General features: G+C 43.5%; 40 protein-coding genes and 1 pseudogene (2 of these 41 running past the window's edge). 33 read left to right on the top strand and 8 right to left on the bottom strand.

Annotated features, from left to right (window positions below):
- From BDD43_RS05625 to BDD43_RS05555, 16 genes and pseudogenes are all read left to right on the top strand, one after another.
- Positions 1–166, top strand: the final stretch of a protein-coding gene (locus BDD43_RS05625; protein WP_121196777.1) for a RagB/SusD family nutrient uptake outer membrane protein. Its footprint begins 1,499 nt before the window's first position; only the last 166 of its 1,665 coding nucleotides appear in the window; its start codon lies beyond the left edge, outside the window; the stop codon is at positions 164–166.
- A gap of 84 nt (positions 167–250) precedes the next feature.
- Positions 251–1,015, top strand: coding sequence for a DeoR/GlpR family DNA-binding transcription regulator (locus BDD43_RS05620; protein WP_008507897.1), 765 nt, complete (start codon positions 251–253; stop codon positions 1,013–1,015).
- Positions 1,016–1,605: 590 nt separating this feature from the next.
- Entirely contained in the window at positions 1,606–2,610 is a 1,005-nt protein-coding gene (locus BDD43_RS05615; protein ID WP_008507896.1) for a GntR family transcriptional regulator, read from the top strand.
- A gap of 196 nt (positions 2,611–2,806) precedes the next feature.
- The gene (locus BDD43_RS05610) at positions 2,807–7,225 is read left to right on the top strand and encodes a hybrid sensor histidine kinase/response regulator transcription factor (RefSeq protein WP_008507895.1); all 4,419 of its coding nucleotides are present in this window, start codon (positions 2,807–2,809) and stop codon (positions 7,223–7,225) included.
- 743 nt (positions 7,226–7,968) lie between these two features.
- Positions 7,969–10,140, top strand: coding sequence for a fasciclin domain-containing protein (locus BDD43_RS05605; RefSeq protein WP_121196776.1), 2,172 nt, complete (start codon positions 7,969–7,971; stop codon positions 10,138–10,140).
- A complete protein-coding gene (locus BDD43_RS05600; protein WP_121196775.1) occupies positions 10,079–10,918 on the top strand; it encodes a RagB/SusD family nutrient uptake outer membrane protein in 840 nt (279 codons plus the stop codon). The genes BDD43_RS05605 and BDD43_RS05600 overlap by 62 nt, the downstream gene beginning before the upstream one ends.
- 5 nt (positions 10,919–10,923) lie before the next feature.
- Positions 10,924–12,747 (top strand): fasciclin domain-containing protein, encoded by a 1,824-nt coding sequence (locus BDD43_RS05595; RefSeq protein ID WP_008507891.1) that lies wholly within the window; start codon positions 10,924–10,926, stop codon positions 12,745–12,747.
- A gap of 56 nt (positions 12,748–12,803) precedes the next feature.
- Positions 12,804–14,330: a fasciclin domain-containing protein gene (locus BDD43_RS05590; RefSeq protein WP_008507890.1), complete on the top strand. Its 1,527-nt coding sequence runs from the start codon at positions 12,804–12,806 to the stop codon at positions 14,328–14,330.
- A 20-nt stretch (positions 14,331–14,350) separates the two neighbouring features.
- Positions 14,351–17,542, top strand: a complete 3,192-nt coding sequence (locus BDD43_RS05585) for a SusC/RagA family TonB-linked outer membrane protein (protein WP_008507889.1) — start codon at positions 14,351–14,353, stop codon at positions 17,540–17,542.
- A 19-nt stretch (positions 17,543–17,561) separates the two neighbouring features.
- Complete coding sequence (locus tag BDD43_RS05580; protein WP_121196774.1) at positions 17,562–19,352, top strand: RagB/SusD family nutrient uptake outer membrane protein; 1,791 nt, start codon at positions 17,562–17,564, stop codon at positions 19,350–19,352.
- 117 nt (positions 19,353–19,469) lie between these two features.
- Positions 19,470–20,498 (top strand): pectate lyase, encoded by a 1,029-nt coding sequence (gene pelA / locus BDD43_RS05575; protein WP_040627566.1) that lies wholly within the window; start codon positions 19,470–19,472, stop codon positions 20,496–20,498.
- A 33-nt stretch (positions 20,499–20,531) separates the two neighbouring features.
- Complete coding sequence (locus tag BDD43_RS05570) at positions 20,532–22,703, top strand: glycoside hydrolase family 3 C-terminal domain-containing protein (RefSeq protein WP_008507884.1); 2,172 nt, start codon at positions 20,532–20,534, stop codon at positions 22,701–22,703.
- A gap of 1,299 nt (positions 22,704–24,002) precedes the next feature.
- Positions 24,003–27,688, top strand: a pseudogene (locus BDD43_RS05565) (CusA/CzcA family heavy metal efflux RND transporter); the annotation flags it as partial.
- Positions 27,689–27,790: 102 nt separating this feature from the next.
- Positions 27,791–28,378: a TolC family protein gene (locus BDD43_RS30960; protein WP_316928941.1), complete on the top strand. Its 588-nt coding sequence runs from the start codon at positions 27,791–27,793 to the stop codon at positions 28,376–28,378.
- A 3-nt stretch (positions 28,379–28,381) separates the two neighbouring features.
- Positions 28,382–29,563, top strand: a complete 1,182-nt coding sequence (locus BDD43_RS05560) for an efflux RND transporter periplasmic adaptor subunit (RefSeq protein ID WP_121196773.1) — start codon at positions 28,382–28,384, stop codon at positions 29,561–29,563.
- An 11-nt stretch (positions 29,564–29,574) separates the two neighbouring features.
- Positions 29,575–31,629: a heavy metal translocating P-type ATPase gene (locus BDD43_RS05555; protein ID WP_008507881.1), complete on the top strand. Its 2,055-nt coding sequence runs from the start codon at positions 29,575–29,577 to the stop codon at positions 31,627–31,629.
- Between the two features lie 68 nt (positions 31,630–31,697).
- Here the strand turns inward: BDD43_RS05555 and BDD43_RS05550 are convergent, their stop codons facing one another.
- Positions 31,698–32,948, bottom strand: a complete 1,251-nt coding sequence (locus BDD43_RS05550; RefSeq protein ID WP_121196772.1) for a glycosyl hydrolase family 8 — start codon at positions 32,946–32,948, stop codon at positions 31,698–31,700.
- A gap of 58 nt (positions 32,949–33,006) precedes the next feature.
- Positions 33,007–33,726: a DUF1349 domain-containing protein gene (locus BDD43_RS05545; RefSeq protein WP_008507879.1), complete on the bottom strand. Its 720-nt coding sequence runs from the start codon at positions 33,724–33,726 to the stop codon at positions 33,007–33,009.
- A gap of 148 nt (positions 33,727–33,874) precedes the next feature.
- On the opposite strand from BDD43_RS05545, the gene BDD43_RS05540 reads away from it, so the two are divergent.
- On the top strand, positions 33,875–34,651 hold the full coding sequence (locus BDD43_RS05540; RefSeq protein WP_008507877.1) for a response regulator transcription factor: 777 nt from the start codon (positions 33,875–33,877) through the stop codon (positions 34,649–34,651).
- A 99-nt stretch (positions 34,652–34,750) separates the two neighbouring features.
- On the opposite strand, the gene BDD43_RS05535 is transcribed toward BDD43_RS05540, so the two are convergent.
- On the bottom strand, positions 34,751–35,332 hold the full coding sequence (locus tag BDD43_RS05535) for a sensor histidine kinase (protein WP_121196771.1): 582 nt from the start codon (positions 35,330–35,332) through the stop codon (positions 34,751–34,753).
- 78 nt (positions 35,333–35,410) lie between these two features.
- A complete protein-coding gene (locus tag BDD43_RS05530; RefSeq protein WP_050982122.1) occupies positions 35,411–36,454 on the bottom strand; it encodes a tetratricopeptide repeat protein in 1,044 nt (347 codons plus the stop codon).
- Between the two features lie 340 nt (positions 36,455–36,794).
- Between BDD43_RS05530 and BDD43_RS30530 the strand changes: the two genes are divergently transcribed.
- The 10 genes from BDD43_RS30530 to BDD43_RS05485 all read left to right on the top strand — a co-directional run bounded on the left by BDD43_RS30530 (position 36,795) and on the right by BDD43_RS05485 (position 47,699).
- Positions 36,795–37,016: a hypothetical protein gene (locus BDD43_RS30530; protein WP_246001466.1), complete on the top strand. Its 222-nt coding sequence runs from the start codon at positions 36,795–36,797 to the stop codon at positions 37,014–37,016.
- 127 nt (positions 37,017–37,143) lie between these two features.
- Positions 37,144–39,528, top strand: a complete 2,385-nt coding sequence (locus BDD43_RS05520) for a TonB-dependent receptor (protein ID WP_040626049.1) — start codon at positions 37,144–37,146, stop codon at positions 39,526–39,528.
- A gap of 7 nt (positions 39,529–39,535) precedes the next feature.
- On the top strand, positions 39,536–40,294 hold the full coding sequence (locus BDD43_RS05515; protein ID WP_008507872.1) for a DJ-1/PfpI family protein: 759 nt from the start codon (positions 39,536–39,538) through the stop codon (positions 40,292–40,294).
- A 14-nt stretch (positions 40,295–40,308) separates the two neighbouring features.
- Entirely contained in the window at positions 40,309–41,004 is a 696-nt protein-coding gene (locus BDD43_RS30525; RefSeq protein WP_040626047.1) for a carboxypeptidase-like regulatory domain-containing protein, read from the top strand.
- Positions 40,961–42,667, top strand: coding sequence for a TonB-dependent receptor (locus BDD43_RS05510; RefSeq protein ID WP_233276876.1), 1,707 nt, complete (start codon positions 40,961–40,963; stop codon positions 42,665–42,667). Before BDD43_RS30525 ends, BDD43_RS05510 begins: the two co-directional genes overlap by 44 nt.
- Before the next feature lie 12 nt (positions 42,668–42,679).
- Positions 42,680–43,651 carry a DJ-1/PfpI family protein gene (locus BDD43_RS05505; protein WP_008507868.1) on the top strand — a complete coding sequence of 324 codons (972 nt, stop codon included), beginning with the start codon at positions 42,680–42,682 and terminating at the stop codon, positions 43,649–43,651.
- 27 nt (positions 43,652–43,678) lie between these two features.
- The gene (locus BDD43_RS05500) at positions 43,679–44,449 is read left to right on the top strand and encodes an MbnP family protein (RefSeq protein ID WP_008507866.1); all 771 of its coding nucleotides are present in this window, start codon (positions 43,679–43,681) and stop codon (positions 44,447–44,449) included.
- Position 44,450: 1 nt separating this feature from the next.
- A complete protein-coding gene (locus BDD43_RS05495; protein WP_008507864.1) occupies positions 44,451–45,509 on the top strand; it encodes a cytochrome-c peroxidase in 1,059 nt (352 codons plus the stop codon).
- A 35-nt stretch (positions 45,510–45,544) separates the two neighbouring features.
- Positions 45,545–46,042 carry a DUF3347 domain-containing protein gene (locus tag BDD43_RS05490; RefSeq protein ID WP_008507862.1) on the top strand — a complete coding sequence of 166 codons (498 nt, stop codon included), beginning with the start codon at positions 45,545–45,547 and terminating at the stop codon, positions 46,040–46,042.
- A gap of 418 nt (positions 46,043–46,460) precedes the next feature.
- A complete protein-coding gene (locus tag BDD43_RS05485; RefSeq protein WP_008507860.1) occupies positions 46,461–47,699 on the top strand; it encodes an IS110 family RNA-guided transposase in 1,239 nt (412 codons plus the stop codon).
- Positions 47,700–47,847: 148 nt separating this feature from the next.
- On the opposite strand, the gene BDD43_RS05480 is transcribed toward BDD43_RS05485, so the two are convergent.
- On the bottom strand, positions 47,848–48,975 hold the full coding sequence (locus BDD43_RS05480) for a TlpA family protein disulfide reductase (RefSeq protein WP_008507858.1): 1,128 nt from the start codon (positions 48,973–48,975) through the stop codon (positions 47,848–47,850).
- A gap of 158 nt (positions 48,976–49,133) precedes the next feature.
- Between BDD43_RS05480 and BDD43_RS05475 the strand changes: the two genes are divergently transcribed.
- The gene (locus BDD43_RS05475; protein WP_008507856.1) at positions 49,134–49,496 is read left to right on the top strand and encodes a response regulator; all 363 of its coding nucleotides are present in this window, start codon (positions 49,134–49,136) and stop codon (positions 49,494–49,496) included.
- Between the two features lie 16 nt (positions 49,497–49,512).
- Positions 49,513–50,040 carry a DUF892 family protein gene (locus BDD43_RS05470; protein ID WP_008507855.1) on the top strand — a complete coding sequence of 176 codons (528 nt, stop codon included), beginning with the start codon at positions 49,513–49,515 and terminating at the stop codon, positions 50,038–50,040.
- A gap of 346 nt (positions 50,041–50,386) precedes the next feature.
- Here the strand turns inward: BDD43_RS05470 and BDD43_RS05465 are convergent, their stop codons facing one another.
- The 3 genes from BDD43_RS05465 to BDD43_RS05455 form a co-directional block, all read right to left on the bottom strand.
- Positions 50,387–50,656: a phytoene desaturase family protein gene (locus tag BDD43_RS05465; RefSeq protein ID WP_083839420.1), complete on the bottom strand. Its 270-nt coding sequence runs from the start codon at positions 50,654–50,656 to the stop codon at positions 50,387–50,389.
- 247 nt (positions 50,657–50,903) lie between these two features.
- Complete coding sequence (locus tag BDD43_RS05460) at positions 50,904–51,143, bottom strand: hypothetical protein (protein ID WP_040626040.1); 240 nt, start codon at positions 51,141–51,143, stop codon at positions 50,904–50,906.
- A gap of 747 nt (positions 51,144–51,890) precedes the next feature.
- Complete coding sequence (locus tag BDD43_RS05455; RefSeq protein ID WP_121196770.1) at positions 51,891–53,018, bottom strand: ISAs1 family transposase; 1,128 nt, start codon at positions 53,016–53,018, stop codon at positions 51,891–51,893.
- Between the two features lie 184 nt (positions 53,019–53,202).
- Between BDD43_RS05455 and BDD43_RS05450 the strand changes: the two genes are divergently transcribed.
- The 4 genes from BDD43_RS05450 to BDD43_RS05435 all read left to right on the top strand — a co-directional run.
- Complete coding sequence (locus BDD43_RS05450) at positions 53,203–53,778, top strand: RNA polymerase sigma-70 factor (protein ID WP_008507850.1); 576 nt, start codon at positions 53,203–53,205, stop codon at positions 53,776–53,778.
- Between the two features lie 119 nt (positions 53,779–53,897).
- Positions 53,898–55,370: a transposase gene (locus tag BDD43_RS05445; RefSeq protein WP_121195838.1), complete on the top strand. Its 1,473-nt coding sequence runs from the start codon at positions 53,898–53,900 to the stop codon at positions 55,368–55,370.
- A gap of 88 nt (positions 55,371–55,458) precedes the next feature.
- Positions 55,459–56,580, top strand: a complete 1,122-nt coding sequence (locus BDD43_RS05440) for a FecR family protein (protein ID WP_008507848.1) — start codon at positions 55,459–55,461, stop codon at positions 56,578–56,580.
- A gap of 292 nt (positions 56,581–56,872) precedes the next feature.
- Positions 56,873–57,671: the start of a SusC/RagA family TonB-linked outer membrane protein gene (locus BDD43_RS05435; RefSeq protein ID WP_162846988.1), read on the top strand. It continues 2,468 nt past the right edge of the window; 799 of the gene's 3,267 nt are visible here — the first part of the coding sequence; the start codon lies at positions 56,873–56,875; the stop codon falls past the right edge of the window.

The raw sequence follows: 57,671 nt of genomic DNA, 5'->3' as shown, positions 1-57,671 counted from the left end.
CGATCTGAAAAGGACGGGTAAGTTAGCCAGCAGAATCCAGACAATGAATCCCGATGCTGCGGCAAATTTTAAATCTTATCATCTGGTCAGGCCTATACCACAGGCCAGCCAGCTTGACCCGACTACGAATAAAGACGTCTTTACGCAAAACCCAGGATACAATTAAGGTAAAAGAAAGGGCTGGAGAAATCTAGCCCTTTCTTTTACTTCGTTTTTATGTTATTTTTGTCAGTATTTATAATTATTTAAAATGCTCGCATATCAACGTCGTGAAAAAATTCTGGAATTACTTCAGGAAGATGGCACCGCAAAAGTAATCAATCTGGCAAAAATCTTTAAAGTTACGGAAGTTACCATTCGGCAGGATTTAGAAAAGCTGGAGAAAGAAGGCTTGCTAGTTAAAGAGCATGGCGGAGCTTATTTGAAGAATATTCAGGACCAGGTTAGTTCATTTTCATTAGCTAACCATGAGAATCTGGATAAGAAAGAAATTATTGCGATCAAATGTCTTGAATTTATTCAAAATGGGGATACTATAATTCTGGATTCCGGTTCAACTACCACAGAAATTGCCCGGAAACTTAAAGGAAATCGGAAGGTAACTGTCATTACTAATGCTTTGAATATAGCGTTGATGTTAGGCGCAGAACCTGGCATTGAGGTGATCATGACCGGAGGTGAATTTAAACCCCCAACTTTATCGCTTACAGGCCAAAAAGCGGCAGATTTTTTTAAAGGCATTAATATCCAAAAGTTGTTTCTGGCTACAGCAGGACTTTCCTTAAAATCTGGTTTAACATATCCAAGTATCAGCGATATCGTCGTAAAAAAAGCAATGATAGATGCGGCTGAGACCACTTATCTTGTGGCAGATTCAACTAAGTTCGGGAAAAGCGCTTTTGCAAGCCTCGGTGCCCTATCACTCATCAGCTACATTATTACAGACAGCGGTATCGAGGAAAAGCATAAGGACATGTTCCGCAATCAAGAAATTGAAATCATAATTGCCGGTTAAGATATTTCGATTCATTGTCCTATATTACAACGGAAGGATTTACTCTTTAATTCGATCTCTTCATTATCTGCCGGGAATAACCATTTCATTAACCTATAGTTAGGCAGTGGATTAAGGTCGATGATTTGCTACTTTTATATGTTTAGGAACGGGGTTTAATAAAAAAAAGAAAATTATAGTAATTAAAAATCCCGGTAATGGACTAAAAATAGGTAACAAACGAAAATTTTACCCTAATTCTTTTATCAAGAATCTTATCGGACTGCCCCAAATCGTCCTTTATGTTTGATCAAATATTCAATATTGTTCCACTTAAATTATTAATTTTATATATTTATCAATTATTTTTTATAATACACGCAATTTGCAACCGATTTTTTAAAATTATTTGTATATATAGCGAATCTCTCGCTATATTAGTAAAGGGAATTTTTCAATATTATCCCATCCAAATAAAACCAAAAATACCGATCTGGTTATAATTCAGATTCGAAACAAGCAGTTATCTATACTTTTCGCCGGACTTAAAAAATCAAGGCGTGAATGCTTTCAATTGGAATTAAAACTGTCGGTATGTTTTATCATATGAAATGGCTAAAGCAAAGATCAATTATAATAATACTGTGCCACTGGTAGAGCAAATTGTGATGACTATAAGCCGGGATATTGAAAAGGGTGTGTATAAAAGGAATCAGCAACTGCTTTCCATCAATACTTACAGTAGACAATACGGCGTAGCGAGAGATACCATTGAAAAGGCCTATACCCGTTTGCGAACAGCTGGTTATATCAGCTCCGTTAAAGGCAAAGGTTACTTCGTTAATGTCAAGTCCAATAAAACGATCAATGTTCTTCTGATCTTTAATGAACTCAGTTCCCATAAAAAGATCGTTTTTGATTCAATCGTCTCATCGCTCGGGGCAAAGGTAAAAGTTGACCTTAGGATCCATCATGGTGATTTGGCTTTACTGGATGAAATCATTGACCAATCGCTCAGCTTATACCACTATTATGTTATCCTTCCCTTGTTCAGAGAGGGAATCAATGAAAGTGTTTGCATCAGCACATTACGTAAAGTGCCTGATAGCCAACTTATTTTATTGGACAAAACCATAACCGGTTTCAAGCCAGCTTATTCTGTTTGCCAAGATTATACCAACGACATTTTAAATGTGCTCAGAAAAAATTCGGCGCGTTTGGCCAAGTATGAAAAGCTGATTTTACTCATCCCCTCAACAGGCCACCAGCAGGGAATCATCGAGGGCTTAATGCGATTTGCGACTGAATCATCACTTGGCTTGGAAATCAGGAATATGGTGGAGAAAAATGGGCCGTATAAAGGCGAAGTTTACCTGACGCTGGACGAATCGGAACTCATCATTTTATTAAAGAAAATAAAAGAAAATGGTCTGCTGGCCGGCAACGAGATTGGACTGATATCTTACCATGATACACCCTTCAAAGAATTGCTCGGTATTACGGTACTTACTACTGATTTAGAAGCGATGGGGAAAATGACCGCGAAAATGATACTGGAAAACAAGCCCGCCCAAATCATAAACCCATTTAAGATCATTATCAGGCAATCCCTTTAAACGAAATGGGCTACAATTGTGCGAGTCATACCAGCTAATTCAGATCAGATAAAATAAATCTCAACATTGTCAATCTTATCACAAATAGGAGCCGAATTTTATGAAGACAGAGATGAAAGCAAATGTTTGCAGTATATTACATAGGGTCTCAACTGCTAAAAATAAACCTATCTTACCAAGGACTTAACTTTCCGGGATGCTTATAAAATTTAATTTATCCAGGATAAAATGTACTGCAATATTACATCTATTCTGCATTTTTGCCCCTTGCTTTTCGTTTGCCCAGTTGAAATGCCGGATCACCCATTATTCTACCCAGGATGGCCTGTCACATGACAAGGTGACCTCTATAATCAAAGACAGGGAAGGATTTATGTGGTTCGGTACCTGGGATGGCATCAACCGTTTCGATGGGCAGACTTTTACCACGTTTAAATCTTATGCTGGTGACAGTTCCAGCCTGAACAGCAACCGGATCAATGATATCGTCGAAGATGACAACGGGTATTTATGGGTTAAAACCGATGGCAATCAGGTTTATAGATTTGATAAAAGAACTGGAAAATTCCTTTATGTATTGAAAAGACTGAAAAAGGTCGCGGGAAAAAGATTTTCCTGTACGGGTATTCTGCCGTCAGGAAAAAACCTGGTCTGGCTTTTGAGTTCGGATCAAGGCCTTATCGCATTGTCTAAACCCGGATCGCCGGAACCTGTTATCACCAGATATGCACAGGATCAGGTTGGGCGCTTTAATCTTCCTTCTGATAAGATTAATTTCTTCCGGATAGACAACCAGGGAAAAATCTGGATAGGAACCGTAGGCGGTATATCAATACTCAGGCCCGACGCCTCTGGATATTATTCAAGCAAGCCCCTGGATCTTGATGTTTTAAACAAGTGCAATTTCAAATCCGTGGCAGAAGATAAAGTCAATATCGCTTTCACGACACAGGATGGTTATTTAATCATTCATAATAAGCAGAACGGGAGGTTCCTTAAAAAGAAAATCTTACCTGATATGCAATTAAATTCGGTATGTCTTGCCTCAAAACGCGATTTAGTATATTGCTCAACGGCTAAAGGCGAGCTAATAATACTAAACAAGGCCGATCTGAGCCTTCGCGCAACTGTCAGAATCGACCAGCACCCGATCTTATCTATCTTGGAAGACAAGTCGGGCTGCTTGTGGCTCGAACCTAGTGAGAACGGTGTATTCCGGTATGACCCCTGGCGGGGCAACCTCCGGCGTTTCACGCAGCCGGATTATTCTTTGATCAATACGGGTACACCATACGAGGTATTCGAAGATATAAATGGCAGAGTTTGGGTCAATATGAAAGGGCATGGTTTCGGTTATTATAACGAGGCCACAGGCACAATTGATCGCTTCTACAACGATCCACGATTTGACGACTATAGATTTAACAATAGGGTTGTTCATCACTTTTACGACAGTGAGGGAATCCTATGGTTGAATACGGACCAAAAGGGATTGGAAAAAGTAGTGATCCTAAATGATGACTTCCATCAGCATCTTTTAGTGGACCACACCTATGTACAATCGGAAAATGAGGTCCGAGCCTTATATTCTGATCATCAGCAGCGACTATGGATCGCAACTAAAAGAAAACTTTCGGTCTTCAAAGGGGGAAAAAAAATCCAAGGGATGTTCACCAATGAGCCCCCCGGCGGACTTGGCTGGGTTTATACGATATGCGAAGACCGGAAAGGAAATATCTGGCTCGGGACTAAGGGCAAAGGACTTTTTAAGGCAGAACCACTTGATCAGAATCATACCAGGTATCGCCTGGCCCAATATACAAACGACCCAAAGGACACGACCAGTATTAGTGGTAACGCTGTGTATTCCGTTGTGGAGGATGAGAAGGGACGGATCTGGACGGGTACAATAGGCGGCGGTTTAAATCAAGTGGTGAGCATCAAAGGAAAAACGAAGTTTTACAACATCAGAAATGGGTTTTCCAATCACCCAAGGGGCGCTTATAACGGAGTCCGGCACCTGGCGATCGGTCCAAAAGGAAACATATGGGTGGGGACCACGGACGGCTTACTCATCGTCGATGCTACCGATGAACAACCCCAAGACTACCGGTTTTTCGAATACAACAAAATACCAGGTGATCCGCAAAGTTTAGGAAATAATGATATTCAGTTCATATTAAAGGACAGGCAGCAACGTATGTGGCTATGCACAGCCGGGGGCGGATTTGACAGGGCGGTCGGGAAGGATTCTCAGAAAGGGTTAAAGTTCCGTAACTATACAATCGGGGACGGGTTGGCCAATGATTTTACACTAAGTTGCGTAGAAGATAATTTCGGTAAAATTTGGCTGGCCACCCAAAAGGGCCTTTCACAATTTGATCCCGAAATACAACATTTCAAAAATTATTACGCGATCGAGGGATTGCCAAAATTCGGTTTTTCGGAAAGTGCCTGCCTAAAACAGCCTTGTGGAAACATAGTCTTCGGAGAATTCCAGGGATACCTTTCCTTCAATCCCGCAATGATCAGTCACCACAAGACCAATGCGCATATAGCTATAACCGGCCTGCAGGTGAATGGCAGAGATATTGACATTTCGGACCATAAGCAATCTGTTTTGAAATCAGATATTAACTACTTGACCGAACTAGTATTAAAATATGACGAAGATGACCTGAGTTTTACCTTCAATGTCCTGGACTATCGCAATGGGGACAGGCAAAATTACGCGTATCGGTTATTGGGCATGGATTCAGTCTGGATACAAAGCGATCCTAATCAGCGGAAGGCAACCTACTCAAACCTACCTCCCGGCAGCTATATTTTCCAGGTTAAAACGGTGGGACAGGATCAATATCTTGAAGTACCGTTCAAACAACTTTCGGTTAAGATCCTACCACCGCCCTGGCGAACAGGATGGGCAAAAATAGCTTACATCTTATTCATCGCGGTCTTGCTGCGGATGACCTGGCGTATCATTTCGACCATGTTTAAACTTCGCCAGCGCATACAAGTTGAACAGGAGCTTACGGAACTAAAGCTGAATTTCTTTACCAATATTTCGCATGAATTACGCACCCCTTTAACTTTGATTATGAGCCCTGTTGAAGCACTCTTGTCCAAGGAAGACCTATCTGAAAGAGGAAGAAGGTATATTGAGATCATCAAGAGGAATACCGAGCGTATGGAAAGGTTCGTCAGCCAGTTACTGGATTTACGGAAAGTGCAAACAGGGAACGCGCAGTTAAATATTTCCCGCGTCAGCCTGGTTTCTCTGATCGATAAAGTCGCCGGCTATTTTACTGAGGCCTTTCGTGAGAAAAATATCCGGTTCAGCATAGTCCCGGATAACCTGGTCTTGGAGATTTGCGCTGATCCAGAAAAGATGGAAACAGTTTTTTATAATATTCTTGCCAACGCCCTGAAATACAGTCCTCAAGATGGAGTGATAGAGATCTCGGTCAATTTCAAAGAGAATGGATCTGTATGCGCAATCGCCATCCGTGACGAGGGACCCGGTGTCGATGAAACGCAACTTACTGATATATTCCGGCTTTATTACGAAGGTCAAATAGGCGGAGCAGGACAATTAAAAGGTACTGGGATCGGCCTTTCGGTTTCCAGTGAATTCGTACGACTTCACGGAGGTAAGATTTATGCCGAAAATAGTGCAGATACAAATGGGCTGATCGTTACGATTGAACTCGGAACAAGTTTAGAACTCTGCCAGTTCCAAAAAAAACCGGGCACGATGCGAACGCAAACAGCTATATCAGAGGTTAAATCGCCGGAGCAAGATACTACGGAAAAAGGAAGGGCACAGGAAACGGGCTATAAAGTTCTGAAAGCGCCATTACTGTTGTTAGTTGACGACAACTCCGACCTGCGTGTTTTTCTGTCAGGGGAACTTGGGGGGCATTATCGCATTGAGTTAGCGGAAAACGGGGAGGAAGGATTTTCCAAAGCCATGCATTTATATCCGGATCTGATCATATCTGATGTCATGATGCCAGTAATGGATGGTATTACCATGCTGGATAAATTAAAAAGTCATAACGAAACGAGCCATATCCCGGTTATTTTGCTAACGGCAAAAGCTTCTGTAGAAAACAAGATCGATGCTTTGAACTTTGGTGCCGATCAATATCTGACCAAGCCTTTCCGCACCGAGATGCTGCTTGCTGCTGTCAGCAATCTTCTGGAACAAAGAAACAGGATGTTCTGGCAACTTTTCAACCGCCCTAATTCAGCGCAAAAAGAAAGAGGCGATCTTCTCATAACCTCACATGATGAATTATTCCTTAACAAAATAATTCAATTTATCAGTGCAGAAATGTCAGACCCCTCCCTGAGCATTGAATCTATGGCAGCTAACGCGAATATGAGCCGCTCACCATTTTACCGGAAATTTAAGGGCCTGACCAATATGGCCCCAGTTGAATTCTTACGTGAAATGCGGCTTAGAAAAGCAAAAATACTTTTTGATTCAGGAGAGCAAAGTATTACCGAGGTCGCTTACCGGGTGGGATTCGAAAGTCAAGCGTACTTCAGCACCTGTTTCAAGCATTACTCCGGCCAAAACCCGTCTGAATATATAAAAAACCTGCAATAAAGGGTCTTAGACAGCGTGATAATACGAAAATGAATTCCGAACATCGAACTACCCTTTTTCTATGAGGCAAAAATAATCATCGCAGAGGCTTTAGCTCTTTATCAATAAACGTTTTCTTAAAAGTAAATAAAGTTGGCGATGTAGAATCACCGGGGAGTACTACGGTCGATGCCCCCAAATCTTTATTTCTCCTAATCTTTCCATCAAGAATACAAAAATATCGACTTGAACGGCTTCAGGGAATATGATCTTTTTTTTTCTAAATGAAACCCATTAAATAGCCTTTAAAACGCTCTAAAACTCATAAAGGTCAATTTTTGAATGCAATAGACTAATTTTTATTCACCCCATGCAGATCACTTCAAATAGATTTGTGTGACAATAACCAATTGTAAAGTGGCTTCCGGTCATGCTAATTTCCTGGAGCGAAATCTTTTTACTTAATAAAATTATGAAGAAATTATCCGCTCTTTCAAAACCCCTGTTATTAACGCTCCCGGAGGTCAGCAAAGGTTTATACCTATTCTGCAGGCATTGATCATTTATTTTTTGATCTCGGCTTTGTAGCCCGATCAAGGTATACAGCGAATCAAAAAGTGAGGCCGTCGTCAAAACAAATATTATTCACAATCCATAAGCTTAAAAATATGTAAAAACTTTACACTCCTATCTCCTGGTTGCCCCAGGTAAATCACGGTTAGAATTAACCGTCCCAATAATTTATTGAAAATTTATAAAATATTATGAATAAATACATTACCTCCATCGTATGTATACTGGCCATGACAAGCATTTTCAGCTCATGTCAGAAAAAAATGTTTGACGACTATTATGCCCGCCCTGATGGCTTGGCTCAACCTATCTACCAGGAACTGCAGAAAAAAGGGAACTTTACCACGGCCTTGGCCCTCATAGACAAAGCGGGTTACAAAACTATTTTGGGTACAGCGGGTTATTGGACCTTTTTTGTGCCAAATGACAACGCTTTCCAAGGTTACTTCCAGGAAAATGGTATCAGCGGCGTGGCGGCTCTGGATTCAGCAAAAGCAGCCGGAATTATAACCTATAGTCTTGTCGCCAATGCTTATCGAAAAGACCAATTGGGGATTTTACAGACCGCGAAAGGTGCTGTTGCCGACAATGCTTACAGAAGGAAAACTGCCTATTATGACTTCACTTTTGTTGACCCGAATCATTCCGGGGTTTCTGTGGCCAACAACCGTAATGCGACCTACGTGGCCAACGATAATAACAACAAATACATCCCTTATTTTTTGAGCGGCTATTTCGGGATAAATGCCCTTACTGCTTCTGACTATAATGCTTTTTATCCCACCTCCACCTTCACCGGCTTTAACGTCGCCGGCGCCAAGGTTATCACCGCTGATATTCCGGCTGAGAACGGCATTATGCATGAAATTGATAAAGTTATCCCGCCGATACCTAGCATAGATCAATACATCTCTCAGAATCCGGATTATAGTGAATTCATGCGGCTTCTGGATAAACTCGCTATCTACACAGCTAACATTGCACTGACGAGCCGGTATAAAGTGCTAACGGGGAAATCGGATATTGTTTATGTTAAAAGTTATCCGGCTACGCTCGCCTTCGCACCGAACAATGAGGGTTATCTCGCCCTTACGCAAACTGATGCCCAGGCAAACGGGTGGACAATGGTCGTGCCCAAGAACTCAGCGCTTCTGGCTTACGAAAAAGATATCCTGGCCAATTTCGGCACATTCGACGCAGCTCCGCCAAGCGTTTTAACCGACCTGATTAATGCACATATGTGGCTTTCTACCATCTGGCCGAGAGATATTCTGACCAGCAATAATAATCTTCAGGTGCAATCTGCAACCTTCGTGGCTTCGGACATCATCGATACTAAAATGTTGAGTAACGGAAACTTTTACGGTACAAAAGCGGTCCAGCAGGCCAATGTCTTTCGCACTGTGTATGGTAAAGCCTACCTCGACCCCAAATACAGCCTGATGACCAGGATATTTGGTCAGACAGATCTCAAAGTTGGCTCGACGAACACGAACTTCAAATATACCTTGTTTATGATGTCCGATCTCGAGGTCAAAAAAGCAGGGTATGATTATATTCCCGATCAATCTGTTTGGACGTATACTGACCCGAACGCGTCTGGGTCATCCCCCTCGACCAGCGCATTACAGGAAAGGCTGGCCAGAATAGCTGCAAATTCCCTACTTTATACCGCCTACGGGCAGTTCGATAATTTGTCCGGGGAAGGTATAGCTGAATCTTTTGGAGGGGAATACGTCAAATTTAAGAATAACAAAGTTTTTGCAGCAGGAAACGTTGTGAAGGGAACTGCTGTGACGATAGACAGCGTGAAAACCGCCTTCAATGGAAGGGTCTATTATACCAAGGGCTTGCTGCAATTTGCAGAAAATACGGAAACACTGGGTCAGAGCATCGAACGACTCGGCCTTTCCACAGACCCTGTAGTGGCTGCTAACTTCAACTACTTTTACCAATACCTGATTAATTGCGGAACACTTTGGATACCACTTACCAAAGACATCATCGGAGCTGCGGTAGGTGGGCAATATACAGCTTTTATCCCTACAAATGCCGCGATCATGCAGGCGGTCCGTAACAACCTTCTTCCCGGCAACTCTGTCACGGGGCAGCCAACCTTCAGCCCCACAACAACCCTCGACCAGGCAAAAGTAATAAATTTCCTGCTATACCACATTGTCGAAAGAAATACCATAGCCGCCGACGGTATAAAAAACGGGATTTTTCCTACGCTATTAAAAGACATCAATGGCAATGCTAAAACGTTGACAGTTTTCTATCCCGGTACAGATCCGACCCGGTATGTTCCCGCTCAAATGGATGGCCGGAAGCGATCATCCGGAATACTATACACAATGCATTAAAGCCTGTGATAAGATAATCAACTCCGGTAATTTTGGGCTGATCGATGGTAGTAAACAAGCAGATTGGTTCAATACGGTTTTTTTTACAGGAAACTCGAATGAGAGCATTTTTGAGATCCAGTTTGATGCCCAATTGCTGAACCCTTTTTATACGATGTTTATCAACCTGAGTGGAAAGCATTTTTTAGCTGCCCCGAGGGTGACCGACGTAGTCTACGGCAACGATCCCAATCCCCTGAATAAAGACATCAGGGGAGATGGGGGGGCTGTTCGAGCGACAGATTATGTCATCTGGAAGTTTGCTGGAACGCCAGGGAACAGTTCATTAAGAGCCCCCGGAGAATCCTACGCACATTGGTTTTTTTACCGGTACGCGGATATCCTGCTTCTGAAAGCAGAAGCCCTGACCTTTTCAAATAATACCACTGGTGCTTTGGCACTCGTTAAGACCGTCCGCGCCCGCGCCCGGGCCATAGCCGCCACAGAAGAAAACCCGGACCCTAACAATGTTCAGGATGTAGCCGATTATATACTGAGAGAACGGAGGCGCGAGTTTGCTTTCGAAGGAAAAAGATGGTTCGACGTACTCCGGAATGCTAAACGTGATAAATATACCCGTATAGACCTTATCCTTAATATGATAGGTGAAATTGCCCCCGGAGATAAGGTGCAATTGATCGTTGGAAAGTATTCAGACAGGCGGAGCCATTACCTACCTATAAATCTCGATGAGCTGCTGGCTGACAAAAATTTAGTTCAAAACCCTTTTTACCAATAACTATTATGAAAAAAACTCAAGGCCTTCAACTGGCGACAGTGATTACCGGTTTTTTTATTGCACTTTTTTTCGCGAAATGCAAACAAGAGCCTTTGGTGATCAACACCAGCAGTAATGTCAACATTACCTCTTATCTTGATAAATATCCGGAGCAGTTTTCACTATTCAGAAAAATGATTGAGCGGGCGGGAACCGACGGCTTTTTGCAGGCCTATGGAAAGTACACGCTTTTTCTTCCTACTAATGATGGGGTTAAGGCCTACTTGGCCAAAGCAGGCAAGAATTCCGTGGACGACATTGATTTAGGAGAACTAAAGGACGTTGTCAATTTTCATATCCTGAATGATACCATTTCTACCTCTAAATTCAGTGATGGTAAGATAAGTGCTCTAACTCTTCAGGGTCAATACCTTACCACAGGAGTAACTCTGGCTGCTGGGATCACCAAGCTAACAGTCAATAAGCAGGGAGATATACTTACCTCCAATGTACGTGTCGGCAACGGGATTATCCACGTGATCAGCCAGGTACTCTTACCCGCGAAAAATACTTTGGCAAAAATGATAGAGAGTGATCCCAATTATTCAGTTTTTACTCAGGCTCTTAAAGCAACTGGTTGGTATGATTCGCTTAACGTCATCCCGTCGAATAATCCTATTGCCACACGAAAATTCCTGACTGTTCTGGCGGAAAGCAATAGCGTACTGAATGCTGCAGGATTTCCGGATTTCATCAGCCTTAAAGCCCGCCTTTCCCCGGGTAGCGGAGATCCTAAGAATGTAATGGATAGCCTGCATACCTTTATTGGTTACCACATCATACCTGGTGCAAACTATCTGGCAGATTTTGCTACCCTGACCTCGCTAAACACACTGGCCCCGCCAGATATCCTGAATATTTCCAGGAGTGCAGGTAATATCCTCATTAATGATATTGTTTTTAACGGTATATATGAACCCGGGAGTTTAATCTCAAGGTCATCAAGCGATCTTTCTGCCTCTAACGGGGTACTGCACGCTATGGCACCTTATTCTTCTACAGCCGGAATAACTACGGGGCATTTCGCTATCAAGATCCGTAAACCGGTCCCTGTATACTGGGATGTTTGTGACTTCCCGGAAATCAGGGCTATCCCTAGCATTTTCAGACAGGCTGGGTCGGCTTCGACCTACTTTTCGAAATATTCCGCAACAGATCAGCCGATCAGTGGCTGGGACTGGGAAAGGAAGTCTTCAGGCACGCCAACTGCGCCTAATAACAAATATGATCAGCGATACCTGAACTATACGGGCGCTTGCTACAACGACGTGCTGAATCCATCCATTAGTATTCCAACAGCGGCCAACAGCGGAGCCGGGCTCAACTCTTGGATCTATATGAAGACCCCGGTCATTGTAAAAGGCAGGTATAAAGTTTGGATCTGTTACTCAAGGGATTCACAGGGCGGCGGCGATTACCCGTTGGGCAGACGTGTTCAATGCAGGGTGCTGGTCGACGGCGTTACAATGGCTAAACCTTTCGATTTTTCTGAGCCCCCGCCGATTGTTCCAACCATGTCGGAATTGGAATCCCAAGGCTGGAAATATTACATGTCCAATCCAGTCGTTGCCACGGCCCCCTCATCGAAGCCTTTTATTGGCAAACTGGTCGGCATTGTCGATATCGCCGTGACCAATGTGCATCAGGTACGCCTTGAAGTGATACAGGGCAACCAGTCGCTGGACAGAAACAAGTTGGATATGATACATTTTATCCCAACCGACTGGCCCTCGCAGGTATTGCCAAGATTCAGACCTGACGGCACTCAAGATTTTACACCAATACCATAACCCATTGATCTATAAATACCAGGCGGTGTTTATAGATCAAGTTTAAATTTTACGGCATGATATTAAAAATACGGCATTTTACATATTTACTAGTACTGATCACGCTTTCTTGTTCCTGTAACAAGAAATGGGATAATTATAACAACTTAAGAGACTCAGCACTGTCCCAAAGTCTTTTAGAGCGGATCAATAGAAACCCGGACCTCAGCCAGTTTTACAGTCTTCTTGTAAAAACGGGGTACGATAAAGTTATCGCTTCTTCCAAATCATTTACGGTATGGGCGCCGAATAACGTGGCCATCCAGAAAGTTGATTTGGCGATTATGCAGGATAGTGTACGGCTAAAACAATTTGTAGGGAACCATATCGCAAATCAGTCCTACCTGGCCTCAACGATCAGTGGGCAGCTTTATATCAAAACCTTGAACGGGAAAAATGTAACTTTTAAAAGGGCGTCGGTTGATGATTCGCCGATCATCGTGGCTGATCAATATACCGGCAACGGCGTGTTACATGTGATCGGGGATGCGATCATTCCTAAGCCGAGTATCTGGGAATACCTGATGTCGACCACGACATTGCAGAAACAGGAGCTCATTTCGCTGAATTATCTGGCCTTTGACCGGTCTTCAGCTATACAGACGGGTGTGAATCCCAATACAGGCGCACCGATCTATAAACCCGGGACAGGCTATACGACGCTCAATAGGTTCAATAATCTGGCCGATATTAGTAATGAAGATTCTCTCTATACCTATATTGTGCTCATCGATCCCCTGTTCGTTGCCCAACAAAGTTCACTATTTAAATACTTTGTTACGACAAATCTTTCCAAATCGGATAGCCTGACCAAATTCAATGTGATCAGCATGCTTGCTTTCAAAGGTGTCCTGAATTCAGAAGCATTTCCAGATACAGTGTATTCCGCTGTTGACAGTGTCAAATTCCATTTAAGAAAGAGTGACATCGTGGAGAGCCGCAAAGTTAGCAATGGTATAGTTTACGTGATGAACAACATTAGTTACAAGTTGTTGGGGGAAAGGAACGATAGCTATGCAAGGATCAAACCGATCACGCTCCAAGGAGAAAATATAGACAGTATGCTGGTCACGAAAACCTATAGTGTACGAACCCGGAGGAACCCGAATAACACCATATACCAGGACATGCTCTTGGAAAATCATGGTACAGCTTCAATGTGGGTTAATTATCGGACAAACGCCAACTCCGTTAAATACAGGGTTTATTGGCGGGTCGTGCGTGATAATGCATTAGCCCTGACGGGTTCAGCTACTGACCTGACCTATTTTCCTATGAGACTGGCTTTCAATACGCCGACCAATGTCTCCTTTACGCAGGCCAAGCCAGGCGTGGTCGACAATGGTGTCGACCCGGTGACCGGAAAACACACTTTTTCACCCAATTATAATGATGTATTATTGGGTGACTTTGTCAGTCCCTTCTATTTCTCGAAAGCTGCCGGTTTCGGCTCATTAAATTTATTTCTTCTTGGAAATACGGTAACAACCAATGGGGCAAATACATTGCTTTTAGATTATATCAAACTGGTCCCCATCCCCTAATTAAAATTCGAAATAATTTTATGAATTACGTATTGAATACATCACTAAAAAACATCATACTGATCCTACTGGTTATTGGATTTACACCCATGTGTATAAAGGCGCAGATCGGTTCCCTTAAGCCGGATTCCGCCAGTAAAAAAAGAAACGTGGCGGACAATTTTCTAACCGGTAGTGTAAGGGATGCCGGAACAGGGAAAACACTGCCGGGTATCAGCATTGCTTCCGGCACCGAACTTGCGACAATCACTGATGAGAAAGGTGAGTTCCGGATTGAGGTAAGCGATCATTATGCAGTGATTAATGTATCCGGTCAGGGCTACCAGCAAAAGGAAATCGTTTTAAAAGGCAGAAAAACGATCGTTATTGATCTTTACCCCGACACCTACAAATCATTTTACAGCGAGGTAAAACTTCCTTATTCTGTAAACTCAAAATTACATACTGCATATGCTGTAGAAACAGTGAGTAGTTATGATAATTGGCAGCGCACCGCGGAAAGTTCGGATACCTATTTACAGGGACGGGTCGCCGGCCTAAACGTTACCCGCCGGTCGGGTACACCCGGTGTAGGCGGAAACTTATTGCTTAATGGTTTCAGCTCATTGTACTCAACTAATCAACCCCTTATCGTTGTCGATGGAATGATCTATGATAATTTCAGCTATGGTACCTCAACCATCGCGGGACATATTTCTAATCCCTTATCCAATATCGATATCAAAGACGTGGATTCATACACCATTATTAAAGACGGAACGGCTTTTTATGGGACAAGAGGTGCTAACGGTGTTATTTTGATTACGACGAACCGGGCCAAAAGCCAGGTGACCAATATTGACTTTGCAGCCTATGGTGGTTATAATTATAAACCTGGAAATTTGCCGGTCATGAACGACCGGAATTACCGTATTTTCCTTTCTGACCTTTTGGTCACGGTTCCGGGTGAAACGCCTGCTAACATTCAACTTAAGCCATATATCAACGATTCTGCGAATCCATTATATTACCAGTACCACAATACGACGAACTGGCAGGACCAGGTAATGAAAAACAGCTATAACCAGAATTATTACATGAAGATCACTGGCGGTGACAATATCGCCACTTATGGCTTGTCAGTGGGGTACCTCGGGGAAAAAGGCATCACCAGGAACACGGATCATCAACGTAATCAAACCCGCTTTAACGCCGATCTGAACCTCACAAAAAAACTTTCTGCGCAAGCGAATCTTTCTTTTGTGAATAACCAGCAAAACTTGAAAAGCCAGGGAATAGCTCCCAAAACCAATGTATTATACCTCGGCCTGGTAAAAGCGCCAATCTTAGCGCCGCTCCAGAAAAGTTCAACCAACGAAACCGCTCCCATAGCGGCGGATGTCGATGCCTTCAATATTTCCAATCCTTACGCGCTAACGGAAGACATGGTGGGGATCAACAAAAATTACAGGTTTGTTGGGTCTGTTAGTTTTTTCATGAAACTTAATGAAAAATTGAAGCTCCAAACCCTGATCGGAGTGAACTATGATAAGGTCCGGGAGAATTTCTTTATACCGGGATTAGGTGTCGTTCCTGACACACTTGCAACAGGGATATCTACAAATAGTTCGGGCACCAGCACTAAAAGCCTGTATTCGGTCTACAATGATTCGAGGATTTCTTACGCCTCCAGGTTTAGAAACGATCAAAAACTTGCTGTTAACTTTGGTGCTAGGTACAGCTACAGCGAACGCGAAGCTGATGCTGGGTTAGGCTATAGTTCAGCGACCGATGATTATGTTAGTGTCGGCGCAGGTCTTCCTGCACTCAGGTCAAATACCGGCTATAACAGTAAATGGAACTGGATGGATGTTTATGGGAATGTGGACTATGAATTAAAGAACAAATATTTTGCTTCGTTGAATATCGCTGCTGACGCGTCTTCACGCTTTGGGAAAAACGCCAGCACATCTTTTGCTCTCAATGGCAATAAATTAGCCCTGATGCCCTCAATCGGGCTTGGTTGGCTTGTTTCGAGTGAGGGTTTTATGAAAAGTGTCAGGTTTATCGATATACTGAAGTTTCGTGCGGGTTACGGTATGACCGGAAATGATGATATTGGTGATTATACCACTGCCCAGTTTTATAGTTCTCAAAACCTGCTTGGTAGCCAGGGCTTGGTACGTGGCAATATCGCCAATCCTTCTTTGAAATGGGAAACCGTTAAAAAAGCTAATTTGGGTATGGATATTTCATTATTTAAGGAAAGGCTGAACCTGAGCGTGGATTACTTTAACCATCATACTACGGATATGATTACCTATGAACCGACAGGGACCATCTCGGGCTTTAGTTATGCCATCACTAATAATGGTGCGATGGAAACAAAGGGCCTTACTTTTGCAGCAAGCGGACGTTTGCTGAATACCAGGGTAAAATTCGACATCGGTGGAAACATTTCCTTTTACAAAAATAAGCTCACCATGATCCCTGACGATAAGCTACTGACGACATTCGCTGGCGGCACGATCATCAGCCAGGTCGGCCAGACAGCTAACTTGTTCTATGGCTTTAAAACCAATGGTGTTTTCGCTTCCGAAGCTGAGGCTGCTGCATCGGGATTAAAGAACCTGAGGGCGGACGGCACCATAACCAATTTCAGGGGCGGAGATATGCGCTACATCGACAACAATCATGACGGGATTATCGATGATAACGACAGGCAAGTTATTGGTGACCCTAATCCGGCCTTCACCGGCTCTTTTATAACATCGGGATCTTATAAGCGATGGTCAATGGATGCGGTCGTCACTTTTACCAGTGGAAATGATATTTATAATTATACCCGCAGGCAGCTTTCCTCCATGAGCGGGTACGAAAATCAGTTGGATTATGCCATCAATAGGTGGAAAATTCCTGGCCAGGTCACCAATGTGCCTCGGGCGGAATATGGAGATCCGGCGGGAAATTCCCGTTTTTCCGACAGGTGGATCGAGAGCGGGGCATACCTCCGGTTAAGAACTATTTCCGTTACCTATGCTATTCTGAAAACTGGTAGCACCATCAAATCAGCTAAATTATTTTTAACCGCGGATAACCTCTTCACTATTACAAATTACCTGGGTTATGACCCTGAATTTAGCGCCTCAGGGAACCTGTTCAGCCAGGGAACCGATATTGGCCTTGAGCCGCAATTCCGCACTATGCAGATCGGTATAAGACTCGGTTTATAAGAATCAGAATAAAAGAAAAATGAAAATGAATATAACAAAGTTAATTAAGCGGAATATTTTGCTTTTATTTTTTATGATAAGTGTTTTTTCCTGTAAAAAAATCTTTGATTACCAGCCCGAGAACGTACTTGATATCACGAAAAATTACCAGGACGTAAATGACGCCGATGCTGTTATCCTGGGTTTATATGGGAAATTCGCAAAGGTCATGGATAAATATATCGTATTGAATGAATTGCAGGGCGACCTGATGGATGTAACACCGAATGCGGATAAATATCTTAAGGAAATCAATGAGCATAGTGCGACAACCGATAACCCCTGGGCGGATCCGAAGCCCTTTTATGCTCTGGTCATTGACTGCAATGATATCATGTACAATTTCAAAGAGATGTTGAGAACCAGAAGAATGACTCAGGCAGAATTTGATATCAGGTATTCTGAGGTCACTACAGTTTGGGTATGGGTATACCTTCAACTTGGTATTCAATATGGATCAGTGCCGTTTGTGACCGACCCATTGGCAACGATCGATGCCGTAAAGGACCCATCAAAATCGCCCACCGTAAGTTTTGACGTGCTAATCGATAATCTGATTGCAATGATCAGAACGGTTCCGGTGCTGAACCCCATAGCCCTGACGGACGAAACACATACACCAATCATCGTGACGGCGGGTTCATCATTGATCCGTGTAATCGATGGCTACAGTACATCGAGAATGTTCCTAAACAGGTACTTTCTTTTTGGCGATGTCTTTTTATGGAAAGGAAGTTACGCAGAGGCGGCGCATTACTACCGGGCTGCGATGGATCTATCTGAATACGTAAAAATTTCTTCTGGGTCGGGGTCATATCCCGATTTTTTCAGGGTGACCGGCAGTAAAGGAGAGGCGACAGGTCCTACCTGGGACAGCGATTTTATATCCCCTTTCGATGGCGATATCAAAAGTGATATCATCAGCCAGGTGCCCTTTGATAAAAAATTCCAACCTGGCAATCCTTTCATCAGTCTTTTTTCGCACGCGGGAAAATACCTGCTGAAGCCATCTGCCAAATCCATTAACAACTGGGATATACAGTACCGATCTGATAATTCACCCATCGACATTTATAGGGGGCCTGACAAATCGTACTCTATGGGTCCGGAGCCGGAAGTAAAGAAGCTAATCGCGGGCTTTAATAAACTCAACCCTTTGGAAACAACAGGAAAATTTATTATTCAGCGATCAAGAGGACTTCACCTTCGTTTTTTGGAAGCGGCCAACAGGGACGGCCGTGACCAATTAGCCTACGCCTTGTTAAACAATGGCTTAAAAGCGGCCTATACCGGTCCTCCTCCTGTTCCCGCTAATGTGGTGAACATTATGCAAAGCTTTGATGCGAACCCGGATTATTATTTCGATGCCAGAGCTGGGCAGTTTCCTCCTTACGTAGGGATATGGAGCGGTAATATTGGTATTAGGGGAAATGCCAGCCTCGTACCCGTTAAAGTTGATTCTGTAAAGTACTTTGATATGTCGGTACCGGCACTATGGGATAAACCTGTCAAGGATGCCAAAGGTCTGGCGATCGCCCAGGAGGATCTCATTCTGAAGGAAAACGCACTTGAAATGGCTTTTGAAGGGGTACGATGGACTGACCTTGTCCGGGTCGGGCTAAGACGGGAAAAGGAAATACCGGGGTCTGGGCTGGCGTTCATGCAGGCAACTGTTGCTGCGAAGTTCATAGCCGCTGGGAAATCAGTGCCTCCGGGTGTGGCCCAACTCGGGTCTAGTGTAGCGAACTGGTACCTGCCCTTTAAAAGATAGTTTCTTTGGAGATCAAATTAGTGAAAGTCACCAAAATAAACTGTCGAGAAATTAAACCTGGTCCGGTAGCATATGTTACCGGTCGTTTTAAGAAATAAACATGAAAAAATGTCTAACATGCAAACACGTTTTTTTAAAAGCCTGCTGAGTTTGGCCGCGATATTTTTTGTCGCCCGTCTCTGCGCGCAAGATCTTCGGGCAGACAATATGCTTCGTTTTCAAAGGCCCTCAGGCGGATGGTTTAAACAGTTTCGGGGAAAGGCTTTTAGCTACAACCAGGAGTTCTCAGCAACAGATAAAACGGATATAGCCTTTGAGGTTCTAGAAGGTGCGGCGACCATCGACAATAACGCCACAAACATGGAGATTAGGTATCTTGTAAAAATATACAAATCCATACCAAACCCCCTTTACCTTGCCTCTGCTGAAAGGGGCATACGTTATCTGTTAAAAGCCCAATACCCGAACGGGGGGTTTCCTCAGTATTATCCGGATCATGGCCTTTACCGTAACGAGATAACTTACAATGACAATGCGATGATCAACGCACTTAATCTTCTCATGGACGTCGCACTTGGCCGGAATGGCCTGGATGTGATCGACCGGAAATTAATAGATTCCTGCAGGAATGGTGTGGACAGAGGGATTAGATGCATCTTAAACACCCAGATCATTCAAAGCGGAAGATTAACGGGGTGGTGCCAGCAATATGACGAACGTACTTTGCAGCCAGCAAAAGCCCGTGCCTACGAACTGCCTTCGGTAAGCGGATCGGAAAGCGTTGGCATAATCCGATTTTTAATGGATCAACCTTATCCTACACAGGAAATGAAAGCCTCTGTTAAGGCAGCCGTCCAATGGTTGAACGATGTAAAAATCGTCGGCTATAAGGTGGTGAGTGTTCCGGCTCCCGGGACGGAGAAAGGAACAGATAAAAAAATGGCAGTTGATCCTACCTCGATTATGTGGGCAAGATATTATGAAATAGGAACGGACAGGCCTTTTTTTTGTAACCGGGATGGTATAAAAGTTTATACCTTACAGGAACTTTCTTACGAACGGCGCAACGGCTATGCCTGGTATGGGAATTGGCCTGAGCAATTGTTGGCAAAAGATTATCCCGATTGGCTCAGGAAATGGAATTGATTAGTATTAAATGCTATTAATGCACCTAGGAATATGAATAAACATAAAATCTTATTATTAACCTTACTATTGTCGGTTACATCTGTAAGAGCTCAAAACGCATATCTTGACCCCTTTAACCCCACAGACGTACGCGTTCGAGACCTGATTTCCAAACTTACACTTGAAGAGAAAGTTCACCAAATGATGGATGTAAGCCCATCGGTGCCACGCTTAAATTTGCCGAAATATAATTGGTGGAACGAGGCCCTACACGGTGTAGCACGCTCCGGTGTCGCTACAATTTTTCCTCAGGCTATCGCCCTTGGGGCAACTTTTGATCAGGATCTGGCGAAACGTGAATCGACGGCGATATCCGACGAAGCTCGTGCTATGTACAACGCAGCTATGGTTAACGGGTATAATGAGAAGTATGGAGGTTTAACTTTCTGGACACCCAATATAAACATTTTTCGTGATCCGCGTTGGGGACGTGGACAGGAAACTTACGGCGAAGATCCATTTTTAACTTCACAAATAGGTGTAGCCTTTATCCAGGGCTTACAAGGTGACGACCCGGAGCATTTAAAAGTAGCGGCCTGCGCCAAGCATTTTGCCGTACATAGTGGGCCGGAACGGTTACGCCACTCTTTCAATGCCATAGCATCACCAAAAGACTTACGAGAAACCTATCTACCGGCTTTTAAAGCATTAGTTAATGCCAGGGTTGAAGCAGTGATGTGCGCTTATAACCGTACCAATAGCGAGGTTTGCTGTGGCAGTAATTTATTGCTGGATCAGATTTTACGGGATGAATGGCATTTTACAGGGCATGTAGTATCGGATTGTGGTGCTATAGTGGATTTTTATATGGGGCATAAGGTGGTCCCTGGACAGCCGGAAGCTGTAGCGCTTGCTGTTAAACATGGTGTAGACCTCAACTGTGGCGATGAATACCCCGCATTGATTGAGGCCGTAAAACGCGGTTTGATTACTGAAAAGGAAATTGATAAGGCTTTGGCGACATTGCTTAAAACCCGCTTTAAATTAGGTCTATTTGACCCTAAACAAAACAGCCCTTACAACAATATCCCCGTAAGTGTGATCAATAGTACAGATCACCGTGCATTGGCGAAAGAAGTAGCTTTAAAATCTATTGTACTATTAAAAAACGAAAAGTGCCTGCCGTTGAAAAACAACTTATCTAAATACTACATTACCGGTCCGAATGCTGCTAGTGTAGATGCCTTAATGGGTAATTATTACGGTGTTAACCCACATATGAGTACTATTTTAGAAGGTATAGCAGGTGCTATTCAACCAGGTAGTCAGATGCAATACAAACCTGGCATTTTACTGGACAGAGATAATAATAATCCAATAGACTGGACTACCGGCGATGCTAAAGCATCCGATGTGACTTTTGTAGTGATGGGTATTACTGGTTTGCTGGAAGGCGAAGAAGGCGAAGCCATAGCATCGCCAAATTACGGAGACAGACTGGATTACAATTTGCCAAAAAACCAGATTGATTTTCTGCGTAAGATTAGAAAAGGGAACAAAAACAAAGTAGTAGCCATTATTACAGGCGGTAGTCCGATGAATCTCTCGGAAGTACACGAACTGGCTGACGCCGTTTTATTAGCCTGGTATCCAGGTGAAGAAGGAGGCAACGCTGTAGCGGATATCTTATTCGGTAAAGTATCCCCATCGGGCAGATTACCGGTAACTTTTCCAAAATCATTTGCGCAATTACCGCCTTACGAAGATTATTCGATGAAAGGGCGCACTTACCGTTACATGACAGCCGAACCGATGTACACCTTTGGTTATGGCTTAAGTTATTCAACTTATACTTATTCGTCGTTAACTTTATCTGAAAAACAGATTAAAAAGAATATGACAATTATCGCTGAAACCATGGTAACCAATACAGGAAAAATGGAAGGTGAAGAAGTTGTTCAGTTATACATCACGGTTCCCCAAACCGAGAAGAACCCTCAATACTCGTTAAAAGGTTTCAAAAGGGTTAATCTCAAAGCAGGCGAATCGAGAAAGGTACAATTTCAAATTACACCCGATTTAATGAAAAGCGTTGATGCTAACGGAAGTGAGGTATTGTTATCCGGCAGCTATGTGGTCAGAATAGGGGGGGCGTCGCCTTCAAAACGAAGTTTGTCTTTAGGTGCTGCAATCCCAACTCAAGGAAAGTTTATTGTCAGATAGATTCTTAATAAGAGATTATATTAGTCTTATATTTTGTACGGGGAATGATTTTAACACTTCAGACATTACTGTATACACCCCCACGCATAACGCTTAGCAGATGAATGAGCATTGAGGTAAACAGCTGTTAGCGTTATCCGTTTGGTTTTAACATAGTTCTGTGATGCTAAAAAATCTCACGCACATTAAGGCAAAGACTTTTGTGATACACTTATACGTAAAAACCTTATTTCAAAAGCGCCCTGACATAAATTTTATAATTATATTAGGTCTTTATTGCAACAGATTCGGTAAGGCTGTCAAAAGAACCGTCATGTAAATGGAAGAATTGGTCATGATATTATGATTATTACCATAGTAAGGCCGCGATACTACGAGCAGGAACAATCCGGAGATTGCATTATTAATTTATACCAAGGATAGTCTCCCGGTAATTTTCCTCAAAACAGAAAAAAAACCGGAATTTCATAATCTTTTTTGGAAAATTTCGGAGTCACTTACGAGTAAAAGCAAAATCCTTCGTAGCCTTCCTATAGTAGCATTAATAACGGTGCGATTTCAACGGTTTGATCTTTAATAAGACCCAACGGATACTTGAATTGAAAGTCATTTTTTGAACTGTGGTATTTTGCTTAAAAAGGCTTATATAAGTTCGGAGATGGCAACATCTGTCGTCTACCTGTATTGACTCACCATTGTCGGTTAGGTACGTATATCCTGCTGATTAAAGTCCTGATAACGTGATCAGTTATTAGTATAACATTAAAAAGTTAGCGGGCCAGGAGCCACAGATGAGTCTGAAAAAAACTTCTCTATCTGAAATAAATTTTAGCAACAGGGAAAGAAGGTACTTCAAGAAAAAAACTCAAGACTTCCGCACCAATATCAGCGGATTATAGCTAACTTCGTAAAGTGAAGTATTTTGTCCTCTTATTATGCGTCTATATGACCATCCTTGCTCTGATGCCTTGCCGGGACAAAGAGGACAAAGAACCCCATTCTTCCATTACAAACTTGACTAAAGCCAAAACCTGCGGTAGCCATGCCAACCAGGAGTCTTGCCCGCCTTTTTGCACATGCAATTGCTGTTCTAGTGCAAGGTATCTCCGTTCAAATCCTTTGATAGTAGTTTTCGCCGAAGTATCGATCACTGATTATCCTGATTATGTCATACCCGCCATTCAGAATCAGCCGATCAAGATCTGGCAGCCTCCGCAGATCAGTTAATACGACATTCTTAGTTTTCGCCTGCATTTTTACCTTGCATGGCTTTTCCGTATCGTATTAATTTTTACATTTATGTTTGATCAAATTATCGCGTTCTCGATCAGGAACAAGGTAACTATCGGGATCATGACACTGGTGTTAGTGCTGGTGGGCATTTATTCTGCGTATAACCTACCGGTTGACGCGCAGCCCGATATTACCAATAACCAGGTACAGATCATTACACAGGCACCAAGCCTTGGTGCACAGGAAGTAGAGCAGTTTATTACTGCACCTATAGAACTATCCATGGCCAATATCGCCGGGATCATTGAAAAACGTTCCATATCCCGTTCGGGTATCTCTGTTATTACCATTGTTTTTAAAGACAACGTGGATATTTACTGGGCCAGGCAACAGGTCAATGCCCAGATAAAAGAAGCTGAAAATAGTATTCCAAAAGGATTAGGTGAACCCTCCCTGGCACCTATCACCACCGGACTTGGTGAAATATACCAGTATGTGATTCACGCTAAAAAGGGGTACGAAAATAAATATTCGGCTACCGACCTTCGGACGATCCAGGACTGGATCGTCCGAACCCAATTATCGGGAACAGTCGGGTTAGCCGAAGTCAGTGGCTGGGGCGGCTATGTCAAACAGTACGAGGTCGCTTTAGACAACGATAAGTTGAATTCCTTAGGCATTACCATACCACAGGTCTATGAAGCCCTCCAAAAAAACAATGAGAACACCGGCGGATCCTACATTGAGCAGCAACGCAATGCTTACTTTATTCGTGGTTTGGGGCAGGTGAAAAATCTGGACGACATCCGCCGGATCGTGGTGGCTAACACCAAAGGTTCACACATACTTGTCCGGGATATCGCAACCGTACAATTTGGCAGCGCGACCCGCTACGGTGCGGTTACCCGTAATGGCGAAGGCGAAGTAGTTGCCGGTGTAGCCCTGATGCTGAAGGGTGAGAACTTTGGCGATGTCATAAAGAACGTTAAGGCGCGTATGGTGCAGGTGCAAAAGTCATTGCCGGAGGGTGTGGTGATCGAGCCATTTATTGACCGTACAGAGTTGGTTGGCCGAGCAATAGGTACGGTTAAGCGAAATCTATTAGAAGGTGCTTTAATTGTGATATTTGTTTTGGTATTGCTATTAGGGAATTTAAGGGCCGGATTAGTAGTGGCCTCGGTTATTCCGCTGGCGATGCTATTCGCATTTTCCATGATGAAATTGTTCGGCGTCTCAGGTAACCTGATGAGTTTAGGTGCCATTGATTTCGGACTGATCGTGGATGGTGCCGTGATCATTGTCGAAAGTGTGGTCCATCATATCACTACAGGCAGGTATCGGCAAAAAGGTGTAGAGAAACTGACCTCCGAACAAATGGATGTCGAAGTGCGGGATAGCGCCAGCAAACTGATGAAGTCTGCCGCATTCGGACAGATCATTATTCTGATCGTTTATTTGCCTTTATTATCCTTAGTTGGCATTGAAGGCAAAATGTTCAGGCCAATGGCCGAAACCGTTGCCTTTGCGATTTTAGGTGCATTTATTCTTTCGTTGACCTATGTTCCCATGGCAAGTGCCTTATTTCTAAGTAAGCAAACTTCCCATAAACGCAATATATCAGACCGCATTATTGAATTTCTACAAAGGATATATCAGCGCGCATTGATAGCCGTGTTAAAAGTAAAGATCATTACAGTAACCATTGTCTTTATAGTATTTGGCCTGGCCATATGGGCATTCGGCCGCATGGGCGGTGAGTTCATTCCAACTTTGGAGGAAGGCGATCTGACGGTGGAAATATCTATGATACAGGGAACATCGCTTAGTGAAGTGGTCAAAACTTTTGGCAAAGCAGAAAAATTACTGAAAGACAAATTTCCGGAGATTAAACAGGCCGTTACCCGCATCGGTAGTTCCGAGATCCCGACCGACCCCATGCCCATGGAAAAGGGAGATATGATGCTGGCGATGAAGCCAAAAGATGACTGGAGATCAGCTGAAACCAAAGAGGAAATGATTGAAAAGATGGAAGAAACGCTGTCAGTTATCCCGGGTATTAACGTCGAGATATCCCAGCCAATGCAAATGCGTTTCAATGAGCTTATGACCGGTATCCGGCAAGACGTAGCTATCAAGATCTACGGTGATGACCTGGATGCTTTAGCCATTCAGGCTGAAAAGCTGGCCAAACTGATCGCACCGGTTAAAGGGGTAAGCGAACCCTACATCGAAAAAGTAAGCGGATTGCCGCAGATACGGGTAGCCTATAACCGGGATAAGATGGCACAGTATGGCCTGACTGTAAGCGATGTGAATATGATCCTAAAAACCGCGTTTGCCGGGAGTGTGACCGGAGTAGTGTTCGAGGGCGAGAAACGTTTTGATATGGTTGTTCGCCTGAACCGTGATCTGCGGGAGAATATATCAGGCGTAGAAAACCTGCTGGTGCCATTGACATCGGGTAATAAAGTACCATTAAGCCAGGTAGCAGATATTTCTTTTCAGGACGCGCCCGCGCAGGTATCCCGTGAAGATGGAAAAAGACGCATTTATGTCGGCTTCAACGTGCAGGGCCGTGACGTAGAGACCACGGTAAAAGAGATCCAGGCTAAACTGGCTACCACTCTGAAATTGCCTGCAGGTTATTACCTGACCTACGGCGGGCAGTTTCAAAACCTGCAAGCAGCAAAGGCGAGGTTAATGATCGCTGTACCGGCAGCGCTATTATTTATCCTGGTGCTGCTTTATGTGACCTTCCGTTCGGTGAAAGAAAGCCTGCTGATATTCACAGCTGTACCGCTGGCTTCCATGGGCGGGGTTGCCGCCTTATTACTACGCAGCATGCCGTTCAGCATTTCCGCGGGCGTTGGCTTTATTGCCTTGTTTGGCGTGGCCGTTTTAAATGGGATTGTTTGATCGGCTATTTCAACCAGTTGAAAGAAGAAGGAATGACTAATATCTACGACCGCGTTTTGGAAGGCACCAAGACAAGGTTGAGACCTGTCTTAATGACTGCTTCGGTCGCTTCTTTAGGTTTTCTGCCAATGGCTTTATCAGCCAGTGCAGGGGCAGAAGTTCAAAGGCCTTTAGCCACAGTTGTAATAGGCGGATTAATTAGCGCCACTTTTTTAACCCTATTTGTTTTACCATGCCTTTACCTGCTGTTCAATCGTCAAGAAGCTAAAAAGATCAAGGTGCCCAAAGCATTGGTCGCCCTTTTGGTTATTGCAGGGCTTAACGTTTTTCAGCCAAATACCGCGCGAGCACAGAACAACGAGCCATTAACTTTAGACAGCGCCATTAGTAAGGCTATAACAAACAACCTGAATATCCGCTCTGCGGGTTTGTCTGTAGCGCAGGCAAGGGCCTTACAAAGGTCGGGTACGGATATTCCCAAGACTGAAATCATGGTTACCCAAGACCCTACCAGTGGGGGGAACATGGATAATGCCATAGGCATTACGCAAACTATCGCCTGGCCCGGCTTATACAAGAATCAGCGCCGGCTGCTTAACCAGCAAACCTTGTTAGCTGAACGCTCAGATCATTTGATCCGTGCAGAGATCACTAGGCAGGTAAGAAGCGCCTGGTACGCCTATTTGCTGAACAGGGAAATGCTGCATGTTCTGAATTACCAGGACAGTGTTTATAAGGGTTTTGTAAAAAAGGCGGAGATCAGGTTTAAGACAGGTGAAACATCTAACCTCGAACTAATCAGCGCGAGGAATAAATACCAGGAAACGATCAACCTGAAAATAGGTGTTCAGGCGGATCTGGCGAGTAATGAATTGAGTTTACAGCAATTGCTCAATACATCAGGGCCAATTGTGATCGCAGAAAATAAGTTATCACTGATGCTTACTATACAAACCGATAGCATCAACGTTGCCAATAATCCGCAGGTGAATGTTGACCTGCAAAATATCGAGGTAGCGAACGCACGGATCGCGGTAGAAAGATCGAAAGGTTTACCGGACCTGACTTTAGGCTATAACCAACAATTTGTGATCGCCGCCTTTGATCCGGCGAATATCAACCGCGGGTATAGCCCCGGAACGCGTATTGCCGGGATTCAGGTGGGTGTCGCCCTGCCATTGTTCAATGGCGCTAACCGTGCAAGGGTAAAGGCTGAACGCTTGTCAGCTCAGGTCGCTCAAACCAATTATCAGCTAACGCAATCACAGATACTTTTGCAATACCAGCAGGAATGGCAGCAATATCTCAAGTTTAAACAGTCGGCCGACTATTATTTAGCGGGCGGACTTAAACAGGCGGATGAGCAACTTCGCATTGCGCAGGTGTCATTTAACCTGGGTGAGATCGGCTATGTTGAATACATCCAGAATATGTCAGCCGCCGTACAGGTCAAGGTGGCCTATATCGAAGCGTTAAGCCGCTTGAACCAGTCAGCTATCCAATTACAATTTATCAAAGGAGAATAACAGATGAACCATCATAAATACATCGCAATCGCCCTTTTTATAGGGGTCGCTTTTGCCTCTTGCTCGGGGGATGCAGGTACCGAAGCAAGTTCAGATACGGCAAAAGCCAAAACGGAAAAACCGGATGGCCTGGAACTTACACCGGAGCAGATGCAAACTGTTGGCATCGTGGTCGGCCCGGTCACGCAAAAGAATCTGGACTCGGTGATCAAAGCCAACGGGCAATTAGCTGTTCCGCCACAGAATAAAGCAGACGTCAGTATTCTTTCAGGCGGGATCATTGATCACATCAGCGTAATTGAAGGGCAGCAGGTCAAACGCGGACAGTTGCTGGCCACCATCAAGAACCAGGACCTGATCAGGATCCAACAGGATTATTTAGCGGCCAAAAATAATTTCACTTACGTCCAGGCTGAATATAGCCGGCAAAAGCAATTGCAGGAAGCAGGTGCCGGAACAGGAAAATCCTTTCAGTTATCAGAAGCTACTTACAATGCGGAACACTCCCGTCTTACCGCTTACGAAAGCCAGTTGAGTCAATTGGGCATATCACCTGGTAAAATTGCCAGCGGTCGTATCGTTTCTCAATTTCCGGTGCTGTCACCCATTGGTGGAACAGTGGGACAGATCACGGCCAATACCGGCGCGTTCGTCCAGCCTGGGACTTCCATTATGGAAGTGGTAGATAATTCTAAAATTCACTGCGATCTCACCGTATTTGAAAAAGACCTGATGCATGTTAAAGTAGGCCAGAAAGTAAGTTTCCAGCTGACCAACCAGGAAAATGAGCTCATTACCGGGACGATCAATGGGGTAAATAAATCTTTTGAGAATGAAAGCAAGGGGGTTACAGTACATGCGGTGATCAATAATAAGCAACAAAAGAACCTGATTCCCGGTATGTATGTTACCGCGCTGATCAGTACCGGCAGCAGGCTTATGCCAGCAGTGCCGGTGGACGCGGTAGTCAGGTCGGAAGGCAAACAGTTCATTTTTGCGGTCGTGCCGTCAGATGAGAAAAGCGGTACCGTGAAATTCAAAAAAGCTGAAGTCGCAACGGGTGTAACGGAACTGGGATTTGTGCAGATCAAACCGCTTCAAGATTTGCCTGCATCGGTAAAAGTGGCATTAAAAGGCGCATTTTATTTACAGTCTAAAGCTGCCGGTGGCGCAGAGGACAAATAATCATAATCACTATGAAAAAACAAACACCGGCTAAAGCGGCTGATAAAAAACAACCACGGGTTGATATCTCAACCGCCAGAGATAAAGAGGAAAAACATGATCTTCATGAGAATGAACCAGGTCATGACCATGAACACGGTGACCTATTCGGTAAAAATACGGAATTGATATTTGCCATTCTATCGGGAGTCTTTTTGGCTCTAGGTTTTGGACTTTCTTTTATCCATTCCCTGCCACCGCTAACCAGCACGATAGTATTCGGGATCGGCTACTTCTTTGGTGGATTCTTTACCACGAAGGAAGCTTATGAAGCCGTCAGTAAAGGACAGTTCGAGATCGACTTCCTAATGCTGGTTGCTGCTGTTGGCGCTGCATTCCTTGGCGAATGGGCAGAAGGCACATTACTGCTGTTCCTGTTCAGTTTCGGTCATTCCCTGGAGCATTATGCGATGGGAAAAGCGACCAGGTCCATCGCTGCCTTAGCAGACTTCGCACCTAAAACAGCGATCGTTCGCCGTGACGGAAAAGAAACAGAAGTGCCAATCGAAGAACTGGTGATCGGCGATATCATCATTATCAAACCGAACAGCAAGATCTCTGCGGATGGCGCAATAATTAAAGGGGAAAGCAGTGTGAACCAGGCACCGATAACCGGGGAAAGCGTACCGGTTGATAAGTCACCGGTAGCGGATCCAGACAAAGAACACGATGACAAAACCCTCAAAGCAGAAAATAAGGTATTCGCCGGAACGATCAACGGCAGCCAGGTATTGGAAGTGAAAGTAACCAAACTGGCGGCTGATTCTACCCTGTCGAGATTGGTTAAGCTGGTCAACGATACCGAGGCACAGAAATCGCCTACCCAATTATTTACGGATAAGCTTCAAATGATATATGTGCCGGTTGTACTGATCTTAGTGGTGCTTCTGCTATTTGCGTACCTGGTCATTGATGAACCTTTCAGCAAAAGTTTTTACAGGGCGATGGCGGTATTGGTGGCGGCAAGTCCCTGTGCCCTGGCTATTTCTACGCCTAGTGCGGTACTCAGTGCCATTGCGCGCGCCGCAAGAGGCGGCGTACTGATCAAAGGCGGCGGACCTTTGGAAGAACTCGGCGGATTAACAGCGATTGCTTTTGATAAGACAGGGACGCTAACCGAGGGCAAACCAGCTTTAACCGGTGTAGTCGCTTTAGCCAAATTTTCGGAAGATGAGGTTTTAGAGATCGCAATCGCCGTTGAAAAATTAAGCGATCACCCTTTGGCTGCCGCGATAGTTAAAGGCGGCCTGGAACGGTTGAAACAAAAAGATATTCCATCAGCAAAAAACCTTCAAGCAGTTACCGGGCATGGCGTTAAAGCCACGGTAGGCAGCAAAAAGGTTGTTATCGGTAATCGCAGCCTGTTTGACAAACTTTCTGAAGATATACACGCCCGGGTTGAAAAACTGGAGAAGGGAGGAAATACTACTATGCTGGTAGAACAGGAAGGCGAAATGATTGGCCTGATCTCTCTGATGGATGTTCCCCGCAAGGAAGCCAAAAGAACATTAAAGGAATTGAAAGACCTGGGTATCAAGCGCATGATCATGCTTACGGGTGATAACCAGCAGGTAGCGGAAGCTGTAGCCAAACAGATCGGGATAACTGATGCCATGGGTGGCTTATTACCCGAGCACAAAGTAAAAGCTGTGCAGGACCTGATCAAAAAAGAAAAGAAAGTAGCGATGATCGGTGACGGTGTAAATGACGCCCCCGCAATGGCTAAAAGTACCGTAGGCATAGCCATGGGTGCGGCAGGATCTGATGTGGCCCTGGAAACCGCGGATATAGCCTTAATGGCCGACAGGCTTGATCACCTGCCGTTTGCCATCGGGCTAAGCCGCCAGTCCCGCCGGATCATCAGGCAAAATCTGGTGATCAGTTTAGGGATGGTCGCTGTTCTTATACCTTTGACCATTTTGGGTATTTCCGGCATCGGCCCGGCGGTTATCGGCCATGAGGGGTCAACCCTGGTGGTTGTTTTTAATGGGTTACGTTTATTGATTTACCAGAATAATCGAAAATAGACATGAATCATAGATACGCGGATGGAATGCAAACGTTTTTAAGCCTGTAAATTATAGTCAAAAAGCTATTATTTCACTACAGGCAAAAATAGCTGAAACTTGCCGCTGCAGTGCAAAAGGCTCATCAGGTAGAGTAACCCGCCATAATATCGATCACCGATATTATGCGGTACCGGTAAATCCCAAAGTGCTTCTACGAATTCTTTGGATTTAGGGTGTTCGGAAGCCAAACTGGCGACAGCGTTCGTAGAGACCAACCCTGCAGGATGGCCCGCTCTGATCAGTTCGCCTTCTTTGGTGTAGACGCTTCCATAAGTTTGGATGCCCTGCCGGTAGAAAAATGCTTGTATCCTGTAACTTAGTTCTTTTTCACGAACATCCTTGTGCCACCAGTTCCAGTCAACGCTCCAATTCATAACTGTTCGCCAGGCATCATAAGCAAAGTGATCAGCATCTGGGTTATAACTGGTGTGAACAGGTTTACCGTCGAAGTCAGCATAATCACTTGACAAGCCGGTTGAAGGATTTGTTGTTTTTTGAAAATAAGCCCGGCTGGTATCAGCAGCAGCGGCCCAAAAGCTACGATCCGCTTTTGGGCCGCAAAGCGCCCATAACTCGTAGAAGGCAGGTAAATGATAAGAAGGGTCCGAAAATGCAGCGTTTTTAGTTTGGGGTACAAACAGGATCATTTTCTTTTCCTCATTGATCATGGTGTGTATTGGATGGTGCCGCATTTGGTTAAGGATCTTGTCAGCCCAAGCTTGGTAGTTGTAGATTCCCGTACCATTGCCCCAGCGCCCGGCGGCCATATATAAGGCCGTGACAATATATTCCTCACCATCGGGTGCCGGCCCTTCAGCGTTGCGGACACCGTTTTGTTGTACAGACCAGGCAAAATATCCTTCAGCGGGATGTCCCGGCTTTTCGATGTACATATGGGTCATCGAAAAGTTCCAAAGCGCATCGAATTCAGCCTTTTTGTTGAGCTGTAGTGTGATCATCAACCCATAAGACATACCTTCGCTCCGGACATCCTGATGCAGGACATCCAGTACATAAGCTAAGTTTCCAAGATGATTAACACCTGCTTCAAAGTAGATAGCCTGGCTTGAACGATCTCCATAAAAGAGCTGGTCAAATGCCTTGTTTATCTTAAAGCTTATTTCCCTGCCGGTATGCCCGTTAATTTTAAATAAATTGGTATAAACACCTTTAACAAAAGCCCCATTTCTTTTCAGGGAATGGGGCTTTTGTTGCGCCGTGGCTTGGCTACCTAAGACGAACAGTAAGAAGATGAGGCAATAAGCTTTGTGCTTCATGAAGGAATTTTAGCGTTAAATTAATCAATCCCAGAACATCGAAATAAACTTAAGCAAATCAGTTACCTAAACGAAAGTCCTTAACGCTTTGCTGGTCCAGGCTGATGTCTTCGAAGTGGCTAACCGTGCCGTTATCGATTGGGCATTGTGCGCTGAAGCCTACCCATATTTTTGCCGGATAGTTATTTTTGTATAATCGCACCAGGTGCCAGGTTTTTTTGTCTGTTGAGTAATAGCTGGCTACGGTGCGGGTATCAGATGAGATCTTCATGTAAACGGAAAGATCGGTTACGACATCATGATTATTATCATCGGAGGTTCCGATCGTGCGGACAGAGACGATCCGGTGATTGCCTCGCTCATCCTGCTCAAAGCATAGTTTTTGCCAGAAATTGTCATGAACATAAATATATAGTACCCCCGCATTGTATAAGCCCTTCTCAGTAAATCCGGGAGCTACTTTGGAGATGAAAGTAAATGCCTTCGTATTGTCCACTTCCGATAGTAGTATTGGGGCGGTGTTGTTAGAAAGCTTATCGTCATTCGGGTCGCAGAAGTAATCTTTTTTTGCGCCGACGCTGAAAGTGACCTTGCCGTTCGCGTCAACTTTGGTCAGGCTGTCGGCATTATTGACCGATTTGGTAAAGTGTACCCCGGAAATTGTTTTGTCGCAGGGGGTGCCTTTGACTTGCGCTGAATCCTTTTTAGCACTGGTTTCCGCCGTCGCTGTTTCGGTAGACGGTGACTTTTTTTGTTCGCAGCTGGAAATCGTTATCATAAGGCTCATTAAAATAATGGATGGCAAAAGAGATTTCATACAATACGCTTTAAGTAATATCAAAGAATAGGTTAATTTTGACAAGCAAATGTAACGGCTTTTCAAGCTTTTGCAATGGTTATAATTAGCCATTTTTTTGAGGTCATCTATGAACAACCTATCCTCTTATGCCGAGCTCTGTTCCCAAATGCTGGATCAAACATTTGCGGCTCCCCCGCAAGAGGGGGCTTTACTGGCGCAATACCAGCAAATGGTCAAAGCTTATGTACATGTAGAGAATAGCGTAGCTGTTCTTTCTGACCTGAAAGCAGACTGCAGCTATATTTATGCCGGAAACTTCGGCTTGTTTTGGGGGTTGCCATCAAACGACTTTGTGATCGATTCCGCTTTTGAAGAGCTGATCTTTAATAAGATCCATCCGGATGACTTAATGGAGCGGCATGTTTTCGAACTGCGTTATTTTCAGTTTCAAAAAGAACTGCCGATCGATGAACGTGTAAAATACAGCACGATCAGCCGACTCAGGGCAAAAGACCCGCAGGGCAAATATGTTTTTATTACGCACCGGACCATTTATCAGAAGAGTTTTTCGGATGGCAGTATCTGGCTGGCTACCTGTATTTACTCACCATCGGCAGATCAGCAACCACATCCGGGTATAGCAGGGAAAATTATCAATAACGAAACCGGTGACATCGTTAGCAGCGATATCTACCGGGACTACGACAAAAGCCTGCTTAGCAGGCGGGAACTTGAACTGCTTACACTTGTTGCACGGGGCCTGATCAGTAAAACAATTGCAGACAATCTGCATATCTCAATAAATACGGTCCATCGCCACCGGCAAAACATCATCAGGAAAATGAAAGTGGTGAATATCACGGAAGCGGTAAAAACGGCTTTCCTGATGGGGATAATCAGCTAAGCGGAAGGCATCAGACCTTATAGGCATAACGGCACATCTTGATTAATTAGCCATAAAAACGCCTAATTGACATTCTGTTCATCCGAAGGCAAATAGAAACTACCGCGTGCCGCGGCCTAATTCACTTTCTAATTCGATCTTTCCGCCATTGGCTTCCGAGAATTCCTTGCATAACATCAGGCCAATGCTATTCCCCTTTTCTTGGGCAGTGCCTTCCTGGCTTTGATTATTCCTTTCAAAAATAAGCTGCTGTGCGCCCTTTGCAATGCCCACGCCATTATCTTGCACATGGATCGCATTAAATCCGGCTGGCTGGTTCAAGCTGGCCGAGAACCTGATTTCGCCACCACGTTGAGTGTATTTGATCGCATTAGCCAGTAAATTCCGGATAATAAAATCTACCTGCGTACTGTCCCCAAAGATGCTTATCTCATTAGGCGTTTCATCAGTTACCTTGATCATCTTCTGCAAGGCAGGGTTCTTGTAAAGTTCGACATTTTTCAAGATCATTTCTTTGGCATTAAAAACAGAACGGTTGTATTTGGTTCCTTTTAACTGTGATTTTCCCCAGATCAGGAGTTTATCCAGGATCTCTAGGGTAGCTTTACTCTGATCTTTTAACTGGGGTATCAAAGCGATAAAGTCTTCAGCGGATAAATCGTTTTCCTCCGCTGCTTCCATCAAATTCACGATGGTCGCGATAGGTGACCGGAGGTCGTGGCCGATAATAGAAAAAAGCTTGTTCTTGAATTCATTCTGCTAATCGAGCGCTTCCTTTTGCTGCCTTAAAATGTCTTTACGTTTCAACAGTTGCCGGTTTAAATTACGCATCTTCAGGTAAAACATAATTAAGGTTAACGTAATGAATACCAAGGTCACTCCAGCGGCCAGTATAACATTTCGGTGATTGCGCATCTGCTGGTTGTTTATCTCAGACCGCTGCAACTTTATCGTTGCATTGGCCAGGTCATAGTAAGATTGCAAGCCTGCGATATCTTTGGCTTTTTTCAAGGTAAAGAGGCTATCCTGTAACTTGATCTTCCTTTCCAGCGTATATTCAGCTTCCTTATACTTTCCTTGTTGTTTATAGAGATCGACCATCCCTTGATAAACTTCCATCATCAGGTAACGTTGGTTGATCTCCCGGCTGATCCTAAGGACCTGGTTCAACAAAAGCCTGCTGCTGTCCGGCTTGTCCCTGCTTAATACCGAGGCCAGGCTGATCAGCGTGTTAATTTCGTACTCCTTCAAGTGACGTTCCCGGATCAGTACCAGTGCTTCGCTTTCCAGCCTGGCCGCGGCTTTAAAATTCCCTAACTTTTCATAAGCGGCCCCCGCATTGTCCCTGGCTGCCTCGAAAGTCTTTAAAGCCGTTAAAAATTGCTTTGTTGCCTCGGGGTAGTCTCCCTGTTTGATCGCCCAGGCCCCGAGTCCGTTATGGACCGAGGCGATATCCTTTTTTCGCCCGGTTTGCTCAAACAAGATCATGGCAGTACCGAATTTTTGCTTCGCTGCGTCCATCTTTCCCTCGTTGAGGTCCAGCTCCGCTAAAAAACGGCTGAATGCAGCTTTACCGTAAACAAAATTTAATTTTTCAGAAAGTTGCAATCCCTGGCGTGCGTAAATCCCTGCTGAATCCGGTTTAATATTCCTGTAATATTCCGTAATGGATTGGATAATTAGCGCTTTAATGGTGTCTGCCGGTGCTTTTTTCAGCTTTACCAATAATGAAGGAAGCTTGTTTTGCGCCATCATTTGAAAGCTGCCGAAAAGGCACAGTAGCAGAAGTATTTTTGTTTTCATATCACGTTTTGTATACGTGCGAAACTTTCCGAATATAACTAAACGAAACAATTATCATAACGCTTATTTTGGCAGCAGGGGGAACCTCCTCAATATAAGAATAATTAATTTGGAATGAATCTAAATAGCGATACTGCGGAAACTATTTGCAATTAGCTTTACCTTTGCGTCAATGTCCAAACGGTTTGCCGCCATGTTGCTCCTTGTAACGCTGATTAGTTCCAACTTCTCAGTGTTTATGGTATATGCCGGATTTCAAATGAACCAGAAGTACATTGCCGAAACGCTTTGTGTCAACCGATCCCGTCCCTGGATGCACTGTAATGGTAAGTGCTATTTCATGAAGAAGATCCACCAGGCCGAAGAAAGCGAAAAAAAGCAGGAAGCAAAAGACAACTTGAACCGCCTGGAAGTTTCCTTTTTTCAAGAGCCATTTCAGTTTTCATCTGTTGCTCCCACTATTTTAGAAACGGTAAAAAGTAGTTTTCCCGCTTATACTTATCAATACAGCAGCCGCGATATTGAAACCATCTTCAGACCGCCCAAGCAGCAGATCGCTTAACCTCCATCTATTTTAATGTATCGTTACGAACAGTTTTGAACTGTCTCTGCGATTCGACTATTTATTTGGCTTTCGGCAATGCCTGCATTTTATGCTGTGCATGTCCCTATGCTATTACAGTGATCTGATGAAATTTTTATATACTTTTTTAATCTTATTATTTACTTTACCCGCCATTGGGCAAACCATTAAAGGCAACATAATATCCTCTGATGGAGAGCCTTTAAGCAATATCAGCGTTAAACTGGAAGGAACCAGTAACGGCACCCGAACCGAAGAGAACGGAGATTTTGTATTGCGTAATATCAAACCGGGCACTTATACCCTAATTGCTTCAGGCATCGGCTACACCGCCAGCAAACAAAACCTGATCGTAATTTCCGGGAAGAATAATTTTCTAACCCTTGAACTGAACAAGGCCACGCAGCAGCTTTCGGAAGTTGTTATCGGTAGCCGCAAGAACCGCCAGCGGGATAAGGCCAGCAGCATTACTTCAAAGTTGCCCTTGAGCAATATTGAGAATCCGCAGGTCATCAATACCGTCTCAAATCAGGTCATCACCGAGCAGGCTGCTACCGACCTGAACAGCATCGTCAAAAACATTCCCGGTGTGGTGAAAGGCTGGTCATCGGTATCAGCATATTATACGAGCCGTGGGTTTAATACCCGTAATTATATCCGTAACGGGGTGGCAGGCTACGTAACCGCCGATATGGACATGGCCAACGTCGAGCAATTGGTTGCCGTAAAAGGCCCATCAGGGACTTTATTCGGTAGTACTTTGGTTTCTTTTGGTGGCTTACTCAACCGCATTACTAAAAAGCCTTTTGATACGACCCATGTGGAGATCGGCTACCAGGCAGGCAGCTATGACCTGAACCGTTTTACAGCCGATATCAATACGCCGCTGAACAAGGACAAAACGGTCTTATTACGCGTAAACGCTGCCCAGCATTACGAGGGTAGTTTCCAGGATGCAGGATTTATCCGCAGCACCTTTATCGCACCAAGCCTTTTTTATAAAGCCAGCGACCGCCTGAGCTTTTCGCTCGACGCGGAGTTTTATAACCGTGAGAGCACTTCTTTACCGCAGATCACACCAGTCGGCCCGATCCAGGCAGGTTCAACTAAAACATGGGCCAGTAACCCGTCACAATTGCCTTTGGAATACAAGCGTTCTTATGGCAATAACAGCGTAACGCTGAAAGATCCGAACCGCAGCATCTACGGACAGGTGAATTATAAAATCAGTGACCAGTGGACTTCTCAAACTAACCTGATCCGTACCAGCGCGGAGAACACAGACAACTACTTAACTTTTACGCTGCTGAAAGGTGACAGTTCCTTAGTGCGCAATGTGTCCAATTATCCGACCAGCTTGTTTACCATCAGCCAGGTTCAGCAAAACTTTATCGGCGATTTTAGTATCGGCAAGGTTCGTAACCGCCTGGTCGTTGGTTTAGAGTTCTATCAGAATGCATCCGCCTTTTCATCCAATGCCCTGAATGGCAGAGCTGGCCGGAAAGCGTTTGACACGTTAAGCATCAAGCATGCGATGCCGAATTATGAACTGATCAGCCCGGCAAGTATTGCTAATAAACTGAACGGCCTTGCCGCAACGTATTCCTCATCAAAACTGAATACCTACGCGGCCTATGCTTCGGATGTAGTAAATATTACTGACCGCTTATCGGCTATGCTTAGTCTAAGGGTTGACCGTTTCAATAATAGCGGAACAACCAATATAACGACTAACGTAACCACCGGCAATTATGACCAGATGGCTTTCGCGCCGAAGTTTGGCTTAGTTTACCAAGTCGTGAAAGACCGGGTATCCCTGTTTGGAAACTACAATAACGGATTTCAGAATGTGGCACCGACAACCCAGCCGGACGGAACCATTTCAACGTTCAAACCGCAGTATGCAAATCAGCTCGAAGGCGGTATCAAAGCGGAACTGGCGCATGACCTGTTAAGTGCTACCGTCAGCTATTACAGCATCAAGGTAGAAAACACGTTAAGGCCGGACGTAACCCGCCCGACCTTTACCGTACAGGAAGGTTCGCAATTCAGCAAAGGCGTGGAAATAGACCTGTATTCAAGGCCCATAACGGGCTTATTGATCAATGCAGGGTTTGCTTACAACGACAGCCAGTTAACTTCTGCCGATGGTACGGTGAATGGGTTACGTCCCGTTAATTCAGGGCCGGATAAAACGGTTAACTTTTACGCCAGTTACAGCCTACCGTTCTCAGACCTGCAAGGTTTGGGTGTTGGCTTTGGCGGTAACTATGCCAGCCGTAACCTGATCGTCAATAACACCACCAACGGGCAATTTTACCTGAACAGCTATACGCTGCTTAACAGCGCCGTGTTTTATAACCGTCCGCGCTACCGTTTTGGCCTTAATGTAGATAACCTGGCGAACAAGCAATTCTACAACGGCGGCTTCGGTACGATCACGCCGGGTATGCTGCGCAGGTATATCGCCACTTTAACCCTTAAATTTTAATTAACCCATGAAAAAGATATGCTTATTGAGCCTGTTCATCAGCCTCTCGCTGATCGTTAATGCACAGATGACTACTCCAACCTTTACCAAAAGATTGAATGTGGCGGTATTTGTTTACCCCGGCGTTGGGTTGGGCGACCTGCAAGGGCCGGTAGATATTTTTACCAAAGCCAATGGTATTACCAAAGGACAATACCATGTTTACACGGTTGCCCTTAAAGCAGGTGTGGTAACTACTCAGGGCGGCACACTGAAATTCACACCCGATTATACGGCAACTGATATGCCCAAACCGGATATTTTGGTGATCCCCGGCGGTACGGTCGGATTAGCGGATTCCATGCGGCACGATCAGCAGGTCATTGGATTTATTCAGCAATACCGCGATAAAGTAGATGTACTCATGTCTATCTGTACAGCGGCTTACTTTGTAGGGCAAACCGGCGCATTTGATGGTCACAAAGTGACTACCCATTTTTTCCAGGCCGATGACTTGCAGCTACAATTCCCTAAATCAACCGTTATCAGGGATGTGCGCTTTGTGGATGAAGGCAAATTGGTTACCGCATCTGGCGTAACCTCCGGAATTGATGCATCGCTGCACCTGGTCGCCCGCTTTAGCGGTGAACGTGTCGAAAAAATGGTCGAAGGCGCGATCCAATATACCATGCACGAACAGGATAAATGGCCCGAAGCATTGGGCGGAATGAAATTCGACCGCGCCAGGCGTGAAAAAATGGGATTGCTCAGGCCGGTAAACAACTAACCTTATTTCAAATCATGAAAACAACTTTAAAACTACTTACGATCATATTAAGCTTCTTTACTGTCACTTCATTTGCACAATCAGCAAAAGTACAGGGTGTTGTTACAACCACCAGCGGAGAAGCCATTGTTAAAACAACGGTTAAATTATTGAATACCAATTATGGCGATATAACAGACAACCAGGGTAGATATAGCATCAACAATTTAGCGGGTGGAAATTATACCATCAGTATTTCAGCAGTAGGGTATGCTTCGCAATTAAAATCCTTTGAACTGAAAAAAGGGCAAGTGCTGACCCTCGATTTTAGGCTGACTGAAAGCAGCAGTCAATTAAATGAGGTGACAGTATCCTCAGAAAAGCGCCAGGAGGCTATCCAGAAAATACCGGCCGCGATCACTTCTTTAGATGCCAAACAGATCAAGGAGTACCGTTTATGGGATATTACGAACCTGACGGCAATCGCACCGAATTTATTTGTGGTGGAGCACGGTAACAGCACCAGTTCCAATTTCTTCAACATTCGCGGAGTGATGGGCTTTTCCAATGAGCAGGCCGTCGCTACTTATGTGGATGGTGTTTACCAGTTTGATTATTTTTCTGCCCCGCCCTTGTTCAACGATGTACAAAGCATCGAGATCCTGCGCGGGCCGCAGGGAACCTTATATGGTCGTAACGCCTATGGGGGGGGTGGTGAACATCACCACTAAGCAACCTGGCAACACGCCGTCCGGTTATGCAGAAATGACTTTCGGTAATTACGGACAGCAGCGTTATACGGTCAGCCTTTCAGAACCTCTAATAAAAGATAAACTGTTTGCCAGCGGTTCATTTACCTATAACCACCGTGGCTCAATTTACTATAATGAATTCACCAAAAGCGGTTTCGACCGCAGAGAGGATTACTCCGGTAACTTTAATTTACGCTATCTGCCATCAGCCCAATGGTCGCTCGCGCTAAACGTGAAAACCGAGAATGACAATGACAAAGGTAGTTTTCCCTGGGTAGGATCAATTGATGATGTCTTTTCCAAACCTTACCAGGTGAACACCAACAATACTAATGTAGAACGCCGGAACAACTTCAACACCTCGCTGGCCGCCAATTACTATGGCAAGGATTTTAACTTTACTTCCGTATCATCCTATATCAACTGGCATGAATATTACGAAGGAAGAGGCGTAGATTATGATTTCAGTCCTTTAGACGCTTTGAGTACCGCCCCTGATCAGCGCCAACATATCTTCGCACAGGAGATCCGTCTTTCTTCACCGTCCGCAAGTGCAAGCAAGTTAAAATGGGTAGCCGGGGCTTATGGGTTTACGCAAAATCTGCACATGATCACGCCGACATTTTATGGACCGGATTACGTGCAATTTGACCCGACTTCCGGTGCGCCATTTACCACCATCGGCAACAGTCACGGCAACAATAAAGGCTATGCATTCTTCGGGCAGGCTACCTATTCGCTAACTAAACAATTAGACTTCACCGCAGGCATACGTTACGATCACGAAAACCGCGGGCTTAGCCAATATACCGATTACCAGAAAGATCCTGCCCCTGCAACCTTGTTAACCCCGAACGCAGATTACAGGGCTAGCTTTAACGCGGTCACCCCCAAATTCGTGTTGAGCTATAAGATACAGGATAACATGCTGCTTTACGGTTCGTATGCAAGGGGCTTCCGTGCAGGAGGATTAAATACCAATGCGACCGATCCTGCGCAAGTGCCTTACCAGCCGGAACATTCGGATAATTACGAGATCGGCTGGAAAAACATGCTGTTTAACAACAAGCTGAAATTCAATCTGACCGCATTTTATCTCGAACAGCATAACCAGCAGATCAGTACCGCCATGGACGGTATTAACGCCTTGATCCTGAATGTTGGTGAAATGCACAATAAAGGTTTGGAACTGGAAGTAACGGCCCTGCCCGTAAAAGGCCTGCAAATTGACTGGAACGCCAGCTATTCCCATGCACGTTATGCTTCGCTGTTGTTGTATAGCGCAGAGGCCAAGGCTGTAGTGAATTACAAAGGCGACCAGCCTATTAATACACCGCCAGTCAGTTCCATGCTGGCTGCCCAATACACGTATGATCTTGCGGGTAGCAAACAGAAATTAGCCGCATTCGTCCGGGGTGAATATCGTTATTTAGACAAGTACTACTTTGATTTTGTGAATGGCTTAAGCCAGCCAGCTTATAGTTTGTTCAACGCTAAAGCAGGTATCAGCAGTAAGAACTTTGAACTGAACTTCTGGGCGCGGAATATTACTGATAAAAAGTACGTCGCTTACGGCTCATTCGGTACTTTCCTTTTGGGAAGCCCGAAAACTTACGGAACGACTTTAATAGCGAAATTTTAAATAAAAGATCTGATGAAAAGACTATTTTTTGCAGCAACTCTCATTTTGATGGTGGCCGCGTGTAAAGACAAATCAAAAGACACAGCAACGGCCACGACAAAAAACCATGAGCAACAAATGGCAGATATACTTCCTGAACCTAAAGTGCAGATCAAGACAATAGGCATCCTCCTTTATGATAACTATGCGGTTTTGGATGCGATGGGGCCTTACCATGTATTGAGTGAACTCATGGGCGCTAAAGTGTTCTTTGTGGGTCGTCATAAAGGATTGATCACCACCGGTGGCGGTATGAAGGTGCAATGTGATACCTCCATTAACGAAGTCAAGCAATTGGATATCCTGGTTATACCCGGCGGCCTGAATGAAACCTTTACCGCCACGAAAGATACCGCTTTGCTGAACTGGATAAAGGCGATAGATGTCCACTCCAAATACACCACCAGCGTTTGTACAGGTGCCTGGATACTGGCCTCGACTGGTTTACTTAAAGGTCATGAAGCCACTACGCATTGGTTCGGTAAGCAGATTTTAAAAGATCAGTTCGGTATCACCGCAGAAGATAAACGTTATGTTCAAAGCGGTAAGTATTGGACAAGTGCAGGAGTTTCTGCGGGAATCGATATGAGCCTCGGATTGATCAATGAAATCATGGGTGAAAAGTACACCCAAACCGTGATGCTTGACCTGGAGTACGATCCTCAACCACCGGTCAAAGGCGGCAGTGAGCATAACACGGATAAAGCGATAGTTGAAAGTGTACGCACCATGTATAACAGTGCTTTACAACCTTTGCTGCACCCAGAAACCGTTTCCGCAAAAGCTAAAATTGACAATGATAAAGACCCGGTTTGTGGAATGGCCCTGGCCGGTTATGCCGATACGGTTCATTACAAAGGAAAGATCATCGGCTTTTGTTCAGCACGTTGCAAAGCAGGTTTCCAGAGAAATCCGACCGCTTACGAAATTCATACAATTAAATAATTAACGGGACTTAAATCATTAAACAATATGAAAAAATTAATCACCCTGCTAATGCTGGCAATCACCGGCTTAACGGTAAGTGCTAAACCAAACCCCGGTGACCCTAAAAAGGCTGCTAAAACTGGTACAGTTGCGGTTCATTTCAAAAACGTAATGGACGGCAAAGCCCTGAAATTGAATGACAGTTTATCGCTGTATCAAAACGCTAATGGTGATGATCTTAAGATCACCACGTTTAAATACTATATCAGCAACGTTAGCCTCATCGCAAAGAATGGCGATAAGATAGCGATACCTGATTCTTATTTTTTGGTGAACGCGGCGGATTCCACTACGCTAAACCAGCAGATCACCAATATTCCCGAAGGAAAATACACGGGCATCACGTTTACTATTGGCGTGGACAGCTTGCGTAATTTCGCTGGTGCGCAAACCGGTGTACTTGACCCGGCCAAAGGGATGTTCTGGAGCTGGAACAGCGGATACATCTTTGTAAAACTGGAGGGGGAATCTCCGAAATCTACGGCTAAGAAGAATCGCTTGACCTTTCATATCGGTGGTGCCAAAGCCCCCAACAATACGATCCGCACCTTTACACAAAAGCTTCCGAAGACCTTAAAGATCAATGACGGCAAACTACCGGAACTTGAACTGATCGCTAATGCAGGCGCTTTGTTCCAGGGTAAAACTACCGTAGATTTTGCCAAACTGAACTTCACGATGGGCGGGCCAAATTCAGTTGTCGTTGCGGATAATTACGCGGATGGGCTTTTTAAGATCACCAAAGTAAAGAACTGATATGAAAGCTAAGGGAATTGTCTTTTTCGTGCTGCTTACATTTATCACTGTCAATACGGCATTCAATTATGGGTTTAAGGGAATTAATTATGGCATCGCAGCCGATAGCGTTCGCTTCGCCGTGCCTGCCAATTTCCCTAGACCTGTATATGATTTTAAAGACAATTCCATAACCAGCAATGGATTTAAGTTGGGCAGAATATTATTCTACGATCCGATCATATCCAAAGACAAGTCCATTTCCTGCGCGAATTGCCACCAGTCTTTTGCCGCTTTTGCAAACCTCGACCATGCCGTTAGTCATGGTGTTGATGAATGCATGGGTACAAGAAATGCGCCGCCTTTATTTAACCTGGCCTGGCAAAAGGAATTTATGTGGGATGGCGGTGTACATCATATCGAAGTGTCGCCCATGAACGCGATGACCAACCCCTGCGAAATGGCGACCGACCTGAATACTATTGTCAGCAGATTACAGCAAACGACGGCTTACCCGGTTTTATTTAAAGCCGCCTTTGGAACAACGGAGATCAATTCACAGCGCACGTTCAGGGCATTGGCACAGTTCACCAGTATGCTTGTTTCCGCAAATTCAAAGTATGATAAGTATATCAGGAAAGAAAAAGGCGGCGATTTTACCGAGGACGAAACGGCGGGTTATGCATTATTCAAACAAAAATGCAGCACCTGTCACCAGGAACCGTTATTTACTGACTTGTCTTACCGCAGTAACGGCCTTGACCTGAAACCTGATGATATTGGCCGGGACAGCATCACTCACCTGGAAACAGACCGGGGTAAATTCCGTGTTCCGTCCCTGCGCAACATCGAACTGACCAGCCCTTACATGCACGACGGCAGGTTTGAGACATTAAAAGAAGTATTAGCCCATTATAATTCTGGGGTAAAGCCGGCTGCAAATCTTGACCCCGCTTTACATCAAAACAATGTTTACGGTATCAGTCTGACGACACTTGAACAACACCAGCTGATCGCCTTTCTTAAAACCTTAACCGACCGGGACTTTGTAAACGATAAGCGTTTCCAGGCACCGGAATAACAACATCAAAAATTAACCATTTAAAAACTAGAGACATGAAAACGTTAAAAACAACAGCTTTATTTTTAGCAATGGCAGTGCTATCCATCCTAACCGTTAAAGCACAAAACGCCCAAACAAAACCCATCAATACGGTGATTACCAATTACCTTTCGCTGAAAGATGCCTTAGTAAGTGGTGATGGCACGGTGGCCGAGGCTAAAGCTAAAACTTTGCTGGCATCAATTGGCGAAGTGCCTAAAACAGGTCTAAGCGCTGATGAAGCCGCCTTACTACCCAAACTGGAGTTTGACAGCAGGCATATCAGCGAAGTGAACAAGATCGATCATCAGCGCGAACACTTCGCCAGCCTTTCCAACAACCTGTACACTTTGGTTAAAAAACTGAAAGTTAATAATAGCGTGCTTTACCGCCAGTACTGCACCATGACCAAACGTTATTTCCTAAGTGATTCTGATAAAGGAAAAGATCCCTACATGGGTATGGCTAATTGCAGCAAGGTCACCGAAACTTTGCCTGCGGCTAAAAAATAGATTTGAAAACGCTTAAATTTATGTGGTGAAAAAAACGCTCCTTATCCTGTTAAGGCTACTTTATCAATGACCTGGTTCTGAATTACACGAAGCGTAAATACGAGATCAGCCTAACGATCAATAATTATTCAATATCAAATGGAAAGAAGCGCAATTTGAAACAGTTATCAGGTTAAAGGCCAGTCGGCGGTAGATGGTATCGCTTTTACGCCTGGCGCGAAGTTCACAGCTTTATTGCATGTAGCTTTTTTCTTTTAGTACCTTTACAATTAGGCTCAATACTACACCATGTATAGAATATTGGTAATAAAATTTATTCATATTTCCTGATAACTATTAATTTAACCTAAGTATTATGATTCGAAAAACATCCGGGCTCATAAAAATGTAGTTCATAGATAATCAAAGGAGGATATTTATGAAACAGCAAGTTATTGAAGATGTAAACATTATGCCTCAATTAGACAAAGCTTGTGGTCTTGACATGCACAAAGATAAGATCGTCGGCTTTATCTCCGGGAAAGATGGTAGCAATCAGGAGTTTATGGAGTTCGGCACTTATACCTGTGAACTCAAAAAGATCAGAGATTGGTTACAAGAGAATGATATTCACCACTGCCTGATGGAAAGCACGGGCATTTATTGGATGAGCTTACATGCCATACTTACAGAAGCAGGTATCGAAGTCATTGTTGCAAATCCTGTTCACATTAAGCAAATACCTAAGCGAAAAACTGATCGCAAGGATGCCAAATGGCTTTGTACATTATTACTACACGGTTTAATTAGACCAAGTTTTATGCCTGATAGTACCCAGCGCATAATCAGAGATTATTGCGGTAATCGCCTTTTTTATACATGGCAGCTCAACCAAATAAGGAACCGCCTACTGAAGATACTGGAAAGCAATAACATCAAACTTCGCTCTGTTATCAGTTCGATTCATACTTTATCAGCTATGGATATGATACGACTGTTGGCAAAAGGTGTCACAGATCAGGAACAATTGCTAAGTTGTGCCAGAGGCAAAGTAATTAAAAAGAAAGAACAGTTGATCAAAGCATTAGATGTTACGTTGCAAACCTATCATCATACTCAACTGCAAATGTTATTAGAAGATTATGATCATGTTCAAAAGCAAGTCGACTTTTTAGATAAGTCAATTACTGAAATTATCATTGAGCATTATGCACAAGCATTCGAATGCCTTGATAGCATCAGCGGCATTGGTGTTAAATCAGCCGAAATCATTATTAGCGAAACAGGAAAAGATATGAGCCGTTGTCCAACAGCTGATCATTTTACCGCCTGGTGCGGTATAGCTCCCGGTAACAACGAGAGTGCAGGTAAGCGAAAAAACACTGCAATAAAAAAAGGTAACAGTTATTTAAGAGTTGCAATTGTTGGTGCGGCTTGGGCCGCTGTTCGAATGAAAGAATCTTACTGGCATGCTTTGTTTGATAAATTACGGAAACGAATGAAAGCGCAGAAAGCTATAGTTGCCGTCGCAAGAAGGTTGCTTAAAGTTGTGTATAATACATTAGAAACGCTAACTATTTACAAAGAGAAGGGCATTGCTCACTTCGTAGACTTGCAGGCTAAAGCAGCTTTGTATAATAACGCGAAGCTGTCGTGGCCTCAAAGCAATATTGATTAACAAACTAAAAGGACGGAAAAGGTTATAGAATAAAGAGTCTGAAACCTAAGCTGCCAAAACTGTAGATAGCACCCAGGCTTGTTCCATGAGAACGCAGAGGAAACTTATTTTTCAAAGCCTGAGGTCAACGATTATGTCTGAATAGGTACTATTTAAGATCATCCATTTTTTTAATAAGTTCATTTTCAAGGTCCTTACTATAGCCTTCAAATGTCGCGGCTATCATACCGTTTTTGTCTATGAGATAAAAACTGGGGTATGCTGAAATCTGAAAGCTTTTGGCCACTTTACTTCCGTTTAGTAGTACCGTATAATTAATATCGTTTTTTTTAGTAAAAGCAATAACAGACTGTTTGGTGTCTGAAGTGTTTACAGTCATAATGTTAACATCGCTTCCTTTATACTTTTCATGCAGCTTTTTTAAGGTAGGTATTGAAAGCATACAGGCAGCGCAAGCGTTAAATGAAAAATCAATTAAGGTAACTTTTCCTTTTAGCTGAGCATTGGTCACAATATTTCCCTGTAAATCATGCAGTTCCCAATCGGGCGCACTATTGCCCGTTGTAATCATTGCGACCTTTTTCTCAGTATGAAAGTTTGTCGGGATGGTTAAGTTCTTAACATCAATAAAATTCTGAGCATTAACACTGTAATCGGTGTAGCTGCTTTCGTTAACCATTAATGCTATATCATTACTGGTCATATCTCCTTTTCCAAAATTCCCCTGCAAATATTGTTTTATATAAACAGGTAAATAGGTAGTCTTATTTAAACATAAATCATATATTTCCTTACTGGAAGCAGAATCAGTCATTACGACTTTTATATGAAAACAAGCTACATTATTAATAATAGTATCCGGCTTACTTTTAATTTTTTCAGGTGATGTGGCTAATTTCGTTTGTATAAATTGCGCCCAATAGTATGGTGTTTTATAAGGCTCATCCCCGGTTCCTTGCTTAAGCTCATAGGTTTTATTGTTTAAATCCAAATCTATTCTTGTAGAGCCATTGTATATATATTTATATCCTCTGCTTTCCAACATAACATAGAGTTCAGATTTGTCATTTTCGCTTATACGGCTTACTGATGATTTAACATTAAATGAGATCCAGTCACCGCTGAAAGGGTTCTTTTGACGTTCGACTTGTGAATAACTAACATTACGATATCGGTTAATTATTTCAACAGCTTTATTCAGAGTACTTATCTGAGCAATTGTCTGGTTACTGATTAATAAGCAAATAGCACAAAACCAAATAAGTTTGTTTGTCATGTAGCTAAGATAGGCATGATAATGAGAATCAAAAATTAATCTCCAAATATCGCGAAGTAAAATTATAAGGACACAGTTATTTTTAGAGGAACAAACTATTATTAACTTAAATAGACGATTACTCGATAAACTGGACTATTATTTGCGGACAACTTAACATGGCGAAAAGAATACTCTTAATTGACGACGATGAAGACATTTTGGAGATATTGAATGTTGTCTTCCAGGAGAACGGTTATGAAGCCGTATTATCCAACACCAGTGAAGCGGCTGAACATATAAGGATTATACAACCTGATATGGTTTTACTTGATGTTCGTATTGTCGGCTATGCTAAAAGCGGACCGGAAATATGTAAGGAGATCAAATCAAAATTAGAAACCAGGCAACTTCCTGTAATGCTCGTCTCGGGTGAAACTGATTTGGCCGTACTCGCTAAGGAATGCGGCGCTAATTCGTTTATTGCTAAGCCATTTGATATTTTCGACTTGTTATCTCACGTAAAAGAGTACTTATCTTAGCATTAAACAATTACCGATGTCAGAACTATCCGATAAATCATCTTCTCCGAAAAAAATAAAGTTAGGTTCTGAAAAATTAAAGATTTTTTTTGTTAACCACCTCAACCGTATCTATTATGCAAAGGCGCACTTGGTCAACTGGCTGCCGCAATTAAAGAACGAAGTTTATTTTAATGACTTGCAGTTAGCCATTACGGAAACCGTCAACGATGTTGAAAAGCAATTAGCAAGAATGGAGGTAATCTATGAATTGCTTGATGCACAAATATCGAAAGGGAGTATAAACGGTTTGACGGGACTAGTGGACGATGCTTATAATGCTATAAAGGAACAAACTGGCCAAGCAGAACTTCGTGATATGTCAATTATATTCTATCTTCAAAATATTGAAAGCGTAGAAATGGCTTCTTTCCAAGTGCTGCAAATGGCGGCTGTTAAACTTAAAAACAAACAGATTAAACAGCTTCTAAAAGAAAATTACGATGAAGCCAAGGCAGACCGAACTCTGCTACTTTTAATCGCTGCAAAATATATTACGAAGTGATATGATAGTCGATTCATACTACTGCGAGTGGACATGGTTGACTTTTAAAATTCGATTTGCGCGTGTTCATTGCTCTTTAATGCGAAAAAAACGTAATCCTTTTCAATTAAGAAACAAAACTATCAGTACGAAAATTCTACTTATTTAAATCATAAGCCGGGTAAGTTATCAGGTGTTTCATTATTAACCCATCCACGCATCCCCTCATCCATATACTGAGTCAGCAAATCAGCTGACGCTAGATCTGGCTCCGGGAAGCTTTAATAACAAACACATTCTTATTGGCCCAATTAGTCCTGGCTGAAAGAAAACCAAGCCAAATCAGCAAGCCAATTTGGCTATTTTCTTACCCAATATCTGCTTTATAACCGAAATCGTTGAAGAAGTTTTCAAAGACCTCCGGCATCCAGTACCAGCTCGGTCCCGTATCAAAAGTGTACCCACCGGCTTGCAGGCTCCTCGCGCGCCCCCCGATATGCTCATTTTTTTCATAAACACTTACATTGCATCCTGACTTCGCAAGGTATGCCGCGGCACTAAAGCCGACAAATCCGGATCCAATAACGGCAGCGGAAAACCTGTTAACTGATTTACACGGAGGCAAATTAATTGACATAGTCATAGAAATGGATTTTTTTCTAGCACAAATGTGATACAGTAATGTACTATAATTAAATAATTGTCTCAATTATCTACAATGATTATTTTATAACTTACATGGGATATGGGTTATTAATGTGTATCAAATGGAGCACCCATTCCGTTGATACGGGGAGATCAAAATAAAAAGTACAACCAAATTACAAAACCCGCTACATTTTTAATTTTTCATTAGAAATTATGTGCTACACTAAATGTAGGCGTTACATCAGCAGTTCCATGATGGATTCGGGCTCATATTTAACCAGCTGCTGGTAAAATAAAAGTGGCAGTAAGAGATGCGGATGCAAATGTTCCTCACCAAATAGCATCGCTGGTAATATAGATTTTACAGTGATTAAACTAAACGTTGATACCACAAGGAAGGAAACATCCCAATAATTTACCCCGGAATGGTTACCCGAAAAACTGATATCTGTTTCGCTTGAAGGTAAAGGCTGCAATGCCAGTATATTGCCATAGAACGTAATATTTTTAACGAGTATGTGCTGAATGTTAGTGCCGCCTGAAAGTAATTCCCAATCAAATTTTAACTGGATATTTCACAATGTAGCGTCCCCGCCGCTCGCTCCTTAAATGGTGGTGTTATTCCATGTAGTACTTGAAAACGTAAACGTTAAAGGTACGGAGCCGCCAAATATATTATAACTTATAATAATATGATGACTACCATTGTTAAGGCTGGTTGAAGCTGACTTAAAGTGGTAACAGTAACCACAACAAGTGAACCAGCACCTTTAGCCGTTGAATACCCGCCGCTATTTGTAGTTGCCAGGCGTTACCTTGATCAGCCAAATTTAAATCGGGGCAGGAGCTATCATCCACTTTTTTAAGCCATTAAGAAGAGATAGTGAACAAAATTAAAGTGCAAAATAAATTAACCTGCTCTGATTTTTTAAATACAAAAAGTTCTTTCCATAGAACTTACCATTAATGGTTGGTATATATTGATTTAAGTTTATCGATAGCAAAGTAGGTAATATGGGTTTATAATACTTCAAACTGCATTTGTTGCTGAAGCTGACAATTTGGCAAGAATCATACTTGGTATAGAGGAATTAACTTCCGCATACCTCAGATTATTGCTGCTTATAACTGCCAAAACAATAAACAGGCTCATTTTAATACAAAAGCTACGAATATATGAGTAAACACCAAGTTACCTTGCTGTTAATGCCAGGGCCGACGCATTAGGAATTTGTTTTAGCGATTAATTGTAATGAAAGAAGAAATTTATGGTTCCACCCGGCCATTTTTCTTTTTGCTTTCAGGCTGGCCTTACTGGTTTTGTCGGCTTTTAGGATATTTAGGGCTATCTTTCTGACTACGGCAAGGTTTTGGGCGGTCTGTTTGTTCCGTGTGGTATTGTAATCTTCGCCAAATCCGACATCCAACTGCCAGTGCAATTGGTTCTCAATGCCCCAATGTGCGCGGATGGCTTGGTTAAAATAGGCAGCATCAGCACGGAGGCTGGAGATATAGTAGCGGTCTTGTATGGAGTGGCTGTCACCTATTATCCTTTCCGAGGTTATTTTGATGATGGTCTTTATTCCCTTCCAATTTTCCTTTTCGTCAACCCAGTTAAGTTCATGAATGACTTTGCAGTCTCTGATCTCCGCCCGCCCGTGGCCCTTATCCAGGTGCTGGCTGTAACTGTCTTCTTTAAAGTTGAACTGATTGATTACCTGTTCATAAAGTGTTTCCTGGTTCTGTTTCAAAGCAAGGATATAATCGCCCTGGCTTTCGACAATCTGTTCAGCAATCGCTTTCTGTGTACCCATTGCGTCGATGCTTACTACCGCCCCTTTGATGTTCAATAGCGATAACAATGCTGGGATCGCCGTAATCTCATTGCTCTTGTCATCCACTTTTTGTTGCCCCAGTACCAACTGGTTACGACCCGACCAGGCGCTTACCAAATGCAAGGCCCCCAACCCCTGGTGTTTGCAGGCGCTGTTACAGATGCTCTTTCCATCGATAGCGATCAACTCCTTTTCGCCAGACAGGCCCGACTCCTCAAGACCCCGGCTAAGTTCCGCTGTCCAGGCACGAAAACACTGTTCAAAAAGCGCCGAATCGATCAGCATAAAAACCCGGTTGATCGTGTCATGACTGGGTATGCCGTTTTCAAGAGGCAGCAACTGCTTTAAAAAATCTTCTTTCTCCTTCCCGAATTCTTCCATCTCGTACCAGCTTTCTGCACCACATAGAACGGCCAATACCGACAAAATGATAACTTCCAGTAAATTGTGTTTCTTATTATTACCTGTACGAGGATCAGGTATCCATCTAAAATGATTGTGAAGTGAAGTCGTCATATGCTTTTACAAAGAAAAAACGCTAACCCGACTCTAATCCTCCCGAAACCACAAAAGTTATACCTACGTTTCCAACACTTTGTTCATAACCATATCAACTTTTAACTATTCTTATGCGTCAGCCCTGCTGTTAATGCAATGTACTCGTGTTAATTTATTATTTTTGATCAATTAGCCGTTTTAAATGAATTCCCCGACTGATAATTTAGACGAAGATTTAATATCAATGCTGAAAAACGGCAGCCGGGATGCTTTTACCGAACTTTATAACAGATACAAAGGAATTTTAATACTCCACGCTTACAAAAAGCTGGGCAATTTTGAAGAAGCGAAAGAAATTGTGCAGGAAGTGTTCTCGATGATGTGGCTTAACCATGCCAGTCTTCCTGAGGTTAAAAATACCGGCGCGTATTTATACACTCTTGTTCGTAACAAAGTACTTAATTTTATAGAGCACCGCGGTGTAGAAGCGCGTTATGCCGCCTCTTTCAAAGATTTTATCAGCGATCAGCATTATGTAACCGATCTGCAAATGCGCGAGAAGGAAATGCAGGCGATGATAGACCGCGAAATTGAAGCCCTCCCCCCCAAAATGCGTGAAGTTTTTCTGCTAAGCCGCAAGGAGCACCTCAGCCATAAACAAATTGCTGAAAAGCTTGAAATATCAGAGTTTACGGTAAAAAATCATATTAAAGCTGCCTTAAAAATACTCCGCATGAAGTTAGGTTTACTGGTGCTCATTATGACACATTACCTGTAGCCAACAATTATTTAACCCCTAACTCCGCATAATTACCCCGTCTATTTTGAAAAATATAGTGGAACAACGCTTGATTGTTCCTTTTTTTGTTTATTTTGGGCTACCTAATTAGGTTGTCTATGTCGTTACCTTCCTGGATTCAAAAATTTAAAGAGCCAAAAACAGAGATCAGGCTTATCAAGGGTACATTTTACAAGTACGCTGTTGAGTATCGTTATAATTCTGAAAAAAAGCGGACGGATAAAATAACCCTGGAACTTCTTGGTAAAATCACCGAGAAGGAGGGCTTTGTCCCGTCGGATAAAAAACTAATAAAAGATAAAGGCAACAGCCTGCCGGTAGTAGATATCAAAACATACGGATTGTATAATCTCTTTACGTCTTTGCTTGCTGAGGATCTTCCCAGTTTACTTACACTCTTCCCAGAGCCTGTTAGTCAAACATTATTGACAGTAGCAATGATGCGTTTTGCTTATCAGCACCCAATAAAGCGTATGCCGTTTCAACATGCACATGACTACTGTTCTCTGAACTGGGTCACAAAAGGTCTTGATGACAAAGCAATTACAGCTGCATTGAAATATGTAGGAGAAAACAGAGAACTATTGCTGGGCTGGATGAAAGGCAGATTAGGGGTAAGGGAAGCTATGCAGGATAAATTTGTAATGATTGATTCTACGCACATACCATCCCTTTCAGAACATCTTTCAGTCAACGCAATGGGTTATAATCCACAGCATAGCTATGATCCACAAATACGCCTGATGTACATTTTTTCTGCACAAATGCAACAACCGGTGTATTATAGACTTATCAATGGGAATATTACTGACGTTACATCGATGAAGATATGTGTAGACGAACTAAATATCAAAGATGTGGTTTTCATTGCCGACAAGGGATTTTACAGCAAGAAAAACGTCGCTGACCTCAAAACTGCCTCCATTCATTTCATTATCCCACTATACAGAAATAATAATCTCATAGATTATGAACCGCTACAGCAAGCCAATTTTAAAAAAGGTATAAAGAATTATTTCACCTATCAGAAGAGGGTGGTCTGGTATTATGAATATGAAAAAGAAGGACTGATGCTAACTACTTACCTTGACGAGCGCCTTAGAGTAGAAGAAGAAGCTGATTTCCTTACCCGTACTCAAACACATCCTGATAAGTATAAAGAAGTTGATTTCTTTGAACGGGTTGACCGTTTTGGAACACTTACACTCACGAATCACCTGCCTGAAGCGGTGTCCGCACAAATGTTATATGAAACCTACAAACAGCGCAATGAAATAGAAGTCATGTTTGACGCCTACAAGCACTTCCTGCTTGCAGACAAAACCTACATGCAGAACCGATATGTGCTGGAAGGATGGTTAATGGCAAATTTTATAGCCATGATCGCATACTACAGGTTGTATACACGACTAAAAACAGCAAACAAACTTTCAAAATATGCACCAAAGGACATAGTAGAAATATCAAAAAGCATCTACCAAACTAAAATCCGAAACACCTGGGTAAGATCCGAAATAACAAAAAAGACAAAAGACCTCTTTAAATCTATTGACATAGACTACCTAAATTAGCGGAGTTAGGGTTTAATTTTTTTTTAACATGCAATAGCCCTTGGGTATATGGTTACCTGCCATACAATAAATACCATCAAGGGGAGAAATGGATAATTCGTTTAAAGAGTTACTGCATAAATACAATTCGGGTACCTGTACGCCTCAGGAACAGGCCATAATTGAAGCCTGGTACCAGCAAATGGAAGCTGCCGACCTTGCGCCGGTTACCGAAGAACAGCTGAACAACATAGCCGGGCTTAAACTGGTAATACCGGGCAACGCAAAAGTGCGGCGCTTAAGCGCATGGTTATCTGCTGCGGCAGCTGTTATCCTGATGGCAGGCGCGGCTTCATATTTTTTATATAAGGCTGCTCCTCATGTGCAACAAACGGTAAAGCTGCATAACGATGCGCTTCCGGGTTCAAACAAAGCGGTACTTACGCTGGCTAACGGCCATAAGATATTTTTAGGGGGCGTGCAAAACGGACCGATAGCCCACCAGGGTGAAGCGGTGGTAGAAAAAAAGGCCGACGGCGAACTGAGCTATAAAACAGACGAACCTGCTCCGGCACGGGTCAATATGCCTACTGTTTTTAACAGCGTAAGTACGCCGCGCGGAGGTCAGCATCACCTGATACTCTCTGATGGTACCGGCGTATGGCTCAATGCTTCCTCATCCATCAAGTATCCAACTGTTTTTAACGGCCCTGAACGCAGGATTGAAATTACCGGGGAGGCGTACTTTGAAGTTGCCCACAACGCGGATAAACCTTTTAAGGTAACGTGCGGGGAACAAACGGTTGAGGTACTGGGTACGCATTTCAACATTAATGCCTATGCGGACGAACCATTAATCAATACCACACTGCTGCAAGGCTTGGTGCGCGTTAGCGCCGGTACAAATATGGCTTTACTTAAACCCGGTGAGCAGTCGCTGGTAAGTTCAGCAAACAACATCAAGGTTACACAGGCCGATGTAGAGGCTGCTGTGGATTGGAAGGAAGGAGATTTTGTATTTAAAAGCCAAACCCTGCCGGCCATCATGCGCAAACTTGCCCGCTGGTACGATGTGGATATCAATTACGGCAGCTACAGCAACAGCAAGCTTACTTTTAGCGGCGTAGTGTCCCGTTCGCGCAATTTATCTGCGGTGTTAAAAATGCTCGAATCAAGCGCTACAGTAAAGTTTACGGTGCATGATAAAGTTTTAACCATCGTTAACAAATAAAATTCAATTAAAGTTAAACACATTAACCCCAATCAAGTATGACAGAACTGTACAAACCACATTAACCCTGCTCTTTATAGCCGGGCAAAAAATAACCGGAAGTGGTGGAACACTACCGGTTAAAATGTAAGCCTGGCAGGTAAGCCAAACAAATTAATTAAGAATCATTCGCGCTGCGGGCTAATTGCTTGGAGGCAGGTCCGCAACGTGAATTAACCTCAACAAATGTATGAATTTTTGTCCTGAAAAATTAGGCAGGCCCCCGGCCTGCGCGCTAAAACTGTTGCGCGTTATGAAATTGATAATACTGATACTCACCGCGGCCATTATTCAGGTAAGTGCTGCAAGTTATGCCCAGCGCGTTACCCTTAACCTGGAAAAAGCACCGCTTGCACAGGTTTTTAAAGAGATCAGAAAGCAAACCGGCATCGACTTTTTTTATACTGACGACCTGCTATCGCAGTCGAAGCCTGTTAGCGTCCATATTAAAGATGCCGAACTTAAAGACGCGCTTGCCAGGTGCCTTAACAAGCAAGCCTTAAGCTTTACTATCGAAAACAATATTATTGTTATTCATTCCAGGCAGCCGCAGGATTTACCGGCAGAAAAAGCTCCGCCGCGGATAGTTACAGGTAAAGTTGTTGATGAACAGAACATGTTTTTACCGGGTGTAACCATTAAAGTAAAAGGCAATCCGCGTTATACAGTAATCACTAACGAAAAGGGAGAGTTTGTTATTACAGTGCCGGATGATAATGCAATATTACAGGTATCTTATATCGGTTTCACCAGCATTGAACTTCCTGTGAGTGCAATGAAAAAGTCGGCGGTTATTTCGATGAAACCCGACATCAACAACCTGGACCAGGTACAGGTAATTGCCTACGGAACCACCACCAAACGTCTTAATACCGGCGATGTAACTACCATAACAGGCGCTGAGATTGAAAAGAACCCGGTGAGTAACGTGCTGGAGGCTATGCAGGGCAAAGTACCCGGCTTGTTTATACAGCAAGCTACCGGCCAGCCCGGAGGCGCATTCTCTTTAAGGCTGCGCGATGCCGCTAACTTTAGCAGCGCCAATGGAGCTC

The sequence above is a fragment of the Mucilaginibacter gracilis genome (genome assembly GCF_003633615.1).
GTDB classification, from domain to species: Bacteria; Bacteroidota; Bacteroidia; order Sphingobacteriales; family Sphingobacteriaceae; genus Mucilaginibacter; species Mucilaginibacter gracilis.
The sequence above is the reverse complement of the archived record's forward strand: the minus strand, read 5'-3'. Positions and strand labels throughout refer to the sequence as shown.

What these genes read in the sequence shown, in the direction of transcription:
- BDD43_RS05620 (WP_008507897.1), top strand. Translation starts at nt 251, where the DNA reads ATGCTCGCATATCAACGTCGTGAAAAAATTCTGGAATTACTTCAGGAA.
- BDD43_RS05535 (WP_121196771.1), bottom strand. Translation starts at nt 35,332, where the DNA reads ATGGAAGCAGCGGAGGAAAACGATTTATCCGCTGAAGACTTTATCGCT.
- BDD43_RS05440 (WP_008507848.1), top strand. Translation starts at nt 55,459, where the DNA reads ATGGATAATTCGTTTAAAGAGTTACTGCATAAATACAATTCGGGTACC.
- BDD43_RS30525 (WP_040626047.1), top strand. Translation starts at nt 40,309, where the DNA reads ATGAAAACAACTTTAAAACTACTTACGATCATATTAAGCTTCTTTACT.
- BDD43_RS05585 (WP_008507889.1), top strand. Translation starts at nt 14,351, where the DNA reads ATGAATTACGTATTGAATACATCACTAAAAAACATCATACTGATCCTA.
- BDD43_RS05490 (WP_008507862.1), top strand. Translation starts at nt 45,545, where the DNA reads ATGAAAACGTTAAAAACAACAGCTTTATTTTTAGCAATGGCAGTGCTA.
- BDD43_RS05505 (WP_008507868.1), top strand. Translation starts at nt 42,680, where the DNA reads ATGAAAAGACTATTTTTTGCAGCAACTCTCATTTTGATGGTGGCCGCG.
- BDD43_RS05450 (WP_008507850.1), top strand. Translation starts at nt 53,203, where the DNA reads ATGAATTCCCCGACTGATAATTTAGACGAAGATTTAATATCAATGCTG.
- BDD43_RS05615 (WP_008507896.1), top strand. Translation starts at nt 1,606, where the DNA reads ATGGCTAAAGCAAAGATCAATTATAATAATACTGTGCCACTGGTAGAG.
- BDD43_RS05520 (WP_040626049.1), top strand. Translation starts at nt 37,144, where the DNA reads ATGAAATTTTTATATACTTTTTTAATCTTATTATTTACTTTACCCGCC.
- BDD43_RS05555 (WP_008507881.1), top strand. Translation starts at nt 29,575, where the DNA reads ATGAAAAAACAAACACCGGCTAAAGCGGCTGATAAAAAACAACCACGG.
- BDD43_RS05595 (WP_008507891.1), top strand. Translation starts at nt 10,924, where the DNA reads ATGAAAAAAACTCAAGGCCTTCAACTGGCGACAGTGATTACCGGTTTT.
- BDD43_RS30530 (WP_246001466.1), top strand. Translation starts at nt 36,795, where the DNA reads ATGAAGAAGATCCACCAGGCCGAAGAAAGCGAAAAAAAGCAGGAAGCA.
- BDD43_RS05605 (WP_121196776.1), top strand. Translation starts at nt 7,969, where the DNA reads ATGAATAAATACATTACCTCCATCGTATGTATACTGGCCATGACAAGC.
- BDD43_RS05600 (WP_121196775.1), top strand. Translation starts at nt 10,079, where the DNA reads ATGTTCCCGCTCAAATGGATGGCCGGAAGCGATCATCCGGAATACTAT.
- BDD43_RS05580 (WP_121196774.1), top strand. Translation starts at nt 17,562, where the DNA reads ATGAAAATGAATATAACAAAGTTAATTAAGCGGAATATTTTGCTTTTA.
- BDD43_RS05455 (WP_121196770.1), bottom strand. Translation starts at nt 53,018, where the DNA reads ATGACGACTTCACTTCACAATCATTTTAGATGGATACCTGATCCTCGT.
- BDD43_RS05530 (WP_050982122.1), bottom strand. Translation starts at nt 36,454, where the DNA reads ATGAAAACAAAAATACTTCTGCTACTGTGCCTTTTCGGCAGCTTTCAA.
- BDD43_RS05495 (WP_008507864.1), top strand. Translation starts at nt 44,451, where the DNA reads ATGAAAGCTAAGGGAATTGTCTTTTTCGTGCTGCTTACATTTATCACT.
- BDD43_RS05475 (WP_008507856.1), top strand. Translation starts at nt 49,134, where the DNA reads ATGGCGAAAAGAATACTCTTAATTGACGACGATGAAGACATTTTGGAG.
- BDD43_RS05515 (WP_008507872.1), top strand. Translation starts at nt 39,536, where the DNA reads ATGAAAAAGATATGCTTATTGAGCCTGTTCATCAGCCTCTCGCTGATC.
- BDD43_RS05550 (WP_121196772.1), bottom strand. Translation starts at nt 32,948, where the DNA reads ATGAAGCACAAAGCTTATTGCCTCATCTTCTTACTGTTCGTCTTAGGT.
- BDD43_RS30960 (WP_316928941.1), top strand. Translation starts at nt 27,791, where the DNA reads ATGCTTACTATACAAACCGATAGCATCAACGTTGCCAATAATCCGCAG.
- BDD43_RS05500 (WP_008507866.1), top strand. Translation starts at nt 43,679, where the DNA reads ATGAAAAAATTAATCACCCTGCTAATGCTGGCAATCACCGGCTTAACG.
- BDD43_RS05465 (WP_083839420.1), bottom strand. Translation starts at nt 50,656, where the DNA reads ATGTCAATTAATTTGCCTCCGTGTAAATCAGTTAACAGGTTTTCCGCT.
- BDD43_RS05470 (WP_008507855.1), top strand. Translation starts at nt 49,513, where the DNA reads ATGTCAGAACTATCCGATAAATCATCTTCTCCGAAAAAAATAAAGTTA.
- BDD43_RS05485 (WP_008507860.1), top strand. Translation starts at nt 46,461, where the DNA reads ATGAAACAGCAAGTTATTGAAGATGTAAACATTATGCCTCAATTAGAC.
- BDD43_RS05445 (WP_121195838.1), top strand. Translation starts at nt 53,898, where the DNA reads ATGTCGTTACCTTCCTGGATTCAAAAATTTAAAGAGCCAAAAACAGAG.
- BDD43_RS05570 (WP_008507884.1), top strand. Translation starts at nt 20,532, where the DNA reads ATGAATAAACATAAAATCTTATTATTAACCTTACTATTGTCGGTTACA.
- BDD43_RS05545 (WP_008507879.1), bottom strand. Translation starts at nt 33,726, where the DNA reads ATGATAACGATTTCCAGCTGCGAACAAAAAAAGTCACCGTCTACCGAA.
- BDD43_RS05540 (WP_008507877.1), top strand. Translation starts at nt 33,875, where the DNA reads ATGAACAACCTATCCTCTTATGCCGAGCTCTGTTCCCAAATGCTGGAT.
- pelA (WP_040627566.1), top strand. Translation starts at nt 19,470, where the DNA reads ATGCAAACACGTTTTTTTAAAAGCCTGCTGAGTTTGGCCGCGATATTT.
- BDD43_RS05610 (WP_008507895.1), top strand. Translation starts at nt 2,807, where the DNA reads ATGCTTATAAAATTTAATTTATCCAGGATAAAATGTACTGCAATATTA.
- BDD43_RS05480 (WP_008507858.1), bottom strand. Translation starts at nt 48,975, where the DNA reads ATGACAAACAAACTTATTTGGTTTTGTGCTATTTGCTTATTAATCAGT.
- BDD43_RS05510 (WP_233276876.1), top strand. Translation starts at nt 40,961, where the DNA reads ATGGTCGTAACGCCTATGGGGGGGGTGGTGAACATCACCACTAAGCAA.
- BDD43_RS05560 (WP_121196773.1), top strand. Translation starts at nt 28,382, where the DNA reads ATGAACCATCATAAATACATCGCAATCGCCCTTTTTATAGGGGTCGCT.
- BDD43_RS05590 (WP_008507890.1), top strand. Translation starts at nt 12,804, where the DNA reads ATGATATTAAAAATACGGCATTTTACATATTTACTAGTACTGATCACG.